49 protein-coding genes, 3 pseudogenes and 1 riboswitch (2 of these 53 running past the window's edge) are annotated in these 57671 nt (G+C 52.9%); of the genes and pseudogenes, 33 read left to right on the top strand and 19 right to left on the bottom strand.

The window, feature by feature from the left end; translation table 11 throughout:
• Positions 1-811 carry the 3' end of a methionine synthase gene (metH, locus tag D9980_RS17935; protein ID WP_024484006.1) on the top strand. The gene continues 2870 nt to the left of window position 1, outside the view, so 811 of the gene's 3681 nt are visible here — the last part of the coding sequence; its start codon lies off the left edge, out of view; its stop codon occupies positions 809-811.
• A 37-nt stretch (positions 812-848) separates the two neighbouring features.
• Positions 849-1415: a glycerol-3-phosphate responsive antiterminator gene (locus tag D9980_RS17930; RefSeq protein WP_065684828.1), complete on the top strand. Its 567-nt coding sequence runs from the start codon at positions 849-851 to the stop codon at positions 1413-1415.
• 34 nt (positions 1416-1449) lie between these two features.
• Here D9980_RS17930 and D9980_RS17925 read toward each other — a convergent pair whose 3' ends face one another.
• Both D9980_RS17925 and D9980_RS17920 read right to left on the bottom strand, forming a co-directional pair.
• The gene (locus tag D9980_RS17925) at positions 1450-2898 is read right to left on the bottom strand and encodes an FGGY-family carbohydrate kinase (protein WP_121608026.1); all 1449 of its coding nucleotides are present in this window, start codon (positions 2896-2898) and stop codon (positions 1450-1452) included.
• A 20-nt stretch (positions 2899-2918) separates the two neighbouring features.
• The gene (locus D9980_RS17920; RefSeq protein WP_121608025.1) at positions 2919-4199 is read right to left on the bottom strand and encodes a nitrate/nitrite transporter; all 1281 of its coding nucleotides are present in this window, start codon (positions 4197-4199) and stop codon (positions 2919-2921) included.
• Positions 4200-4663: 464 nt separating this feature from the next.
• Here D9980_RS17920 and D9980_RS17915 point away from each other — a divergent pair, with 464 nt between their 5' ends.
• From D9980_RS17915 to D9980_RS17895, 5 genes are all read left to right on the top strand, one after another.
• Complete coding sequence (locus D9980_RS17915; RefSeq protein ID WP_121608024.1) at positions 4664-5449, top strand: SDR family oxidoreductase; 786 nt, start codon at positions 4664-4666, stop codon at positions 5447-5449.
• A 70-nt stretch (positions 5450-5519) separates the two neighbouring features.
• Positions 5520-6974 carry an FAD-binding oxidoreductase gene (locus D9980_RS17910; protein WP_065684831.1) on the top strand — a complete coding sequence of 485 codons (1455 nt, stop codon included), beginning with the start codon at positions 5520-5522 and terminating at the stop codon, positions 6972-6974.
• 55 nt (positions 6975-7029) lie between these two features.
• A complete protein-coding gene (locus D9980_RS17905) occupies positions 7030-8364 on the top strand; it encodes an MFS transporter (protein ID WP_121608023.1) in 1335 nt (444 codons plus the stop codon).
• Positions 8365-8376: 12 nt separating this feature from the next.
• Positions 8377-9180, top strand: coding sequence for an electron transfer flavoprotein subunit beta/FixA family protein (locus tag D9980_RS17900; protein WP_121608022.1), 804 nt, complete (start codon positions 8377-8379; stop codon positions 9178-9180).
• Complete coding sequence (locus D9980_RS17895) at positions 9177-10115, top strand: electron transfer flavoprotein subunit alpha/FixB family protein (protein WP_121608021.1); 939 nt, start codon at positions 9177-9179, stop codon at positions 10113-10115. The genes D9980_RS17900 and D9980_RS17895 overlap by 4 nt, the downstream gene beginning before the upstream one ends.
• On the opposite strand, the gene D9980_RS17890 is transcribed toward D9980_RS17895, so the two are convergent.
• Together D9980_RS17890 and D9980_RS17885 are read right to left on the bottom strand one after the other, a co-directional pair.
• A complete protein-coding gene (locus D9980_RS17890; RefSeq protein ID WP_059199039.1) occupies positions 10112-10384 on the bottom strand; it encodes a 4Fe-4S dicluster domain-containing protein in 273 nt (90 codons plus the stop codon). The two genes, D9980_RS17895 and D9980_RS17890, sit on opposite strands and share 4 nt — an antisense overlap.
• A complete protein-coding gene (locus D9980_RS17885; RefSeq protein WP_121608020.1) occupies positions 10381-11634 on the bottom strand; it encodes an FAD-dependent oxidoreductase in 1254 nt (417 codons plus the stop codon). The genes D9980_RS17890 and D9980_RS17885 overlap by 4 nt, the downstream gene beginning before the upstream one ends.
• 320 nt (positions 11635-11954) lie before the next feature.
• On the opposite strand from D9980_RS17885, the gene D9980_RS17880 reads away from it, so the two are divergent.
• The gene (locus tag D9980_RS17880) at positions 11955-13604 is read left to right on the top strand and encodes a Na/Pi cotransporter family protein (RefSeq protein WP_121608019.1); all 1650 of its coding nucleotides are present in this window, start codon (positions 11955-11957) and stop codon (positions 13602-13604) included.
• A gap of 86 nt (positions 13605-13690) precedes the next feature.
• Here the strand turns inward: D9980_RS17880 and panS are convergent, their stop codons facing one another.
• Entirely contained in the window at positions 13691-14611 is a 921-nt protein-coding gene (gene panS, locus D9980_RS17875; RefSeq protein ID WP_024483999.1) for a ketopantoate/pantoate/pantothenate transporter PanS, read from the bottom strand.
• Positions 14612-14870: 259 nt separating this feature from the next.
• On the bottom strand, positions 14871-16238 hold the full coding sequence (lysC, locus tag D9980_RS17870; RefSeq protein ID WP_024483998.1) for a lysine-sensitive aspartokinase 3: 1368 nt from the start codon (positions 16236-16238) through the stop codon (positions 14871-14873).
• A 110-nt stretch (positions 16239-16348) separates the two neighbouring features.
• Positions 16349-16542, bottom strand: a riboswitch (Lysine riboswitch).
• A 336-nt stretch (positions 16543-16878) separates the two neighbouring features.
• On the opposite strand from lysC (D9980_RS17870), the gene pgi reads away from it, so the two are divergent.
• Entirely contained in the window at positions 16879-18525 is a 1647-nt protein-coding gene (gene pgi / locus D9980_RS17865) for a glucose-6-phosphate isomerase (protein WP_121608018.1), read from the top strand.
• A 62-nt stretch (positions 18526-18587) separates the two neighbouring features.
• On the opposite strand, the gene D9980_RS17860 is transcribed toward pgi, so the two are convergent.
• Positions 18588-20024 carry a capsule assembly Wzi family protein gene (locus D9980_RS17860; protein ID WP_121608017.1) on the bottom strand — a complete coding sequence of 479 codons (1437 nt, stop codon included), beginning with the start codon at positions 20022-20024 and terminating at the stop codon, positions 18588-18590.
• Positions 20025-20248: 224 nt separating this feature from the next.
• Between D9980_RS17860 and psiE the strand changes: the two genes are divergently transcribed.
• On the top strand, positions 20249-20656 hold the full coding sequence (psiE, locus tag D9980_RS17855; protein WP_121608016.1) for a phosphate-starvation-inducible protein PsiE: 408 nt from the start codon (positions 20249-20251) through the stop codon (positions 20654-20656).
• A 217-nt stretch (positions 20657-20873) separates the two neighbouring features.
• On the opposite strand, the gene malG is transcribed toward psiE, so the two are convergent.
• From malG to malE, 3 genes are all read right to left on the bottom strand, one after another.
• Positions 20874-21764, bottom strand: a complete 891-nt coding sequence (gene malG / locus D9980_RS17850) for a maltose ABC transporter permease MalG (protein WP_024483994.1) — start codon at positions 21762-21764, stop codon at positions 20874-20876.
• Positions 21765-21776: 12 nt separating this feature from the next.
• Entirely contained in the window at positions 21777-23354 is a 1578-nt protein-coding gene (malF, locus tag D9980_RS17845; RefSeq protein ID WP_121608015.1) for a maltose ABC transporter permease MalF, read from the bottom strand.
• Between the two features lie 93 nt (positions 23355-23447).
• Positions 23448-24644 (bottom strand): maltose/maltodextrin ABC transporter substrate-binding protein MalE, encoded by a 1197-nt coding sequence (malE, locus tag D9980_RS17840; protein WP_024483992.1) that lies wholly within the window; start codon positions 24642-24644, stop codon positions 23448-23450.
• 354 nt (positions 24645-24998) lie between these two features.
• Between malE and D9980_RS17835 the strand changes: the two genes are divergently transcribed.
• The 6 genes and pseudogenes from D9980_RS17835 (at position 24999) to ubiA (ending at position 31128) form a co-directional block, all read left to right on the top strand.
• The gene (locus tag D9980_RS17835; RefSeq protein ID WP_121608014.1) at positions 24999-25973 is read left to right on the top strand and encodes an alpha-amylase family glycosyl hydrolase; all 975 of its coding nucleotides are present in this window, start codon (positions 24999-25001) and stop codon (positions 25971-25973) included.
• Positions 25966-27081, top strand: coding sequence for a maltose/maltodextrin ABC transporter ATP-binding protein MalK (gene malK, locus D9980_RS17830; protein ID WP_024483990.1), 1116 nt, complete (start codon positions 25966-25968; stop codon positions 27079-27081). The genes D9980_RS17835 and malK overlap by 8 nt, the downstream gene beginning before the upstream one ends.
• Positions 27082-27110: 29 nt before the next feature.
• Positions 27111-28406: a maltoporin gene (locus D9980_RS17825; protein ID WP_162304287.1), complete on the top strand. Its 1296-nt coding sequence runs from the start codon at positions 27111-27113 to the stop codon at positions 28404-28406.
• 113 nt (positions 28407-28519) lie between these two features.
• The gene (gene malM / locus D9980_RS17820) at positions 28520-29422 is read left to right on the top strand and encodes a maltose operon protein MalM (RefSeq protein ID WP_121608012.1); all 903 of its coding nucleotides are present in this window, start codon (positions 28520-28522) and stop codon (positions 29420-29422) included.
• A 301-nt stretch (positions 29423-29723) separates the two neighbouring features.
• Complete coding sequence (gene ubiC / locus D9980_RS17815; RefSeq protein ID WP_024483987.1) at positions 29724-30245, top strand: chorismate lyase; 522 nt, start codon at positions 29724-29726, stop codon at positions 30243-30245.
• Between the two features lie 65 nt (positions 30246-30310).
• Positions 30311-31128, top strand: a pseudogene (gene ubiA, locus D9980_RS17810) (4-hydroxybenzoate octaprenyltransferase).
• Between the two features lie 243 nt (positions 31129-31371).
• Here ubiA and D9980_RS17805 read toward each other — a convergent pair.
• Positions 31372-32253, bottom strand: coding sequence for a LysR family transcriptional regulator (locus tag D9980_RS17805; RefSeq protein WP_121608011.1), 882 nt, complete (start codon positions 32251-32253; stop codon positions 31372-31374).
• A 324-nt stretch (positions 32254-32577) separates the two neighbouring features.
• Here D9980_RS17805 and D9980_RS17800 point away from each other — a divergent pair, with 324 nt between their 5' ends.
• Both D9980_RS17800 and lysC (D9980_RS27070) read left to right on the top strand, forming a co-directional pair.
• Positions 32578-32970 (top strand): hypothetical protein, encoded by a 393-nt coding sequence (locus D9980_RS17800; RefSeq protein ID WP_162304286.1) that lies wholly within the window; start codon positions 32578-32580, stop codon positions 32968-32970.
• A complete protein-coding gene (lysC, locus tag D9980_RS27070; protein ID WP_370454272.1) occupies positions 32861-33154 on the top strand; it encodes an Rz1-like lysis system protein LysC in 294 nt (97 codons plus the stop codon). The genes D9980_RS17800 and lysC (D9980_RS27070) overlap by 110 nt, the downstream gene beginning before the upstream one ends.
• 147 nt (positions 33155-33301) lie before the next feature.
• Here the strand turns inward: lysC (D9980_RS27070) and D9980_RS27325 are convergent.
• The 3 genes and pseudogenes from D9980_RS27325 to D9980_RS17775 all read right to left on the bottom strand — a co-directional run.
• Positions 33302-33481, bottom strand: a pseudogene (locus tag D9980_RS27325) (IS256 family transposase); the annotation flags it as partial.
• Positions 33482-33644: 163 nt separating this feature from the next.
• A complete protein-coding gene (locus tag D9980_RS17785) occupies positions 33645-33941 on the bottom strand; it encodes a phage holin family protein (protein WP_121608008.1) in 297 nt (98 codons plus the stop codon).
• 489 nt (positions 33942-34430) lie between these two features.
• Positions 34431-34817: a M15 family metallopeptidase gene (locus tag D9980_RS17775; protein ID WP_121608006.1), complete on the bottom strand. Its 387-nt coding sequence runs from the start codon at positions 34815-34817 to the stop codon at positions 34431-34433.
• 918 nt (positions 34818-35735) lie between these two features.
• Here D9980_RS17775 and D9980_RS17770 point away from each other — a divergent pair.
• Positions 35736-37022, top strand: coding sequence for a S8 family serine peptidase (locus tag D9980_RS17770; protein ID WP_121608005.1), 1287 nt, complete (start codon positions 35736-35738; stop codon positions 37020-37022).
• Between the two features lie 479 nt (positions 37023-37501).
• Here the strand turns inward: D9980_RS17770 and plsB are convergent, their stop codons facing one another.
• Positions 37502-39967 (bottom strand): glycerol-3-phosphate 1-O-acyltransferase PlsB, encoded by a 2466-nt coding sequence (plsB, locus tag D9980_RS17760; RefSeq protein WP_121608003.1) that lies wholly within the window; start codon positions 39965-39967, stop codon positions 37502-37504.
• Between the two features lie 322 nt (positions 39968-40289).
• Between plsB and D9980_RS17755 the strand changes: the two genes are divergently transcribed.
• From D9980_RS17755 to D9980_RS17740, 4 genes are all read left to right on the top strand, one after another.
• The gene (locus D9980_RS17755; protein ID WP_021180816.1) at positions 40290-40658 is read left to right on the top strand and encodes a diacylglycerol kinase; all 369 of its coding nucleotides are present in this window, start codon (positions 40290-40292) and stop codon (positions 40656-40658) included.
• Between the two features lie 123 nt (positions 40659-40781).
• Complete coding sequence (gene lexA, locus D9980_RS17750) at positions 40782-41390, top strand: transcriptional repressor LexA (RefSeq protein ID WP_021180815.1); 609 nt, start codon at positions 40782-40784, stop codon at positions 41388-41390.
• Between the two features lie 189 nt (positions 41391-41579).
• Positions 41580-42938: an MATE family efflux transporter DinF gene (gene dinF / locus D9980_RS17745; RefSeq protein WP_121608002.1), complete on the top strand. Its 1359-nt coding sequence runs from the start codon at positions 41580-41582 to the stop codon at positions 42936-42938.
• Positions 42939-43224: 286 nt separating this feature from the next.
• A complete protein-coding gene (locus tag D9980_RS17740; protein WP_024483982.1) occupies positions 43225-43434 on the top strand; it encodes a CsbD family protein in 210 nt (69 codons plus the stop codon).
• Positions 43435-43549: 115 nt separating this feature from the next.
• On the opposite strand, the gene zur is transcribed toward D9980_RS17740, so the two are convergent.
• Entirely contained in the window at positions 43550-44059 is a 510-nt protein-coding gene (gene zur / locus D9980_RS17735) for a zinc uptake transcriptional repressor Zur (RefSeq protein WP_024483981.1), read from the bottom strand.
• Positions 44060-44134: 75 nt separating this feature from the next.
• Between zur and D9980_RS17730 the strand changes: the two genes are divergently transcribed.
• The 3 genes from D9980_RS17730 (at position 44135) to pspG (ending at position 45830) form a co-directional block, all read left to right on the top strand.
• Positions 44135-44446: a hypothetical protein gene (locus tag D9980_RS17730; RefSeq protein WP_121608001.1), complete on the top strand. Its 312-nt coding sequence runs from the start codon at positions 44135-44137 to the stop codon at positions 44444-44446.
• Positions 44443-45453, top strand: a complete 1011-nt coding sequence (dusA, locus tag D9980_RS17725; RefSeq protein ID WP_121608000.1) for a tRNA dihydrouridine(20/20a) synthase DusA — start codon at positions 44443-44445, stop codon at positions 45451-45453. Before D9980_RS17730 ends, dusA begins: the two co-directional genes overlap by 4 nt.
• Before the next feature lie 158 nt (positions 45454-45611).
• Positions 45612-45830, top strand: a complete 219-nt coding sequence (pspG, locus tag D9980_RS17720; protein WP_021180810.1) for an envelope stress response protein PspG — start codon at positions 45612-45614, stop codon at positions 45828-45830.
• A gap of 297 nt (positions 45831-46127) precedes the next feature.
• On the opposite strand, the pseudogene D9980_RS17715 reads toward pspG, so the two are convergent.
• Positions 46128-47116 (bottom strand): annotated as a pseudogene (locus D9980_RS17715) (quinone oxidoreductase).
• Positions 47117-47295: 179 nt separating this feature from the next.
• On the opposite strand from D9980_RS17715, the gene dnaB reads away from it, so the two are divergent.
• The gene (dnaB, locus tag D9980_RS17710; protein WP_024483977.1) at positions 47296-48708 is read left to right on the top strand and encodes a replicative DNA helicase; all 1413 of its coding nucleotides are present in this window, start codon (positions 47296-47298) and stop codon (positions 48706-48708) included.
• A gap of 17 nt (positions 48709-48725) precedes the next feature.
• Entirely contained in the window at positions 48726-49805 is a 1080-nt protein-coding gene (alr, locus tag D9980_RS17705) for an alanine racemase (protein WP_121607999.1), read from the top strand.
• Between the two features lie 87 nt (positions 49806-49892).
• On the opposite strand, the gene D9980_RS17700 is transcribed toward alr, so the two are convergent.
• Positions 49893-50660 carry a transporter substrate-binding domain-containing protein gene (locus D9980_RS17700; RefSeq protein WP_021180806.1) on the bottom strand — a complete coding sequence of 256 codons (768 nt, stop codon included), beginning with the start codon at positions 50658-50660 and terminating at the stop codon, positions 49893-49895.
• Positions 50661-50884: 224 nt separating this feature from the next.
• On the opposite strand from D9980_RS17700, the gene D9980_RS17695 reads away from it, so the two are divergent.
• From D9980_RS17695 to D9980_RS17680, 4 genes are all read left to right on the top strand, one after another.
• Positions 50885-51352, top strand: a complete 468-nt coding sequence (locus D9980_RS17695) for an Lrp/AsnC family transcriptional regulator (protein ID WP_024483974.1) — start codon at positions 50885-50887, stop codon at positions 51350-51352.
• A gap of 74 nt (positions 51353-51426) precedes the next feature.
• Positions 51427-52620, top strand: a complete 1194-nt coding sequence (locus tag D9980_RS17690; RefSeq protein ID WP_121607998.1) for an amino acid aminotransferase — start codon at positions 51427-51429, stop codon at positions 52618-52620.
• Between the two features lie 246 nt (positions 52621-52866).
• The gene (locus tag D9980_RS17685) at positions 52867-53220 is read left to right on the top strand and encodes an MmcQ/YjbR family DNA-binding protein (RefSeq protein WP_021180803.1); all 354 of its coding nucleotides are present in this window, start codon (positions 52867-52869) and stop codon (positions 53218-53220) included.
• Positions 53221-53593: 373 nt separating this feature from the next.
• Positions 53594-54013 carry a DUF1090 domain-containing protein gene (locus D9980_RS17680; RefSeq protein WP_121607997.1) on the top strand — a complete coding sequence of 140 codons (420 nt, stop codon included), beginning with the start codon at positions 53594-53596 and terminating at the stop codon, positions 54011-54013.
• 218 nt (positions 54014-54231) lie between these two features.
• On the opposite strand, the gene uvrA is transcribed toward D9980_RS17680, so the two are convergent.
• Positions 54232-57060, bottom strand: a complete 2829-nt coding sequence (gene uvrA / locus D9980_RS17675; RefSeq protein WP_121607996.1) for an excinuclease ABC subunit UvrA — start codon at positions 57058-57060, stop codon at positions 54232-54234.
• Between the two features lie 288 nt (positions 57061-57348).
• On the opposite strand from uvrA, the gene ssb1 reads away from it, so the two are divergent.
• A protein-coding gene (gene ssb1 / locus D9980_RS17665) for a single-stranded DNA-binding protein SSB1 (protein ID WP_024483970.1) crosses the window boundary here: on the top strand, positions 57349-57671 show its 5' portion. Its footprint extends 220 nt past the window's final position; only the first 323 of its 543 coding nucleotides appear in the window; the start codon lies at positions 57349-57351; its stop codon lies beyond the right edge, outside the window.

Below are 57671 nucleotides of genomic sequence, written 5' to 3'. Positions count from 1 at the left end.
CAAGTATCCGCGCATTCTGGAGGATGAAGTGGTAGGGGAAGAGGCCAAGCGCCTGTTCCAGGATGCCAACGAAATGCTGGATATGCTGGCCGCTACTGGCACCCTCAACCCGCGTGGCGTCTATGGCCTGTTCCCGGCTAACCGCGTTGGGGATGATGTGGAAGTCTATCGGGATGAAAGCCGTGAAGAGGTGCTGGTGGTCAGCCGCCATCTGCGTCAGCAAACCGAAAAGACGGATTTCCCGAACTACTGTCTGGCCGACTTTGTGGCCCCGAAAAGCAGCGGCAAAGCCGACTATTTTGGCGCATTCGCGGTCACGGGTGGGTTGGAAGAAGATGCTTTGGCGGCGGCCTATGATGCCAAGCATGACGACTACAACAAGATCATGGTCAAAGCGTTATCCGATCGTCTGGCAGAGGCCTTTGCCGAATACCTGCACGAGCAGGTGCGCAAGCTGCATTGGGGCTTTGCCGCCGATGAAAATCTGAGTAACGAAGAGCTGATCCGTGAGAATTATCAAGGCATTCGCCCGGCCCCCGGCTATCCTGCTTGCCCAGAACATACCGAAAAAGCGGAGATCTGGCAGTTGCTGGACGTTAACCGCCATACCGGCATGGAACTGACAGAATCCTTCGCCATGTGGCCTGGAGCGGCGGTATCCGGCTGGTATTTCAGCCATCCGCAGAGCAAGTACTTTGCCGTGGCACAAATCCAGCGCGATCAGGTCGAAGACTACGCGCAGCGTAAGGGGATGAAGATCAGTGACGTAGAGCGCTGGCTGGCCCCGAATCTGGGATACGATGCGGACTAATTTGCAGCCAGCAGGCTGAAAGAGACAGGGGAACAACGTGTCTATCGAAGAACTGTTAAAGCTGCATCCGGTGATTGCAGCGGTCAAAGATAATGAAAGCCTGCAGATCGCGGTCAAGTCGGACTGCCAGATCATCTCTGTGCTGTACGGCAACATCTGCAATATTGGCCGCATCGTGCAGCAGGTGAAGGACGCGGGCAAATATGCTTTTGTGCATGTTGATTTGCTGGAAGGCAGCTCCAACAAGGAGATCGTGATTAATTTCCTGAAAATTGTCACGGCGGCGGATGGCATTATCAGCACCAAAGCCTCGATGGTGAAGGCGGCGCGTCAGCAAGGTTTCTACACCATTCATCGGCTGTTTATCATGGACTCGATCTCCTTCCACAATATCGACAAACAGGTGGCGCAATCGACGCCGGACTGCATCGAAATCCTGCCGGGTTGCATGCCTAAGGTGCTCGGTTGGGTGGCAGAAAAGATCGACTTGCCGATCATTGCCGGTGGCTTGGTGTGTGATGAGGATGATGCGCAGACCGCACTAAATGCCGGGGCCATCGCCGTTGCCACCACCAATCACGACGTATGGAAGTTGAAATTGTAAGGGTAAGGGCACCGAATGCGGTGCCCTCTGCTTTTTAGTCGACCAACGGACTGAGTGCCTGTAGCAGCGGGTCCAGATGTTGGTTTACCTGTTGATATACTTGCTGATTCAACTGATTGTAGAACCGATGGTTAGCCATATTCGGTGCAAAACTGTCCCCCATTCGTACCAGTTTCTGCGCGGCCTGCTCGTAATCGCTAAAGACATTCACCGCCATTCCGGCGTTGATGGCACAGCCCACCGCTGCCGAACCTTTCATCACGTTACGGCTGGAGGGGATGCCAAACACGTCGGCAAAGATCTGCATAAACAGATCGCTGTTGGCCCCGCCGCCGGAAATAATCAGGTGCTTGAACGGGGTTTTCAGCTCCAGCGCCATTTTGTCCATATGGTTTTTCATGGTGAAGGCGATGCCCTCCAGTACCGAACGGTACATATGGGCACGAGTATGGCGACCATCGAAGCCAATCATGGCTCCTTTACGGAATTCTGCTTCAGACGGTGGTGCCCAGTCGTGGACGGTGATCAGTCCTTCACAACCCGCTGGAACGCGTTCTGCTTCCTGATTCAGTAACTCCTCAATGCTGGTTCCGGCGTCATGGGCATCAGACAGTGCGGCCGCGCCAAACTGATCGCGGAACCAACTGATGGTCCACATGCCACGGCGCACGCCCATGCACTCATACAGGTAACGCCCTGGGATCGAAGCCTGGAACGGCCAGAAGTTTTGCGCGTCCTTCACGTTGGCATGGCCGTGTACCATGGCACCGATATAGGTACCGAGGGAGATCAGCGCGACGCCTTCATCCAGTGAACCGGCTCCCAGCGCTTCTACCGCTTTGTCATGTGCGGTAGCCACCACCGGAATACCTGCGGGTATGCCAAGCTGCTGCGCCACCTGCTGGGTGATGTGGCCGAGGATTTCACCGGGTTTCACCACGTCCAGCACCATGTCGCGCGTCAGATTGCAGCTTTGCCAGGCGGCGGGATCGGTACTCCAGTCGAGGCTGTCATTGTCCATCGGCCACCAACCGATGTAGTTGGCGCAGGTGTCTTTGAACTCACCGGTCAGGCGATGGGTGATGTAACCCGAGGTGGTCGTTACATAACGCACGCCCTGATAGGCATCGATATATTCGTAGGGCTTGTTCAGGCGCTTATCCATCCAGTTAATCACCGGATAGGCCAACTCACCGTTGTCCTTCAGCAGCACCCGGCAGCAGCGGACGATGCAAATGCCCATAGCCAGAATGTCCTGCGGCTTGCCACCACGTTCGCCAAAACGCTGCATGGCGCGGCGGAAAGCCACCTTAAGCGAATCCCATAGATCGTCGTCCGGGTGTTCTGCCAGCAGCGGGGCTGGGATATCCATCTTGCGTAACTGCTGTTTCCCTTCGCAAATTGCGTTGCCGTCTAGATCAAAAATCACCACTTTGGCGCTCTGGGTGCCCACGTCCACACCCATCAGGTACTTGCTCTTCATGTCGCAACTCCTTGAGATAATTATTCGGTGACCGGCTGTGTTGTTGTGTTTTTGGCGCCGGCGCGCTTGATGTTGTTAAACAGCAGGAAGGTGAACACCACGACCAGGCAGGTTGCCCCTAACCCCATCAGCCACATATTGTGATAAGCCTCGGCGGCGGGCAGGGTATCCTGCCAATGGCCGATAACCGGGTAAACAAACACGTCGGGCAGGAAGCCAATCACCGAGCAGATCCCCACGGTAGTACCCATAATGTATTTTGGCGTTCTGGCTTCGCCGATACAGGCAAAGTACAGACCACGTGACGCGTAGCAGGTGAAGGCCAGCAATAGGATCAGGCCAATCCCCACGGCGACCGAGGTCGGGTTCTGGTTGGTGACCAACAGTACGGCCAGGGTGGCCAAGCTGACTAACGCCAGTAACTGAATAGCTCGCGTGGGTGATTTCAGCCGGGTGTAAGTGGTGATGATCCCACCGAGTGGCCCGCACATGGCCCGGAAGATTTTGTTGATCACAATCCCCATATAGCTGGCGGCGACCAGGGTCATACCGTACATTTCGGTCAGGTAGTTGGTGGAGTAGCTGAGGATGGCGTAGATGGTATAGACGCCAAAGATAATCATGCTGCAATACCATGTGGTGCTGATTTTGAGCACCGAGAGAATATCCCCCAGGCTGAATTTATGCGGTTTTTCGCTCTCGTCACTGGTGACAAAGCCGTCTGTGACAAAGAACCAGCAGAGAATGCCCAACAGGATATATACGCCGCTGTAGATCAGGATCACTGCTTTCAGGCTGTTGGGGTTTTCCGGAGCAAACAGCGAGAAGATCCACATGGTGAATACGGCCAGGGCCATCACACCCACGCCGCGTAGCCCCTCCATCCAACCCATGATTTTGCCCTGCTCTTCATGGTTGCCGAGCAGCGAGGCCGCCTTGATCGAGACCGACCATAACAGCAGGATGGTGGTGATAGCGAAGGCGACCTGGATCAGGATCATCACCCAGAACGGCGGATAGACCGCCATCAGCAACCCCAGCAGGCCGGTGGCGATCATCGCGAAGGTCATCATCTTTCTATGAGAGAACTTATCGGCAATGATCCCGCTAGGGGCATACAGAATAATAGCGGTAATACCGAAGGTGCTCATAATCAAGCCGATCTCGGTATTGGAGAATCCCATAAACTTGGCCATCGGGATTTGGTAAATATAACGCAGATAGGCGAGATCGAAACTTACTCCGCCGCTGATACTTATTATTGCCAGCGTTAACCAACGGTGGGAATTATTTTTTTCCATGGTGAAGTTCCGCATAAATACACCCATTAATGGTTAATGTTTGGTATGTTCCCCGTCTTTTAACCGTTATTGAGTACATCGCGTTAAACAAAAAAAGAGAAAAGCAAGCTTCCCGCAGTGCAGGAAGTTACTTTTCTCTTCGTCTCTTTCAGTAACTACGGTAATAAATAGCACGGCAACCTATAATTCATCTGTGAGAGTTATCACAAAACCGAAGTAGGGAACATTAGGTGGGTTCTGATTGTGTAGTAATTCACCGGGTCACTGCGAAATAAATAAGTTTTAATATCAATCCGACCTGGCAAGAAATGAAACTGTGATAGGCGTCACGGAATAGCCTTGACCCTATGTGTTACTTTTTTTGCCAGTTACTAGAGATGAAGAGAAAAGTAACTTCTCTGCCAAGCGCAGGGAGGTTGCTTTTCTCTTTTTTTTGCGTTTTTTCCAGACCAAGGGGCAAAATCATGTCAATAAACGCGTTAAATGAGTTCTCGTTAGATTTTTTCTCGCTAAAAGGTAAAACCGCCATCGTCACCGGTGGTAACAGCGGTCTGGGGCAGGCATTTGCCATGGCGTTGGCCAAAGCCGGTGCCAACCTGTTCATTCCAAGCTTTATCATGGATAAGGGCCAAACCCGCGAAATGATCGAGCAGCAAGGGGTGAAGGTTGAGTTTATGCAGGTGGACATTACTGAGAAAGGCGCGCCTGCCAGAGTGATAGTCCAGTGTCTGGAGACCTTCGGCTCGGTGGACATCCTGGTGAACAACGCCGGTATCTGTAAGCTGAATAAGGTACTGGATTTCGGCCGCGAAGATTGGGATCCGATGATCGATATCAACCTGACCGCTGCCTTTGAATTGAGCTATGAAGCGGCAAAAATCATGATCCCGAAAAAACAGGGGAAAATAATTAATATCTGTTCCCTGTTCTCTTATCTGGGCGGCCAATGGTCACCGGCTTATTCGGCCACTAAACATGCGTTGGCGGGTTTTACCAAGGCCTATTGCGATGAATTAGGGCAATACAATATTCAGGTTAATGGTATTGCGCCAGGCTATTATGCGACAGATATTACGGTCGAAACGCGTAAAAACCCAGAAACCAATAAGCGCGTTCTTGACCATATTCCGGCTAATCGTTGGGGTGAAACGCAGGATCTGATGGGCGCGATGGTATTTTTAGCCAGTCGAGCCTCTGATTATGTTAATGGTCATTTGTTGGTTGTCGATGGCGGTTATTTGGTTCGCTAAATTAATGGGTGGTTCCTTTTAATTTTACTTAAGCCGATTTTATCTATTCTTAATTTAGGAAGGGTTATTTATGTCTCTGTCCCGTGAAGAAATTGTCGTTCAGTTAAAAGAACTTGTTGGCCCAGAGCGGGTGATTACCGACGAAAAAGTGCTGCAGAAAAACAGCGTAGACCGTTTCCGCAAATATGCCGATATTCATGGTGTGTTTACCCAGCCGCTTCCTGCCGCCGTGGTGAAATTGGCCGACACCCAGCAGGTGTCTGATGTGCTGGCGTTCATGAATAAGCACGGCATCACTGGCGTACCGCGCACCGGGGCTTCGGCCACCGAAGGTGGGCTGGAAACGGTAGTGAAGAATTCCGTGGTGCTGGATGGCTCGGGAATGAATAAGGTCATCAACATTGATATCCGTAATATGCAGGCCACGGCTCAGTGCGGCGTACCGCTGGAGGTGCTGGAGAATCAATTGCGTGCCCAGGGTTATACGACCGGCCACTCTCCGCAATCCAAACCGTTGGCCCAGATGGGTGGCCTGGTGGCAACACGTAGTATCGGCCAGTTCTCTACGCTGTACGGCGCGATCGAAGACATGGTGGTTGGGCTGGAAGCGGTGTTCCCGAACGGCAACATCACCCGGATTAAAAACGTGCCACGCCGTGCCGCCGGGCCGGATATCCGCCACGTGATTATCGGTAACGAAGGGGCGCTGTGTTTTATCACCGAAGTGACGGTGAAAATCTTCAAATATATGCCGGAAAACAACCTGTTCTACGGTTACATCCTCGATAACATGCCAACCGGTTTCGACATCCTGCGGGAAGTGATGGTCGAAGGCTATCGCCCTTCCATTGCCCGCTTGTATGACGCAGAGGACGGGACCCAGCATTTTACCCACTTTGCCGAAGGCAAATGCGTGCTGATCTTTATGGCCGAAGGGGCTAAAGGGATCGCGCAGGCGACCGGCGCGGGGATTGATGAGATCGTTAAACGCTATCCGGAATGTAAAAAGGTCGACAGCAAGCTGATTGAAAGCTGGTTCAACAATTTGAACTGGGGCCCGGAAAAAGTGGCGGCAGAACGTGTACAGATAATGAAGACCAACAATATGGGCTTCACTACCGAGGTTTCCGGCGACTGGGGTTGTATCAATGCGATTTACGAGAATGTGATCCGCCGCATCCGTGATGAGTTCCCACATGCCGGTGATATCACTATGCTGGGCGGCCACTCGTCACACAGCTACATCAACGGCACCAACATGTACTTTGTGTACGACTACAACGTGGTGGACTGCAAGCCGGAAGAAGAGATCGACAAGTATCACAATCCACTGAATAAAATCATTGTGGAGGAGACCATCAAGCAGGGCGGTTCGATGGTGCATCACCACGGCATCGGTAAACACCGTGTGCACTGGACCAAGGATGAACACGGCAGTGCCTACTATATCCTCAAGGCGCTGAAAGAGGTGTACGACCCGAATGGCATCATGAATACCGGCACCATTTATCCGATTGAAAAATAACAATCCTGTCTGGCCCGGCTTGCCGGGCCTTTCGCACAGTAATTGGGGGGTAACGATGAAAACACGGCTGCCTCGGCAAGTGCGCATGGATGATATTCCGCTTAACGCCTTTCACTGCAAAATGGCGGGGCTGACCTTTGGCGCACATCTCACCGATGGCTATGTACTGGGAGTGATAGGCTTTGCGCTGGCCCAGCTCAAGCCGCAGATGGGGCTGACGCCGTTTTGGGAAGGAATGATCGGTAGCTCGGCACTGATTGGCCTGTTCCTTGGCAGCCTGGTATTGGGTTGGGTTTCCGACCATATTGGCCGTCAGAAAATTTTCAGCTTCAGTTTTGTCATCATCACGTTGGCTTCCGTGATGCAATTTTTCGCCACTACGCCGGAACAGCTGTTCTGGCTACGGGTATTGGTAGGGATCGGGCTAGGTGGCGATTACGCCGTAGGCCATACCATGTTGGCCGAGTTTGCTCCGCGTAAGCATCGCGGCATCCTGCTGGGATCCTTTAGCGTGATCTGGACGTTAGGCTACGTTGCCGCCGGATTTGCTGGCCATTTCCTTGCCGATCTGGGGCCGGAGTCCTGGCGCTGGTTGTTGGCGTCAAGCGCCGTGCCTGCGTTATTGATTATGTTATTACGCATTGGTACGCCAGAGTCGCCACGTTGGTTGATGCGCAAAGGGCGGATCGCCGAGGCTCATCTGGTAGTGCTGCGCTGTTTTGGCCCGCAGGTGATCCTCAATGATGAAATCCCGGTTGAAACCGCACGCCATATGCACACCTTATTTTCACCACGTTACTGGCGGCGTACCGCGTTCAACAGCCTGTTCTTTGTCTGCCTGGTGATCCCTTATTTCGCCATCTATACCTTCCTGCCCTCGATCCTGACCACTCTGGGGCAGAGCCAAAGCTTCGCCACCGATCTGCTGCTCAATGGCTTGCTGATGGTGGGGGCGGTGATGGGAATTGCCCTTACCCAATGGTTGCCGCGCCGTCGCTTCCTGATTGGCTCGTTCTGGATCCTGGCTGCCAGCTTGGGGGCTTTGGCCTTTGTGTCGCCGGGGCAGGGGATGATGCTGTTGCTGTTTGCCATCTTTACACTGACGATTTCGGCGGTCAGTAATCTGGTTGGGGTGTTCCCGGCGGAAAGTTTCCCAACCGATATTCGTTCACTGGGGGTGGGTTTTGCCACTTCAATGAGCCGGCTCGGCTCGGCCATCGGCACCGCTTTGCTGCCGCTGTCGATGCTTTCGTTGGGGCTGCAAGGCACCATGCTGATCCTGACCGGCGTATTGGTACTGGGGGCGGTGGTCTCAATCATGTGGGCACCGGAAACCAAGGATATGACGTTGGTGGGTGCCTCCTCGGTAAAGCCGTTAATCGCCCACTGACAGGAGAAACGGATGAACCTGCTGTTGGCGATTAAGGTCGCACCGGATCTGGGCATGTTGGCACAAAGCGATTGGCAACCCGATGAGCGGTTGCAGATTGATACCCGCTTTGCCCGACGTCTGTTAAGCGGCTATGACGAAAGCGCGGCGGAAATGGTGTTGATGCTGCGTGATGAGAGGGAACTTAACCTGAGCGTCGTGACGGTGGCCGATGCTATGGCTGAACCGGCACTGAAGCAACTGATGGCGCTGGAATATCAGCAGGCGGTACGCATTGAACCGCCTGCTGAGTGGGATCTGCGTTTTAACCCTGCAACGGTTGCCGCCCTGCTAGCGACCTATCAGCAGCGTGTGGGTTTCCAGCAGGTGATTGTCATGGGGGCACAAAGCCTGGAGGGGCAAAATAGCCAAACGCCCTTGCTGTTGGCAGAACGCCTCGGCTGGCCCTGTATCACCGGCGTTTGCCAATTAGCTGCGGCAGAAGAAGTGGGGACCTTACGGGTTACTCGGCAGACCGCTTACGGGGAGGAGGTGATGACGGTGATGTCTCCTTTGGTGCTGGTGGTGGGGAACTCGCAACAGGCAAGTGCGTTACGCGTTCCCACGTTAAAGCAGAAGCTGGCGGCGGGTAAACGGCAGATTCAACGTCTGTCACCCACCGACCTGGCAATAGCGGAACAACCTGCCAGTGATGTGCAATTGTGTGGCTTAAGCTATGTGGAGCATCGTCGCGCCGGGACAGTGATTGAGGGGGACAGCGTGGAGCAGAAAGTGCAGCGGTTATGCCGGGATTATCTTGGTGAAAGGTGGCGATGATGAATATTGCACTGATCTTGGATGCGGATGCCCCCAACTTTCCTACGCAAGCCAGTCAGATTAATCAGTTCTTGCGGCTGAGCGAGCTTACTGCAGAGAGCATGGAGCTCTGGCTATTCAGCGATGAGGTGCCGCAGAGTTTGCCACGTCTGGACGGTGAGGTGACACAAATACGTTGGGTTAGCGCTCCCCGGCTGGCAGAGACGCGATTAGCGGTATTGGAGCAGATGCGGCAAGCTTTCACACCCCGATTACTGCTGTTTGCTGGAGATGAAGGCGGCGAGTTGGCCACGCGACTGGCCTGCCGAATGGGCGGTTCTGCCTGTTGTGCGGTAGAACAGGCACAAATTAACGGCAGCGAATGCCGGGTAACCAAAGCCGTCTATGGCAACCATCTCACCGCCGAGCTGGCGATGATGCGGGAGCCTTGGTGCCTGGGCGTGGCCCGCAGCGGAGCGGTAAGCATGGAAATACTGCCAGGTCCGGTGGCAGCCGAGCGCTTTGAACCAGCCAATATACCCGATGCCGAGTGGATACTGGCTTCGGTGTGTTCACCGCAACCCGTAGCGTCACCGCTGAGCCAGGCGCGCTACGTGCTGGCCATCGGGGAAGGGGTTGGCAGTGCCCAGCAGGTTGTCCAGATGCAACAGTTAGCTACCAACATGGGCGCAGAGTTGGCCGCCAGTAGGCCGGTAGTGATGAACGCCTGGTGCGAGATGGATCGCTTGCTGGGCATGTCCGGCGCCATCATTGCCCCTGAGGTGTGTATCGCCGCTGGGGTTTCTGGTGCTCCGGCGTTTGCCATCGGTATTCGCCATAGCAAGCTGATTGTGGCGATCAACCAGGATCCGCAGGCGGCTATTTTTGCCCAAGCCGACGTAGGGATTGTGGATGACATGCACGAGGTGTTAGAGGCTCTGGCCCACGCCCTTTAACCGAAGCGGAACTCAATCCCGTTGCCTGCCTGCGGATAGCGCCAACGGGTAATGGTTTCTTCCCCACACAGCAGGCGGCAGGTGCCGCATTCCAGGCAACCCTGTACGTCGAAACGCAGGCTGCCGTCCGGCTGGAACTGGTACAGCCCAGCGGGGCAGGCGATCACCAAACGCATCAGCATCGTCCGATCCTGTGCATCGGCCAGGATGATGTGTGGATTGGCGTGATCCCCCTGATAATGGTTGTGGCTGAGATCGGGCTGGTTCATAGGCTGCGCATTCCATTGACGGTATCTTTCAGTAATTGCTTCAGGCCGATGCGGCGCGCGTGGCGCCATAGTAGCTTGCGCAACGGTGTGGGGGCATTTCCATTGACCTCAAACATCTCTTGCAGCACGTCGGCTGCCAACTGCGGGTAACGGCTAAACCAATGGGGCGATTGCAACATCATCTCCGGCAGGCGGCGATACTGCTGGATCAGCGCCCAGAGCGAACTTTGCTGTAACCGCAGGGGATAATGCTGCAACTCTTGCCCGGCAATCAAGGTTTCCGCTGCAGCCTGCGCCGATAGCATCGCCAGATCCATACCCCGCACGGTATGCCCGGTATTAATACATAACCGCGCGGCATCGCCGACCAGCAGATAGCCAGGGCCAAACAGCGGTGGCATGCTTTCCGCTCCCCCTTCGGGGATCAGATGGGCGCTGTACTCCCGTAACTCGGTATTTTTCAGCAATGGCCGCACGGCAGGGTGCTGTTTGAATTGTTGCAGCATCTGCGGCAGGGCGATTTTACTCTCGGTGAGGCTGGAAAGATTACATACTACGCCGAGCGACAGGCTATCGCGGTTGGTATACAGGAAACCCCCGCCGATTTTCCCCTGCGTGGGCTGGCCAGCGAACAGCCAGGCGCAACCTTGGTTATCCTCCAATGCGAAACGATCTTCCAACCGTTCGCGCGGCAGTGCCAACACCTCTTTCACGCCGATTGCCATCGTTGCTGCTGGTGGCATTGGCTGCAATCCGGCATGCTCGCCAAGCAGCGTATTGGCCCCTTCTGCGAGGATCACCGTATTGGCGTATAACGCTTCACCTGCCGTCATAACGCCGACCACCCGGCCTTGCTGTACTATCAGCTCATCGACCAGGGCACCAGTCAGGCATTGTGCACCGGCGGCCTCCGCCTGCGCCATCAGCCAGGGATCGAAACGAGCGCGCAGCAGGCTGTAGGAACAGGGCAAGGTATGGTGATAATCCAACGTCACCGCGCTATTGCCGCTCACCATTGAGAGTCTTTCCTGGGTGATATGGCGTTCCAGAGGGGCGGTAGCGGCAAAATTCGGCAGCAGATTGGCCAAGACATGGGTGTATAACCTGCCACCGCTAACGTTTTTACTGCCCGCCTGAGTACCCCGTTCCAGTAACAAAGTATTGATGCCCGCGCGTGCCAACAACAGCGCCGCGGTGCAGCCCGCAACGCCGCCGCCAACGATAATGGCTGCAAAACCAGGGTGTTCCATCAGCTCTGTTTACCAAGGGTTGAAGTGTGACGATTAGAATAACACTCGTGTGCCAGAGTTCATTGATATTGCACAGTTTTTGCGCGTCCGTGGCCGATTTTCGCCCGAGGGAAGCCAAATTAGGCTACAATTGGAAACTGTTATATTCCGGGTAGTTGCATGATTTCGCTGTCGCATTGATTGATAATGCGTGGTGCGCTCTCCCTCTAGAGTATTCCTTCTTGATAGCAATAAGCGATTTGCCGCTGTCCTGCTTAACTGGCGTCTGGCAGGCGGGATAGCCTGTGGTGCCTGCCGGGCGTCAATGGAGCGAGCCTTCCGTGTTGACCCTTCTTAATCTACTTTCCGCCATTGCCATGCTGGTGTGGGGAACCCATATCGTCCGGACCGGCATCATGCGGGTCTATGGTGCCAATCTGCGCCAGGTTCTGAGCAGCAGCATAGAGAAAAAGCCGCTGGCCTTTGTGGCTGGCATCGGCGTAACCGCGTTGGTACAAAGCAGTAATGCGACGGCGTTACTGGTTTCTTCTTTTGTGGCGCAAGGGCTGGTGGGCCTTGGGCCTGCGCTGGTGATTATGCTGGGGGCCGATGTTGGCACGGCGATCATGGCGCGGGTGCTGACGTTCAATCTCTCCTGGCTTTCGCCACTGCTGATTTTTGTCGGCGTGATTTTATTCCTCAGCCGCAAGCAAACCCGCGTAGGCCAGATGGGGCGCGTCGCCATTGGTCTTGGCCTGATTGTATTGGCGCTGGAATTGATTGTGGCCGCCGCGACGCCGATCACTCAGGGCTATGGCGTTAAAGTGATCTTCTCGTCGCTGACCGGCGATGTGATGCTCGATGCGCTGATCGGTGCCCTGTTTGCCATTATCAGCTATTCCAGCCTGGCCGCTGTGCTGTTGACCGCGACGTTGACCGCCTCGGGAGTGATTTCTCTACAGGTGGCGCTGTGCCTGGTGATCGGTGCCAACCTGGGCAGCGGCCTGTTGGTGATGTTGAACACCAGCGGCCAGAATGCCGCAGGCCGTCGCGTGGCGTTGGGGAGCCTGTTGTTCAAACTGTTGGGTAGTGCGCTGGTGCTGCCGTTTGTTTCCCTGATTGCACACGGTATTGAGCGGCTGCCTGGTAATACAGAAGAGCTGGTGATCTATTTTCACATGTTCTACAACCTGGTGCGTTGTCTGCTACAGGTGCCGTTGTCAGGGCCGATGGCGCGCCTGTGCGAAACGTGGATCGTCGATGCTCCTACAGAAGATCCCCGTTTGCGGCCACGCCACCTCGACGTCAGCGCCCTGGATACGCCAAGTTTGGCCCTGGCCAATGCGGCACGGGAAACCCTGCGGATGGGGGATGTGATAGAGCATATGATGGTCCTGCACCATGAGGTATTGCATGGTAAGCGCATCCAGGCCAAAGAAGTTCGCCGTCTGGATGATGACGTTCACGTGTTGTACACCGCCATCAAACTTTACCTGGCGCAGATCCAGAGGGAAGACCTGGGAGAGGCGGATTCGCGCCGTTGGGCGGAGATCATCGAAATGGCCCTCAACCTGGAGCAGGCTGGCGATATCATCGAACGTATGGCTAGTGATGTGGCGGATCAATCGCATGGTGCGCGCAGTTCGTTCTCCGCCGAAGGTCTGGCCGAACTGGACCAATTGCATGAAAAGTTGACTGACAATCTGCGCCTTAGCCTGTCGGTATTTCTCTCCGGTGATATCACCAGCGCCAAGCGGTTACGCCGTTCCAAGCACCGTTTCCGCATTCTGGATCGTCGTTATGCCCATGCGCACGTCGATCGCCTGCATCAGCAAAACGTGCAAAGTATCGAAACCAGCTCGCTGCATCTGGCGCTGTTGGGGGATATGAAGCGGCTTAACTCGTTGTTCTGCGCGGTGGCTTATAACGCGCTGGATCAAGATGAGAAAGACGACGACCGCGATTGGGAGGAAAGTCCTAGAACGCCGTAATGAATGAAGGGCCGCTGGCGGCCCTCAGATTGATGATGAATGGGTTGGCGTCGCAAATGCTGCGCCCCTTGTGAGCCTGTTTGCTATTAATCCACTTTCTTGATCGGGCGGCCAGACCAGTAGCCTGCCAGCAGAGAACCGGACAGGTTGTGCCATACCGAGAACAGTGCACCCGGCAGCGCGGCCAGCGGTGAGAAGTAAATCTTGCCCAGCGTTGCCGCCAGCCCAGAGTTTTGCATACCGACTTCAATAGCCAGCGTACGGCAGGTAGATTCGTCGAAGCCGAGCATTTTTCCTCCCCAGTAGCCCCCGAGTAGCCCGATGCCGTTATGCAGGATCACCGCGATGATCACTACAAATCCTACCGAGGCAATATGGCTCTGGCTACCTGCAACCACCGCACTGATGATCGCCACAATACACACCATCGACAGGGCTGGCAGATAAGGCTCAACACGTTTGACGGTTTTGGTGAAGCTGTGGTGGACGATCAGGCCCAGCCCTATCGGGATCACCACGATCTGCAGAATGCTGAATAACATCCCCATGATATCTACGCTGATTTCGGCATCAACATACAGGCGTGTCAGCAGTGGGGTGGCAAAAACGCCCACCAGCGTAGAGACGGCTGAAATGGTCACTGACAGGGCGACATCGCCTTTAGCCAGATAGATCATCACGTTGGAAGCGGTGCCGCTGGCTACGCTGCCAACGAGTACCATACCGGCGGAGAGATCCGGCGGCATACGGAACAGCATTGCCAGTAGCCAGGCGGCCAGCGGCATAATCAGGTAATGCAGGAAGATCCCCGCTGCTACCGGGCCGGGGCGCGACAGCACGCGTTTGAAGTCATCTAGGCGCAGGGTGACGCCCATGGCAAACATGATCAGCATCAGCAGCGTGCTGACGTAAGGGCTGATGCCGGTAAAGGTCGACGGGGTGTAGTAGGCCGCAATGGAGAGCAACACGGCCCATAATGGGAATAAACGTGTGATTTTTGCCAGCATGAGAGAGGTTATCCTTTGCCAAGATTGAACGTTAAGGTGATGGTGTGTGTTGTGGTGGGCCCAGTTTGCTGAGCCTCTAGATTCAGTTAAGGCCAATCAATCTCCCCTCACCCCGGCCCTCTCCCGATATGGCGTCCAGGGATGCCTGTTGTACTGTGGTGGGGAGAGGGGGCGAGTCCGGAGCTACAGGTAGGTGCAGATATTAACCTGTAGCACGTTCAGTCCCCTCTCCCTGTGGGAGAGGGTTAGGGTGAGGGGGTTACTCAAACAGATTGTGATGCAGCGTTTGTACCACGCGCTCCGCATCATCGCCCGGTACCAGGAAGCACAGGTTATAGCTGCTGGCTCCGTAGCAGATCATGCGGATATTGAACGGATCCAGTACGCCGAATACCTCTTTACCGACGCCGCAGGCCTGTGAAAGTTTGTTGCCGATCAAGGCGACCAGCGCCAGATTTTCTTCCACTTCCACCCGGCACAGCGAGGACAGTTCGGTGAGCAGGGAGGTGGTTAACAGACTGCCGCCGGTGGTGGTGGAACCGGTGGTATCCATGGTCAATGCCACGCTGACTTCGGAAGTGGTGATCAGATCGACCGAGATATTATGCCGGGCCAGAATGTTGAACACTTCGGCCAGGAAGCCGCGTGCGTGCAACATGTTCAGGCTGTGCAGCGTCAGCAGGGTTTGCTTGCGGCGTAAGGCCAGCGCGCGGAACAGCGGCGGGTTTTCTGTGGTATTGCATACCAGCGTGCCACCTGCGGCAGGATCTTTGCTTGAGCCGACGAAGACCGGGATGTTGCTGCGCACGGCAGGCAGCAGAGTGGCCGGGTGCAGCACTTTGGCACCGAAGGTGGCCATTTCCGCCGCTTCTTCAAAGGCAATTTTATCGATACGTTTGGCGGCAGGTACCACGCGTGGGTCGGTGGTATAAATACCCGGGACATCAGTCCAGATATCCACGCGGCTGACGTTTAATGCTTCACCTAGCAGGGCTGCAGTAAAGTCACTGCCACCACGGCCCAGCGTAGTGGTGCGGCCTTTGGGTTCGCAGCCGATAAAGCCCTGGGTGATCACCAACGCCTGTTGCAGGCGCGGCTTCAACAGGGTTTGAGCCAACTCGGTCAGCGCGGCGCTGTCCGGTACGGCGCGGCCGAAATGGTCGTCGGTACGCATCACTTTACGCACATCGAACCATTCTGCCTGTACCTTACGATCGCGCAGAATTTCCACAAACAGCAGGGTAGACATCAGCTCGCCATGGCTGACCAGTTCATCGGTCAGTGCGGCAGAGGTGGCCAGCGCAGCGGCTTCCGACAGCGTGGTGATATTTTCCAGCATCCGGTCGATTTCTTCGCGGATCACCATCGGGTTCTCGAGGCGATCGAGAATGGCGTATTGAATGCGGCGGATTTCGGCCAGTTGTTCGTTGCGCTTGTCGGCGTCGCAACCTTCGGCCAGGGCCACCAACAGGTTGGTGATACCGGCAGAGGCGGAGAGAACCACCAAGCGGACATCGGGATTAGAAAGTACCACGTCGGCGCTGCGGTTCATCGCCTCGAAATCGGCCACGCTGGTGCCGCCGAATTTGGCTACTACGGTTGCGTTTTGGGGTGCTGCTTGAGTCATGTAAAACCTCGTGTCAGGGACGCCATTCAAATTGGCATTTAATTTCCATAAGCCTTGGCACAAGGGAAGAGCGGTAAACAGGGAGCAGGCGTAGAGGTTGAGGCTACGATACACCCAGAAGCGCCCCACCTTGCTGACTGCACATTCAGAGCAGCCCATGGTGACAACTCAGGGGATTCAGCCCCTGTAGCCGACGTGATGATTGCCGTAAGCATCTCGCCTCGGCGTCGCTCCCCCTCCAGTGCCGTCATCGGATAATGGCTCCTCTGACACTCTACCTGGGCGACGCGCCTCTTCTGGCTTGCACACTGGATGTGCAAGTAGGTGATTAGGAATAACGGGTTTATTGGCTACTGTCAACGGGAAGACGCTGAGGGATTTTCATCTGCGCTCAGCAGGGAGTAGAGCGACCGAATATTGCGGACTGCGCATTAAGAGAAAAGCGTGGTGAGAGGGACGTTTCAGCGTCGTGATAACAGGCTGTTAGGTGAAATATCAGCAGATTGTTGTGGAAAGGTAAAAATGGGGTGTGGCGGTCTGAGAGTTAACGCCTATCGCAAGAAAAGAGATCATAATCACAGTCGAACAGGCTACAATCGGTCCATCACCTCCTATTCATTCTCAAGCATAAGAGCGCGCTATGAAAAATATCAATCCTAGTCAAACCGCTGCTTGGCAAGCCCTGCAGCAACATTTCGAACAAATCAAAGACGTCCAGATCCGTGACCTGTTTGCTCAGGATAGTGAGCGTTTCTCCAAGTTCTCTGCCACTTTCAACGATCAGATGCTGGTGGATTATTCCAAAAACCGCATTACCGCAGAAACCCTGGAGAAGCTGCAGGCACTGGCGAAAGAAACCGACCTGCAAAGCGCGATCAAATCGATGTTCTCCGGTGAGAAAATCAACCGTACGGAAGATCGTGCCGTGCTGCATGTTGCCCTGCGTAACCGCAGTAACACGCCAATCATTGTTGATGGCAAGGACGTGATGCCAGAAGTCAATGCGGTGCTGGCGAAGATGAAACAGTTCTGCGACCGCGTCATCGGCGGTGACTGGAAAGGTTACACCGGCAAACCGATTACCGACGTGGTTAACATCGGCATCGGCGGTTCAGACCTCGGCCCTTATATGGCAACCGAAGCGCTGCGCCCGTATAAAAACCACCTGAACATGCACTTTGTTTCCAACGTGGACGGCACCCATATCGCCGAAACGCTAAAACCGTTGGATCCGGCGACTACGCTGTTCCTGGTGGCGTCTAAAACCTTTACGACTCAGGAAACCATGACCAACGCCCTCAGCGCGCGCGATTGGTTCCTGAGCACCGCTGGCGATCAGCAGCACGTCGCGAAACACTTCGCCGCGCTGTCTACCAATGGTAAAGCGGTGGCCGAGTTTGGTATCGACACCGACAATATGTTCGAATTCTGGGACTGGGTGGGTGGCCGTTACTCTCTGTGGTCGGCAATCGGCCTGTCTATCGCACTGTCTCTGGGCTTTGAAAACTTCGAGCAGTTGCTGAGCGGTGCGCATGAGATGGACAAACACTTTGCCCAGACGCCTGCCGAGCAAAACCTGCCGGTGTTGTTGGCGCTGATCGGCATCTGGTACAACAATTTCTTCGGCGCAGAAACCGAAGCGATCCTGCCGTACGACCAGTATATGCATCGTTTTGCCGCTTATTTCCAACAGGGCAACATGGAGTCTAACGGCAAATACGTTGATCGTAACGGCAACCCGGTAGATTACCAAACCGGCCCGATTATCTGGGGTGAACCAGGCACCAACGGCCAACATGCGTTCTATCAGCTGATCCATCAGGGGACCAAGCTGGTGCCTTGCGACTTTATCGCTCCGGCCATCAGCCATAATCCACTGAGCGACCACCACGCCAAACTACTGTCGAACTTCTTCGCACAGACGGAAGCGCTGGCGTTCGGTAAATCTCTGGACGTGGTTGAGGAAGAGTTCGCCGCACAGGGTAAAAAGCCGGAAGAGGTCAAGCACGTTGCCCCATTCAAAGTGTTTGAAGGCAACCGCCCAACCAACTCCATCCTGCTGCGCGAGATCACCCCGTTCAGCCTGGGGAGCCTGATTGCCCTGTATGAGCACAAGATCTTCACCCAAGGTGCGATCCTTAACATCTTCACCTTCGACCAATGGGGCGTAGAGCTGGGTAAACAGCTGGCTAACCGTATTCTGCCGGAACTGGCGGGTAAAGAAGCGGTGACCAGCCATGACACCTCAACCAACGGCTTGATCAATCGCTTTAAAGCCTGGCGTTAAGTTGCTCTGAATCGCAGCCAATAAAAAACCCGCCGCGGCGGGTTTTTTGACATCTGCAGGGATTACAGATTGATCGGTACGGCCATGCTGACACCGGCACCCACGTCATCGGCGGTGCTGTTGTTGTTATCGGTGTACCACAGACTGGTATCAAACTTCACCTGATGGGTGAAGGTATAGCCCCAACCCAACTGAATGCCTTTCAGCGTGTCGGATTTCGGGAATGCCTGGTTAATGCTTTGATCTTTCGGGTTCACCTTGGCGTACACCAGGCGAGTGCTCCAGCGTTGGCCATCCTCCAACACCAGCTCTACACGGCCGGACAGCATCTGACCGTCACCGCCCATCGCGTGGCCCAGCGGGTAGCCTTGCTGGTAGTAGCCGTCTTTATAGGTATGGTGCGTATAGACATAATTCTTACGGCTCATATCGGCGCGGGTATCCGCCCCTTCAATATGCCAGTTGATCACGGTAGGGCCCCATTCCGGGTGGCCTTCCAGGCCGAGCAGATAGGTGTTTTGCGATGGCAGGAAGCCCGCCTCATCCTCACCCACCAACTGACCGTACAGACTTACTGGCATACCGATCAACGGCTGCATTTTCAGCTTGAAGTCGAAACCGGCGAGCTGGTTGCCCGGATCGTTACCCTGGCCGGAGTCGTCGTTATCACGGCCAGCAAAGGCGTCCCAGAATGAGCTGAAGGATTGCGTACGGCCATCACCCCCCCACTGCATAATGCGTGAGGTACCCAACTCCAGGAAGTCGGTTGGCATCATGGTCAGGCGGCCACCGATCAGCTTGGTGTTAGGAATGGCGGTGTATTGCGACAGTTGTCCAGCAGTGATCTGATATTGCCAACGACCGATCCAGGACAGCCAAGGTGTTTCAAACGGGGATTGATCGGCACGTTGCAGCATAAAGCCAGCCACCGGGCGTGCCGCGTCGGAACGGATCAGGCTGCCGTCATAGCCAGGACCCCACCACTGAGAGACCTCACCGAATGACAGCCACTGGTTCCACACTTTGATGGCACCGTATGAACCGTTCATATTGAATTTGGAGCCATCAGAGACGCGCTGATCGCCTTCCACTGAACCTTGCAGGCGCACGTCCCAGAACTCACCGTTGGCACCGGCGCCGATGGTCAGGCTGCTGTCGGCATAGTGACTCTGACCGAAGCCTTGCGGCGTGCCCGGTTTGTCGGTTGAGGTATAACCGCTGACGGTAATATTGGCTTTTAAGTCACCAACGCGGCGCTGTACGCGGTCAATGACGTTTTTCTCGGTGTTGGTCACCGGTTTGGCTTGCGCCAGTACCGAGTTGATCTCTTCCTGGCTTAGCGGCCAGGTAGACAGGCTGACGTTAATCACACCGCGATCGGATAACCAGGCGAGGTCATTGCGCAGATCGTTATCAGGAGTCACCAGTCCGCCGGCGTAGCTGGCAAACGAACAGGTGAAAAGGCCTGCCGCGACCAGTGCGTGGAGTTTAGCTCGCATGAAAGTTCCTTTCTAGATTACGGGAATTTGGAGGCATAATGCCTGAGATTACGCCCATGATAGAGGACATTTCAATTTGCTACAAATATATACAAGCGTAATCAATTCATACAACTGATTGAAAATAGGGTAATTCGCCTGAAGATAAACCTTCAGGGCAACTTTAGGAAAAAGCCCATTAGGCATTTTCTGCATTAATAACAGGCCGAACGACGGGAGAAGTCATGGCAAAAACATCACGATCATTGATGATCGCAAAGGGGCTACAGCGGGTACTGAACGTAGGGTTGCTGCTATTGGCGGCGATTTTGGTGGTTTTTTTGGTCAAAGAAACCTTTCATTTGGCGAAAGTGTTATTCGTCAGCAACGAGGAGTCTTCTTCGTATCAGCTGATTGAGGGGATCGTGATTTATTTCCTCTACTTCGAATTTATCGCCTTGATTGTTAAATACTTTGAGTCGGGCTATCACTTCCCGCTACGCTACTTTATCTATATTGGTATTACCGCGATTATTCGTTTGATCATCGTTGATCATGAGAACCCTTTCGACACGCTGATTTATTCCGCAGCCATATTATTACTGGTGGTGACCTTGTATCTGGCCAACACCGATCGGCTGAAACGGGAGTAAGCATAAAAATGGCGGCCCAGCAAAGGCCGCCAAAGACACAGTTCTTGATTACCCGTCGTCTTTCAAGCTACAGCGTTGTTACCTGCACTATCTCACCCCAGTCACTTACGAAAAGTAAGCTCCTGGGGATGAGATAGCTTGGTGCCTAGCTGTAACTTGAAATCCATAGGGTAATAGTTAGGAACAAAGTACATCAAACGTATTGCAGTGGCATAAATTAACCTTTCACCCCTCCCGCCGTCAGGCCACCGACCAACCAGCGCTGCGCCAGCAGGAATACGGCGGTGATCGGAATGGCGGACAACACCGCTGCGGCGGCAAAGTCACCCCACAGATAGTTCTGCGGATTCAGATATTGCTGCATGCCGACGGCCAACGTGTAGCTGTTCACGTCACGTAACAACAGTGAAGCCACCGGTACCTCGGTGATCGCCGCGATAAACGACAGAATAAACACCACCGCCAGGATCGGGACTGAAAGGGGCAGCAGCACCAGGCGGAACGCTTGCCAAGGCGTGGCACCGTCCAGGGCGGCGGCTTCTTCCAACGAGTTATCGATGGTTTCGAAGTAGCCTTTAATGGTCCAGACGTGCAGCGCAATACCGCCCATATAGGCGAATATCACACCGCCATGGGTATTGAGGCCGATAAACGGAATGTACTGCCCCAGGCGATCGAACAGGGCGTACAGTGCGACCAAAGACAGCACCGCCGGGAACATCTGGAAGATCAGCATGCTTTTCAGCAGGGTGCTTTTGCCACGAAAACGCATGCGTGCAAAGGCGTAGGCACAGGTGGTAGAGAGCGTCACTATTCCCACGGCGGTGATCGCCGCGACTTTAATCGAGTTCCACAGCCATAACAGCACTGGGAAAGGCGGTGGGGTGATACTGCCATCCGCCTGGGTGACGCTCATCCCCAGCGCCAGCCGCCAGTGGTCCCAGGAGATCTGATCCGGGATCAGACTGCCGGTGGCAAAGTTACCGGAGCGTAGCGAAATCGCTATTACCATCAGCAACGGGAACATGATCAGGGCAATAAAGCTCAGCATCAGAATATGGGTGATCCACAGGCGTACGCGCTGGGATTTAGGTTGCACCATGGCCATTGTCGTTCTCCCTTAGTCAAAGTTCATCTTGCTGGCTTTCAGATTCAGGATCGCCAGTGCGCCAACCAACAGGAAAATCAGCGTGGCAATGGCCGCCGCCAGCCCGAAGTCCTGACCCCCACCGCCTTCAAACGCGATGCGATAGGTGTAGCTCACCAACAGATCGGTATAGCCGGCCGGTGTGGTGGTGCCGATCATGTCTGGCCCGCCGCGGGTCAGCAGTTGGATCAGCACGAAGTTGTTAAAGTTGAAGGCAAAGCTGGCAATCATCAGCGGCGTCAACGGCTTTATCAGCAGCGGCAGGGTGATACGGAAGAAATTCTGCATCGGGCTGGCGCCGTCCATTGCCGAGGCTTCATACAGATCGTCGGGAATGGCTTTCAGCAGGCCCATACACAGGATCATCATGTACGGATAACCCAGCCAGGTATTGACGACCAGGATCATGCTTTTGGCGGTGAGCGGATCGGTGAACCAGGCCGGTTTAATGCCGAACAGCGCGTTGAGCATCAGGTTGATTTCACCGAAGCTCTGGTTAAATAGCCCTTTGAAAATCAAAATGGAAATAAACGAAGGCACCGCGTAGGGCAGGATCAGCAACACCCGATACACCGCTTTGCCTTTCAGCGCCTCCCACTGCACCACGCAGGCCAGCACCATGCCTACGGCCACGGTGAGGATCACGGTCATCACCGAGAAAATAATGGTCCAGACAAAGATGGAGATAAACGGCTTCTGGATGCCTTCATCGTTGAGCACCCGTAAGAAGTTTTTCCAGCCGATGGTGACGGTATAACCCGGGCTGAGGGTATCGGTGGCCCAATTACCCTCGGCGTTGATGGCCTGATAGAAACCAATCTCCGGGTTAGGGCGATACTGTACCTGGGTCTGGTTATCGGTCAGCGTGCTGCCGTCTTTGGCTAGCGTGTATAACGGGCTGGTACCGGAGAACTGGCGCAGGGAACTCATGCGCAACTCACCACCTTCAGGCAGGATGGCGACAAGCTGGCTCAGTGTTTGGCGATTCTGGGTGATCACGCGCAGCGTAGCGCGCTCACCGGCAGGCTCTGTGCTTTCTACCGCCAATTTCAATGTTTGTGGCTCGGTGGCGTTGAGGCTGAACGGCTCGGAAATCAGTAACTGGCCGTTGTCCGGATGAGTTAACTGTAGACGCCACTGTTGGTTTTCTGCCGGATACAGCCCAAAGGTGAAGGTTTTACCTGTCTGGAACTGGCGTTGCATCAGCACCGACTGAGCGCGTTCGAAGGTCAGCTGGTTGGTGCTACTGTAGTTGGTAAAGGCGATGGCGATGGTACAAATCAACGGGAACAGGACGAACAGCCCCATTCCGGCGACGCCTGGATAGACATAGCGCCAGGCATAGGCACGGCGGTTGGCGAACACGTAGAGCCCGGCACTGACCAGCACCAGCGTCAGGATGGCGAACAGATATTCTCCCTGTGCATACATCACCACAATCAGATAGCAGGTCACCAGACTGAACAGGCCGACAATCAGCCATTTCAGTATGTCACTCTGCCACCACTTCGATTTTTTTCGCGCGGGTGTTCCGGCGTGAGCAAGTTGCATAGGGCTTTCCTTTCAGGTGTTACCGCGAGAGGCCAACGGCCACTCACACAGCAGGGCAAAGGCGGGCATCACAGCCCGCCAATGGCCAGGGTATTACTTGGTGATACGGGTATGAGCATCTTCCAGTGCGGCTTTCACCGTCTGGCGGCCAGTGATGGCGTTGATCACGGCACTACGCATTGCATACCAGAAGGTACTCATCTGCGGGATGTTTGGCATGATTTCGCCGTTTTGCGAGTTCTGCATGGTGGCGGCAATCTTCGGATCTTTTGCCAACTGTTCCTGGAACGATTTCAGCGCCACGGCACCCAACGGTTTGTCTTTGTTAACGTCAGCCAGGCCCTGATCGGTGATCAGGTAGTTCTCTAGGAACTCGGTCGCCAGTTCTTTGTTCGGGCTGGCGGCGTTGATGCCTGCGGTCAGCACGCCAACGAACGGCTTGGACGGTTTGCCCTGGAAGGTTGGCAGCAGCGTGACGCCATAGTTGATTTTGCTTTGCTCGATGTTGGTCCAGGCCCAAGGCCCGTTGATGGTCATCGCCGTCTGGCCCTTGTTGAAGGCGGCTTCGGCAATCGAGTAGTCGGTATCGGCGTTGATGTGCTTGTTCTTCACCAGATCGACGATGAACTGCAGGCCAGCCTGTGAACCGGCGTTGGCTACGCCCACGTCTTTGATATTGTATTTGCCATCTTCAAACTTGAAGGCATAACCGCCATTGGCGGCAATGACTGGCCAGGTGAAGTAGGGTTCTTGCAGGTTCCACATGATGGCGCTTTTGCCTTTGGCGCGCAGCTCTTTATCCAGCGCCGGGATCTCTTCCCAGGTTTTTGGCGCTTCTTTGATCAGGTCTTTGTTATAAATCAGCGACAGGGCTTCTACCGCGATCGGGTAACCGATCAGCTTGCCGTCAAAGCGTACCGCATCCCAGGTGAATGGATAGATTTTGTCCTGGAAGGCTTTGGAAGGGTGGATTTCAGCCAACAGGCCCGATTGCGCGTAGCCCCCGAAACGGTCATGAGCCCAGAAGATGATGTCCGGGCCGTCACCGGTAGCGGCAACCTGCGGGAACTTCTCTTCCAGTTTGTCCGGGTGTTCGATGGTCACTTTGATACCGGTGTCTTTCTCAAACTTTTTACCCACCTCGGCCAGGCCGTTATAGCCTTTATCGCCGTTGATCCAGATAACCAGTTTGCCTTCTTCTATTTTGGCGAAAGCGGAGGAGGAGAGCACCAGCGTCGTTAATGCTGAAAGCGCCAGCGTGCGTACGGTTGTTGTCATTGTGCGATTCATAAATCCAATCCTTCTGTGGGGACTGCGGTAAGGAGAGCGGTTACGCGCTAATAGTGGGTCACAACCTGCTGTGTTCTCATCCTCCCCCCTTCTACGCCCCATGCCTGAGTAGTGTGATCCAGCTAGCAAACCGCCCTATTCTGTGGTGTCGGACACTAAAAGGCAGGGCTATTTTTGCAAGGAAGATCACAGATTTGCCTTATGCCGGGAACTTTCGCCGCGCATCGTCGTTCTCTCATCCTCCCATCTCCTCCCCCATGAAAAATCCTGTTACGGATGATTACCCCTCCTTGCCATTACCTCACTATTGGCAACATTGATTTTTACCGCCTAACGCTGCAGGAACCCGGACCTATGTCACCAGTGCGTACCGCCACTCACCCCACGTTGTACCGGATCCATCCGGTCAGTTTCCGCGATGGAAACGGCGATGGTGTGGGCGACGTGCACGGCATGATGGCGGCGCTGCCCTATCTGAAAGCACTGGCGGTGGACGGGCTGTTATTGCCGCAGGCGTTATCGCCAGAGGCTGGAGCGGAAGTGGCCGGGCACGGGCTGGCACTTTGGCACAGTGAAGGCACTCAGCGTATCTGTCGCAGTGCCGCTCCCGAACAGCACTATGCCCGCAGCGCCCTGGCGCTGGAAGTGGTGCCGTTCAGCTGCGAAAAGCTGGTGGAGGTATTGCATACGCATCGCCATCAACTGGGCGAAAAAGTCTGGAGCACTGGCGAAATCGATCAGCCGCGAGTAGTCAGCCATTGGGGGCAAGGCGATCTGCGTTCTGCACAGGCTTTCCTGACTCTGCTGGCCTTGCTGCCCGCTCCTATCTGTTTGTATCAGGGCGAAGAGCTGGGCTTGCCACACGCGGCGGATCTGCAAGAACCGCAGGGGGCACAAACCCCGATGCCTTGGCATGAAGCGCCAGAGCAGGTCACCGCAGGAGAGATCCACTGGTACCAACAGGTGGCGATAGAACACCGTGCGCTGGCCATCAGCCGCCAGCAGCACGACCACCATTCAACCCTACGTTACTGCCAGGCTCTGTTGGCCCTGCGTCAGCACCCGGTGATCCAATGTGGTGTTCTGAACCAGATCAGCCAGGAAAATGGCGTTATTCGCTTACTTATTACCCATCAGGATCAATGCCTTGAAGCGCTGATCAACCTACAGCCTTATACTCAGCCGGCCGCACCGGCTGAGGCGACCAAGCCTATGGCATGGCAGTACGGTGCGCAGCAAGAGGGTCATCAATGGGTCTTGGCGGGCTTCGGTTCCGCCATCTTCACACGAAATGTTAACTGCGAAAGCAGGGGAGTTACGCATGGCTAGCGTCACACTGCGCAGCGTTTATAAGGCCTTCGGCGAGGTCGTGATTTCCAAAGACGTCAATCTGACTATCGATGACGGCGAGTTTGTGGTGTTTGTCGGGCCATCCGGCTGCGGTAAATCAACGCTGCTGCGCATGATCGCCGGGCTGGAGGATATTACCTCTGGCGATCTGTTCATCGGCGAAAAACGGATGAATGAGGTGCCGCCTTCCGAGCGCGGTATTGGCATGGTGTTCCAGTCTTACGCGCTGTATCCGCATCTGTCCGTGGCCGACAACATGTCGTTTGGCCTGAAGCTGGCCGGGGCTAAAAAAGCGGAAATCAATCAGCGGGTTAATCAGGTGTCCGAAGTGCTGCAATTAGCGCATTTGCTGGACCGACGCCCCAAAGCCCTGTCCGGTGGGCAGCGTCAGCGTGTGGCAATTGGCCGTACGTTGGTGGCTGAACCCGATGTGTTCCTGCTGGACGAACCGCTTTCCAACCTGGATGCCGCACTGCGGGTGCAGATGCGCATTGAGATCTCACGTCTGCACAAGCGGCTGCAGCGCACCATGATTTACGTCACCCACGATCAGGTCGAAGCGATGACGCTGGCCGACAAAATCGTGGTGCTGGACGCCGGGCGTGTGGCCCAGATCGGCAAGCCGCTGGAACTCTATCACTACCCGGCCAACCGCTTTGTCGCGGGCTTTATCGGCTCGCCGAAAATGAATTTCCTACCGGTGAAAGTGACCGATGTGGAAGCGCTGCGGGTACAGATCGAACTGCCGATGCCCAATCGCCAATTGGTATGGCTACCGGTTGAAGGGGAGGGCATTGAGGTTGGGGCCAACCTGTCGTTGGGTATCCGCCCAGAACATCTGTTACCGAGTTCCGAATCTGAAGTGACATTGATGGGTGAAGTACAGGTGGTGGAGCAGCTCGGCAACGAGACGCAAATCCATATCCAAATTCCGGCAATTCGTCAAAACCTGGTTTACCGCCAGAACGACGTGGTGCTGGTAGAAGAAGGTGCAACATTCGCCATCGGCCTGCCGCCACACCGCTGCCACCTGTTCCGCGAGGATGGGACGGCGTGTAAACGGCTGCATCAGGAACCGGGTGTTTAAAGCATCAAGGTCTGTATAACAGGAGAATAATGATGACTACTCTGCGCAAACTTCCTCTGACGCTGGCTGTCGCCGCCGGTGTCTTGTCCACATCAGCGATGGCGGTGGATTTCCACGGCTACGCACGTTCCGGTATCGGTTGGACCGGGAGCGGTGGTGAACAACAGTGTTTCCAGTCCACCGGTGCTAGCAGCAAGTACCGTCTGGGTAACGAATGTGAAACCTATGCGGAACTGAAACTGGGCCAGGAAGTGTGGAAAGAGGGCGATAAGAGCTTCTACTTCGACACCAACGTGGCTTATTCCGTATCGCAACAGTCTGACTGGGAATCCACCAGCCCGGCCTTCCGCGAAGTGAACGTGCAGGGTAAAAACCTGATCGACGCGTTGCCAGGTGCCAACATGTGGGCCGGTAAGCGCTTCTATCAGCGTCATGACGTTCATATGATCGACTTCTACTACTGGGACATCTCAGGTCCTGGTGCCGGTCTGGAAAATATCGACCTGGGCTTCGGCAAGCTGTCTGCTGCCGTGACCCGTAACACCGAATCCGGTGGTTCCTTAGGTTATATCGACAATCAACGTGACGAGCGTCCAACCGTCAACGATACCTACGACCTGCGTTTGGCTGGCCTTGAGCTGAACCCTGGCGGTACGTTGGAACTGGGTGTGGATTATGGCCGTGCCAATGAGCAAGACGGTTACCACCTGGCCGACGGGGCAAGCAAAGACGGTTGGATGTTTACTGCGGAGCATACCCAGAGCATCCTTGGCGGCTTCAACAAATTCACGGTGCAGTACGCTACCGATTCCATGACTGCGCAGAACAACGGCCGCAGCCAAGGCTCTTCCATTGATAACAACGGCAAGATGATCCGCGTGCTGGATCACGGTGCCATCGACTTCAACGATGATTGGGCAATGATGTACGTTGCCATGTATCAGGACGTTAACCGCGACAATGACAACGGCACCACCTGGTACACCGTGGGCGTGCGCCCAATGTACAAATGGACGCCAATCATGAGCACCCTGATGGAAGTCGGCTACGACAACGTGAAGTCTCAACGTACTGGCGATCGCAACGGCCAATACAAAGTCACCCTGGCACAACAGTGGCAAGCGGGTAACAGCATCTGGTCACGTCCGGCGATCCGTGTCTTCGCGACCTACGCCAACTGGGATGAGAAGTGGGGCTACGCAAACAACGATTCCGGTGCGGGCTATAACGCAGGTACGGCTTATAACGATACCAGCATGCATACCTTCAGCCGTGGTAAAGACAGCGAAGTCACCTTCGGTGCCCAGATGGAAATCTGGTGGTAATACTGGCTTGACGGGAGGGCGCCTGTACGCCCTCCCTCTTACCGTTTAACCGGCAGTAGTGCGCTTGCCTGCCCGCTGCCGGGATATACGCTCAAAGCGAGAGGGTAATAACAATGAAAAAAAATCTACTGTCACTCTGCCTGTCTCTGGCGTTGACCGTCGGCGCACCGCTGGCGACCTATGCCGATACCCCGGCCAACGTTTCCGTCGCACCGGCCATCAGTGCCACCACCCTGCAAAGTTTGCCTTGGCAGCCGTTGGTACCGCCGGTGACCCAGGATGTCCAACTCAATAACGTCAGCCCACAGATCAACCAGGGCCAGATCCAGGGGGCCGTTGCCGCATTTGCGCTGCCGGCCGATCGGGGATCGCTGGAAATCCAACTGAGCAGTCTGGCCAATAAAAACTCAATCTATGCTCCAAGCGTATTGGTGCTCGATGAACATATGCGCCCGGCGGCCTATTATCCGAGCAGCTATTTCGCTTACCAGCCACCGGGCGTGATGTCCGCCGATCGGCTGGAAGGCACGTTGAAACTGACTCCTGCTCTGGGGCAAAAACAGATCTATCTGTTGGTGTACACCACCCAGCAGGATCTGGCTAAAACCACCATCCTGACCAACCCGGCCAAAGCCTACGCCCAAGGCGTGGGTAACGCGGTACCGGACATCCCGGATCCGATCGCCAGCCACAGTACCAGCGGCACGTTGAAGCTGAAGGTGACGGCAGAACAAGGGGCCAGCAACATCATGATTGGCATGCTGCAATCGGCTCCGGCAACGCCACCGGTCGTGGTGGGTGCTACCGCTCCGGCAGTTGCGGCTCCAGCACCGGTTGCCAGCGTACCGGCAGAGCCGATGCTCAATGACACCGAGGCTTACTTCAATAACGGCATTAAACAGGCGGTCAAGGCGGGGGATATCGATAAGGCGCTGAAACTGATGAATGAGGCCGAAAAACTGGGTTCCACCACCGCTCGTGAAACGTTTATTGGCAGCGTGAAAGGCAAGGGGTAATCCCCCACGCTACCGATGCTGGCTTGATGATTGGTGCGTTTCGGCGCACCTTTTTTCATCCGTAAGTCATTTATATCCAGCACTCGGGGGCTTCCTTGCCCAAGCTTGGCACCAACAGTACGAACTCCCTTGCGTTATGACATCCTCCACAACGACAGCCTGCCGTTTTACCCCCTGATTATGGGGGATGCGTTACGTCACGAATCTGCCTGCCGCTTTTGCATTTCTGCGTTACAATGGATTTCTGTTAACAGTTTGTATGGCTTGGCGCGGCACGCAGCCTCCGGCCTGGAGTAGCATAATGTCTGGCAATAGGGATCCCATCCTGCCGCCTATTGAGTGGCTGTCTGAACATTCCTCAATACCTGCCGCCGTTAGCGATTGGCTGATGGAGTTAGGTTCCATGACCCGCCGTTTTGAGCGCCATTGTGGCCGAGTGCAGGTAGAACCTCAGCGTGAATGCTTCATCACTCGTGACCAGCTTGCCGAAGAGGCGGTTCATCTGCCACACAGCGAGCGCTATTGGCTGCGTGAGATCGTCTTACTGGGTGACGGCGAACCTTGGTTGCTGGGGCGTACGGTGATCCCACAGGAAACACTGACCGGGCCGGATCTGGCGCTGGTCGATCTGGGGACGCTGCCACTGGGCCGTTATCTGTTCAGCAGTGAAAGCCTGACTCGTGATTATATCCATGTTGGCCAGCAGAAGGATTTGTGGGCACGGCGTTCTCGCCTCCGTCTGGCGGGAAAACCATTGTTACTGACGGAACTGTTTCTACCGGCCTCTCCACTGTATGCGGTGGAAAAGGGCACTCCGGCATAATTAGGGGAGAAAGAACTTTGGAAGGGAGCGTGATTCAAAGCAAATGGCAGGCCTATTGCCATCTGATGCGCATCGATAAGCCGATTGGCACGCTATTGTTGCTGTGGCCTACCTTGTGGGCATTGTGGTTGGCAGGGGGGGAGTTCCCTCGCCGTCGGTATTGCTGGTGTTTGTGCTCGGCGTTTTCCTGATGCGTGCTGCGGGTTGCGTGGTAAATGACTATGCCGATCGCGCTTTCGATGGGCATGTGAAACGCACCGCTGGCCGCCCGATGCCGAGCGGCCGCGTCAGTGAAAAAGAGGCCAAGATCCTGTTTGTCTCGCTGGTGCTGGTTTCCTTTGCGCTGGTGTTGACGTTGAACGCCATGACCATCTGGCTGTCGCTGGCGGCTCTGGCGCTGGCCTGGGTTTACCCGTTTATGAAGCGGGTGACCAATCTGCCACAGGTGGTGCTGGGGGCGGCGTTTGGCTGGTCGATCCCGATGGCCTATGCTGCTGTCAGCGAGTCGCTGCCACTGAGCTGCTGGCTGCTGTTTCTGGCCAATATCTGCTGGACGGTGGCTTACGATACCTTGTATGCCATGGTCGATCGTGATGACGATTTGAAGATTGGTATCAAGTCCACCGCGGTGCTGTTTGGCCGCCATGACAAGCTGATCGTCGGGTTGTTGCAGTTTGCTACGCTGTTGCTGATGCTGTGGGTGGGTTATCTAGTGCAACTGGGAGGCGCGTTTTACTGGTCGCTGTTGCTGGCGGGAGCGCTGTTTATCCATCAGCAAAAGCAGGTGGCTGGCCGCGAGCGCGATGCCTGCTTCCGTGCCTTCCTGAATAACAACTACGTTGGTTTGGTGTTGTTCATCGGTATTGCGCTTAGCTACGTTTGATTGACCTACGCAGATGAAGGCATCTATAGCGGATGCTTTCATCTGCGTATGGCCCTCACTGAAAAAGTCCCTGACGCCTCTCCCCTCAGCCAGAACCGCATCCGGCGCCCAGCACCAGGCAGTTCTGTTACTCTCTGTGTAGGAAGCGATTTCACACCTGCGAACTACTGGGTAAACGTTTGAAGGTGAGCATATTGCCCGCCTGTCGCCACTGATGCACGACCCTATTAACATGACTAATAGTCAGCCTTTATGTCTCAGAATAGCAGCGATCTGGCTAAACTTATGAATATATTCAGTGTAAAAAAACATATGCCGCTCAAAAATCACAGGTTCTGGAAAGGGGGTTGGAATAAACTCCAGTATGTCTTTATTATAAGCTCTGTCTTTGAGGCTTTCTAAAGAAATCATTGTAATGCCATTACCACAGCTAATTGTTTCCAGAATATCACTGACATCAGGTAGCCCAATAACATTGTAATCCATTCCGTAACTCCTTACTTTGTGACAGATGAGCTCAAGTATTGGATGGCTGAGTAATTCGCTGCGATGTAATATCTTTTCATTCTTAAGTAATTCATGTGTATCCTTATATCTTCCATGGGCTTTTTTATTAATAAGTAACCCCATTTGCTCTCTGGATAGAAATAAACTAGAAATATTTTTTGTTACAGGAATATCAATGTTTAAGAATGTGCTTATCGCAATATCACAACGCCCAAACTTTAACTCGTCCAGAGCGTCGCAATTTACTTGATAAACAAATATTTCCTTTTTTAATTCCGCCTGTATCTTTATTAATTTATCAACAACTTTAGGGTAATAGAAACCATCCAAAAATACCTTGCACCTCTTGGTGGTGCTGTTGTTTTGTAAGAATTCATTATAAACTCTATTGGCTTCATGATAAATAGGATGTAATGACTCATAAAGATCCCGTCCGTGATCTGTCAGTACAACCCCACCACCACACCGGTAAAATAGTTTGCTGGATACTACTTTCTCTAATTCATAAATTGAATGCCTTAATGCTGAAGGCGTTAAATAAAGGGATTCTGATGCTTTTAGATAACTCCCCATCTCAATAACCTTCATGAAATGAGATATTTTTCTAGAGAAAATCATTTCTCTCTCCACACAATTATTTTCACAAACAAACCTAGCACGTTGTAACAGTATCTTGTTGATATTGATCAATTTTTACTGACATTGATTAACGATGAGATTGGATTTTGTTAACAAAAAAGTGATAATAAGACTAATATCTATTTAGATTAACACGGTATTCTTTAAATTTTACTCATAATGAGAGTGGATCACACTAAGTCTAAACAAATAATATACAAGTTATGAAAAATACGCAATAGATAAAAATTCACACTGCAGTTAAAATAATTCACCCACGATAGGCTAGCATTAATGTTAATGTTGTTACCTGATGGGTCAATCATGCAGCCTAAATTAAATTACTATGGCATACAATATATAGTGAGCCTCATGATAATTAAAAAACTAGCACTTATAATATTGACTGTTGTCATTGGCGGTAATGGACTATTGATTTATACACAACAAAAAAACATTAATAAACTCCGACAAGAATATCAACGGGTATCAGCACAGGCTGACAATATGAAGCAACAGTTAGCATTGACTCGCACCCACTCTATAATTTTGTCTGAGACACTGGAGAAACAGATAAATAGGCGATATCAATTATGGGAGAAAACACATGTCACACGTGAAGCCTTACGCAAAGCACAGGGTAATAATTGGTGTGCAGGGCAGTCTGTGCCTGATGATGTTATACGGTTGCAGTATAAAACCCTCAACTCCAATTAGCTGTTCGGCTGAAATTATACCACAATACCTTCTTACATCATGTCCGATACCAAGGTTTGATGTCAAAAAATGGGGTGATTATCCGGACTATGTGGCCCGTTTGCATCTAGCAATCAATCGCTGTAATACTGATAAGCAAGCCATTATGTCAATACTTCACTCTCATAATCTTTCAACAGACTAACATCTTTTCTATAGCAAGAATTGATTGGTGAAGTTGTTGATCATCTTTCATCCTTTTCTATCATTTAAATGGCTAGCCTGCAGCATAGCAAGAACTGCCTGACAAGGGAGTTAAAAAGCCAATACAATCGTGTGGGGTTGTCAGTCAGAAGGTGCCCGTTGGCGTTTTGTTAGAGCTGTTCTTGCGGTTAGCTTCAATGCCATTAGCCAGATGGAGGCCCAGTTCTGCGGTCAGAGCGGCTGATTAAAGGATGCTGTCTTTATCCATCAGAGCCTGAACGTCCTGAAGAGCTTTCAGGGCTTTGTAGAAATCGAAAGGCTGAGTCATTTGTCATTCCTGTTTGATATAAATTACTGGAATGACACAGATTGTCTAACATCTCAATGAAAATTTATTACAGGTCTCGTTGGGTGGGTTATTCCCACTCGAAGGGAATGAAAAATAATTACATTATAATTAATGGTTTTAATGTCAATTTAATCGCCTTGTTTTATGGTGGAAAGAACCGTCGCCATAAATAATTTATTGCAGAGTTACCCATTGCACCAAATAATCCAGAGAAAAACAAAGTCATATAGTAACTTGTGCCGCTCTCTACACTCAATAACCCACCTAGCAACCCAGTAAACCCTGATATGATAATTTGACTTATAACTCCAATCCAATTTGGTTGTTTTTTTTGATGATTTATTCTAATAAGGTATCTTACCACCCCTCCCCAGATTGAGAAGGTGATAATAATTATCCAGATGGTATACTGAGAGTCACAAGGGTCTTTATTTGGCATTGCTTTCTCCTTCCCTCACTCACTTTACTTAACAATAATTGACTGAGTAATAGATGATATAAAACGAATTAATACATTATCTTTAATCAGAATGCAGCTTTTCAAATAATGACTACAGACACCATTGGCCATAGAAAAGGAAATATCAACAGAACTGTCTAGCAATGTCAACTTGCGCCGAAGTCTGAAAATGAGCTGAGAAATATTAATGCGGCTTATTATTGCTTCTCTACCTTGCCACACATAACTTATAATCTCATTAACTGATATCATCTTTTTTATTCGTGCGTTTGTTATACATTTAAATAATAAGAATTCTTTTTTTGTCAAAAAAATACTTTTACCTTTAAATGATACCGTTCTTATTGTCTCATCAATAATTATTATTTTCATTTTCGCATCCCATCTTGGTATTTAGAAGTTTATATACTGACACCATCAGTAATAACACTGTCAGTTATCATTCAAATGACTCATCGAATAGGGAACTTATGGATAGAACTGCTTAGGTAATTCAAAATGCGGGCCGTCCCGAAGGCTTTTCCAGTCCCCTCCCCAGATCAAAGGCACGTTTAACTCTTTTGCTGCTGTCTTCATCGAGTCTGCGACCTTCATAAAGGCTGACCAGTCATTCCATGGTATGATGTTATTTATCCAAGGAACAAGATCGACTGCATGTCCGGTTAGATGGCGACTGCTAAGTGTTTGCGAAACACCTGAGGCCTTAAGTTTTTTTTGTCTGTCCAGACTTCTTCGTCCTTCGATAACACTAAATGCTATTTCACAACGTGCATGTGCGTTACGGACAACGGCAACTAAATCTGGATGGATATCCTGTAAAGCCAGTTCACTTTGTTGACTCAATATACGTTTCATAAACCTTTCCCTCTTACTTTTTGGTGATTTCTGTTTCTCACATATTTATAAACCCTCTTCACTGACATATTAACGAAACATATGATTAGATGAGAGGTTTTTTATTTTCGCTGCGTGAATTTTTTTCTTTTTGTAGTAGTTAGTTAAAACAGATCATTTCATTTTGGCTCGGGTCATCACCTCAATCACCGCCTTCTCCGTGGGTTATGAGCCCCTGGATATCGGGCAGGCCTGGTCATCGCATCTGTGTTATTAGGTGCATTTCTCTACGAAGCTGGCACTGTCGTTAATAGGCGTTTGAGGAAGGACATATTGCTTAACGCGACTTTTCATTCCGTTGAGCGTCAGACCCGAATACCAACGCAAGCACATTAAAATCACATCATGGGATAGTGAGGATGCTTGAAGTTTTGTCTAACAATACACATAACTAACTCTGTTATATGTAAGGGGTAAAACGATGATGATATCATCTGCGATTTTTAATGCGACACAGCTATTTTTTTAAAAAATAATGTGTTTTTTAATTAAATTACATTGATACACATGAGTTATTAAGAAGTTATAGAACATGACATTATTAATATGTATTCTAACAGCTTAAATTTGAAATGTAATTAATATATAACCATTAACATAAGGAAGTAACTTGAGTTAACAATATTCGTGATGTTAGCATTCCGTTGTCAATCATACATCAATAAATATTTTGTTAGCATATCGATGGCTCAAATATTATTGGGTAATACTGGCAACTTTGAGTAGCAATGTCGCTAATTGATACATCTTTAGTGTCAGATATTGATTGATTAAACAAATGGTGTGGGAACCTATCAGCTATTTTTATCGTTCGCTATTAATAGGTGGTTTTTTCACACGGTATCTTATTAAATGATTAATATAAAAGGTTAATTCAAAATGGCTAAAAATAATATTATTATTAAATTAAAGAAATCAGATGATCTCAATCATAAGATATTAAATGATGAGTTGCTAAATCAGTTTACCTACAAACCAATTGTAACCGATGAAATGTTATTTGAAAATGGGCGTATTAATAAAGTAAATTATGATAGCTTGATGGGGATCTGCTATGTACAGAAGTTAGAAGGTATGACTCTTGAAGAAAAACAAAAATTAGCCAATGAAATGTCAAAATGCCATTTCGTTGAGTATGCCTATGTCGAAATGGCAATGCCACCTATTTTATCAGAATTTACTGTACAAAAAGATGATGCTTCTTCCTTGGAAACGGACTATACACCTTATTTTTTTTCAACTCAGGGGTACAAAGATGGTCTAACTGAATTCCATAAAGGTATAGATATGGAATACGCATATTCAATTGGAATATATGGGCAGGGTGTAACATGTGCTGTTATCGATGGTGGTTTTAATTTCAGACATATTAACCTAAAAAAGGAGACTTTTATTAATTTTGATGAGACTGATGTTAATCACGAACACGGTACTGCTTGTGCAGCAATCTTGTACGGTAAAGATTCAGGGTTTGGTATAAGAGGTTTAGTGTATGGTGCAGACAAATGTTATGCCGTTAGTAATGCCGAAGAATCCGTCAATGCATTAATTAACATACTACCTTATTTGAATGAAGGTGATATCGTTAGTCTATCTTGGGGTAGTGATAAGTATCCGATGGATCATGATCTTGCATTTTGGGAAGTTGCCAAAGAGGCTACCTCCGCCGGGATCATAATTTGTATTTCTGCCGGAAATAGCAGCGTAAATATGGACACTGCCGAAGAACTGGAAGAGTACCGTAATCGTCCAGATAATGGTGTTATCCGTGTCGGTGCTGGCGATCGTTTTAGTTTGGAGAAAAAGGCTTTCTCAAATCACGGTAACTTAATCCATATTCAGGGATGGGGCGATCGAGTCACTACCGCTGGCGGAAAAGATTTTTATGATTATATAGCGCCTGTGCCATTAAGAGAGTCAGAAAATTGCAAATACACGTTTAATTTTTTTGGAACGTCGGCGGCAACACCAATTGTTGCTTCTGCAGCGGTGGCAATTCAATCATGGTATAAGCAAGAAACTGGAAAAGTCCTTTCACCTATTGAAATGCGAAATTTGCTCATTGCAACTGGGATCCCACAAAAAAATCCAGAAAGAGGTCACGTCGGGCCAATGCCAAATATTAAGAACGCTATTGATGAACTAAGTAGGCGTATTCGAAATTAAATAGAATATTAATAAGTAGATATAAAGGCGTTAATACACCTTTCAGATTGCTGACAAAGTCCTGGCCGAGAGGCCAGGGCTTTTATCTAATAAGGTCAGTGCAAAAACGGATTGACGGTCATGCTCAAAGAGACCGCTCCCCAGGAATATCATTTTGAAACCATACCCTCGATTAATTGGTCCCCAAGGACCAGCAGGTGCGTAAAATTGATACCGCCATTATCCGCAGGGCTGTCGCTCATACAGTCGGTGAAGGGGATGGTGCTTCTTTATTATGTTTATCAGTGGTTAAAAGAACTTATGGGAGGGCTGGAGAGCAATAGAAGCGCTCAGGGAAAGCCAAAGACAGTGTGGTATAAAAATATCGCGATCGCGACCTTCGGTTGCTAAAAACAACTAACCCCATAAAAATAATGGGGTTTTTCATCCGTCTGGGGCATCCATAGTGGATGCCTTTTTCGTGGTAACCGACCAGCAGGTTACTCGTCTTCTTTTACCACTTCCGCCGCTAGCGCTGGGGTATTGGTTTCTTCCGGCATGCTGACGCTTTCGATGGTCAGTTTGATTTCCGGGGTGATCAGATCGCTCAACATGGTGTAAACCTCCATGGTGTGCTCGCGGATCGCATCGCCAATATCATTGATAAAGCCTTCTTCACGCAGCGTCGCCACCAGGGTGGAGAACACCGCCTTATCGAAGAACTCCGGCGCGTTGATGCCGTGCAGCACCGACAAACGCTGGGCCATAATGCGGCTCTCTTTCTCCAGGGCACCCCGGTTGATACTTGGGTTGGCGCTGAGGATCGACATGGTGATGGCATAGCGTTGCAGGGTTTCACGAACCCCGGCGGCCAGCAGCTGTAACGGACGGATGCGCGCAGGATTCAGCACCAGTTCATCGCCTTTGCTACAAATCAGCTGCTGACGTATCAACTCTTCGATCAGCGGTTGCAGCACTTCGGCTAGCTGTTCTTTGTCGTAGCGCAGGAACAGCTCGGCCTTCAGCATCGGATAGATCAGGCTGACCTGACGCAGCAGCTCAACGCGCGACACGCGTCGGTGATGCATCACGATAGAGGCGATCAGCGAAGGCAGTACCAGCATATGATGGATATTGTTGCGATAGTACGTCATCAGCACCGCCTGCTCGCGCGGCAGAATGATGATGTCGCCGATGTTGTCCTTCTCCACTTCAAACTTGTTCATGTTTAAAGCGTGATCCAGCAACTGGTCTGGCGTTTGTGTTGGTACGGTAGCGTCCGGTGCATACGGCACGTTACGCATTAACTGTAAGTAGCATTCCAACTGCTCAAGCAACTGCTCACGGGTCAGCGAACGTTGGCGTGAGGCCAGCAGCGCGGTGGAACACAGGTTCATGGCGTTGGCGGCGGCAGCGTTGTTGATACGCACCATGATCTGAGCGGCCAGATCGTTGACCGCAGGCGTCAGCCAGCTTGGGCGCTGTGCTTCGATCGGGTCGATAGACTCACGCCAATGCGGGACGTTGTGGTTCAGGTACGTAGTCAACGGCAGCGGTTCGCCAAAGTTCACGTAACCCTGGCCGAGGTTGCGTAGCTTGCGCAAGCCGCGCACCATTTGCAGCAGGCTCTCTTTCTCTTTGGTCGCACCACGCAGCTCTTTGGCGTAAGTACCTACTTCCATCACGTGCTCGTAACCGATATAAATCGGCACCAGGGTGATCGGACGAGTGCCGCCGCGCAGCATAGCCTGAATGGTCATCGACAGGGTGCCGGTTTTCGGTTCCAGCAGGCGGCCGGTACGGGAGCGCCCGCCTTCAACAAAGTATTCTACCGAGTAACCACGGGTGAACAGCTCACCGAGGTATTCACGAAATACGGTTGAATAGAGTTTGTTGCCCTTGAAGGTGCGGCGGATAAAGAACGCGCCCAGACGGCGGAATATCGGCCCGGCAGGCCAGAAGTTCAGGTTAATACCCGCTGCGATATGTGGTGGCACCAGCCCTTGATGGTAGAGCACGTAGGACAGCAGCAGATAGTCCATATGGCTGCGATGACACGGCACATAGACGATCTCGTGGCCATCCTGCGCCAACTGACGCACACGTTCGGCGTTGGTGACGTTGATGCCCTGATACAGGCGGTTCCAGGTCCAGCTCAACACGCGGTCGGACAGGCGCACCGTTTCATACGAGAAATCGGCAGCAATCTCTTCCATCAGCGCAATTGCGTTCTGCTGGGCCTTTTCGTGGGAAATCTTTTTGCTGCGGGCTTCGTCTTCGATCGCTTTTTCAATCGCCTTGGAGGCCAGCAGCTTTTTGAACAGATCCTGACGGGCAGGCAGGCTTGGCCCAACGGCGGCTAGGCGCTGGCGTGCGAAGTGCATGCGTGCGACACGGGCCAGTTTTTGCGCGATGGTCTTATCGGTGCCGTGCTCGGTCGCCATCCGGCGTAGGGACACGGTGTTGGAGAAACGGACAAAACTGTCGCGCCCCAGCCACAGCACAGCGAAGAACTTTTGTACGCCGTTCAGCAGGCGCAGGTGCGGCGTGCCGTGGCCTTCGCGCCCAGGGGAGCGGCCAAACATCACCGATACCGGCAACATCTGAATATCGAGATCCGGGTTGCTGCGGTGCAGATCCAGATAATCGTGGAACAGTTTTACCGATTCTTCTTTGGGGGTGTAATAGCGGAATACGCGTGGGCCATCGTGGATAAACACGTAGCTTGGCAGCACGGTGCCATCGATTTCCAACGGGTTAAGGGGATCGGGCAGATCTTGCGCCAGACACTGGGTGCGCAAGGTGAGTAAATCCGCCTTGGAATTATAAGGTAAAACATACAAAATCGGTCGTGAGGGATCCAACCCTAACTCCGTGACCGGATCTGAAGGGATAACCTTACTTCTTACCAACATTTTTAGTGGTAAGTTCAATATCTTATAATAGATTTTACGCCAACCTGACATGACAACGTGAAGCCTCTTGTTAGCAATTCGCCGCAAGCATACCAGAAACCGGGTAGCAGATCTGTGGCGTTGGGAAATCCACGGCCGTTCACGGCAATGGAAGTACATAGTTGAATTATACCTGATGGATATCAAATTGGCCGCTCTAGCGCATTCATGCGCTCGCGGTATTGGTACGACATAGCTAGGTGATTAAGGTATTCCAACCTTGCTGTATACTGCGCTGCGATAAAAATGTGATTGGGCTGGCAAATCTGTCTGGAACGTTGCGGCTGCAACACGACGGGTACATGATCCATCTTGGAGAAAGGCGTTCTTAACTATGGCAAATCAAGCAACTGGCCTGACGCGTATCATTAAAGCTGCAGGCTATTCCTATAAAGGTTTAACCGCTGCCTGGCAGAACGAAGCCGCATTCCGCCAGGAACTGGTGGCGACGGTGGTGGCTATCATCGTGGCGGTTTGGCTGGATGTGGGGGCGATAGCGCGCATCTTGTTGATCGGCTCGGTGCTGCTGGTGATGATTGTCGAAATCCTCAACAGCGCGATTGAGGCCGTTGTCGATCGCGTGGGTACGGAATATCACGAGCTCTCCGGGCGGGCCAAAGATATGGGCTCGGCGGCGGTATCGCTGGCAATCATTCTGGCACTGTTCGTTTGGGCTTCGGTACTTTGGCAGCATTTGGCGTGAAAACCAGCGGGTATCGTTGCGATCCCGCTCGCTACCTGCTGATTTTTATTTATTCTTCGGTTCCCAATCCAGACTTAGCTGTATATACTCACAGCAAGACTGTATAAACAAACAGGGGGCGGAATGAAAGCACTAACTACCAGACAGCAAGAGGTCTACGACCTGATTCGCGATCATATTTCGCAAACAGGCATGCCACCGACGCGTGCCGAGATCGCAATGCGCCTGGGGTTCCGCTCACCAAATGCTGCAGAAGAGCACTTGAAAGCACTGGCTCGCAAAGGCGTTATCGAGATCATCTCCGGTGCATCACGCGGTATCCGCTTGCTGATGGAAGATGAAGAGGGGTTACCTCTGGTTGGCCGTGTGGCTGCCGGTGAACCTCTGTTGGCTCAGCAGCACATTGAAGGGCACTATAAGGTGGATCCTTCTCTGTTCAAGCCAAATGCCGATTTCCTGCTGCGCGTTAGCGGCATGTCGATGCGAGATATCGGCATCCTGGATGGCGATCTGCTGGCAGTGCATAAGACTCAAGACGTACGCAACGGCCAGGTTGTCGTCGCCCGTATTGAAGACGAGGTCACGGTCAAGCGCCTGAAGAAACACGGTAACGTCGTCGAACTGCTGCCAGAAAACAGTGAATTCCAACCGATTGTGGTCGATCTGCGCCAGCAGAACTTCACCATCGAAGGCCTGGCGGTGGGTGTGATCCGCAACGGCGACTGGATCTAACCGCTTTACCTCGTATTACAGCCCTTTAAAACGGCAAACCTCGCCCCAACTCTGGGGCGATACATGAGACACTAAGCGGGCGCTGCATGCGGCGCCCCTACGGTCAAACATGTTCGATCCCTGCAAATTCAGCTACATTGCCACTTTATCTTCAGCTTTAAATCTATGCTTTTACGGGAACATATCGCCATGCGCCTGCTTTCTGCCTTCACCAGTGACACCGACAAAGCTCTGTGGCGTCTGGCGTTGCCGATGATCTTCTCCAATATTACCGTCCCCTTACTTGGCCTGGTGGATACCGCCGTTATCGGCCATCTCGATAGCCCTAGCTACCTTGGCGGGGTCGCGGTGGGGTCAATGGCCACTAGCTTCCTGTTTATGTTGTTGCTGTTCCTGCGAATGAGCACTACTGGGCTGACGGCGCAGGCGCTGGGGGCGCAAGATCCCTACCGGTTGGCTCGCGCCTTTATGCAGCCGTTATTGTTGGCGCTGGTGGCCGGGCTGGCGATTGTGCTGTTGCGAGCCCCGTTGATCACCTTGGCGCTGAACATTGTGGGGGGCGATCGGGAAGTATTGGTACAGGCCAGGCTATTTTTGGAGATCCGCTGGCTGAGCGCCCCGGCGGCGTTGGCCAATATGGTGCTGCTCGGCTGGTTGCTGGGAGTTCAGTACGTGCGGGCGCCGGTGATCTTGCTGATCGTCGGTAACCTGCTGAACATCGTGCTGGATATCTGGCTGGTGATGGGGCTGGGTTGGAACGTGCAGGGGGCCGCGGCTGCCACGGTGATTGCTGAATACGCCACGCTGTTGCTGGGCTTGTGGTTAGCATGGCGGGTACTACGCATGCGGGGGATTTCGCTGGCGATACTGCGTACCGCCTGGCGTGGGGATCTGCGCCGCCTGCTGGCACTTAACCGCGACATTATGCTGCGCTCGTTATTACTGCAACTGTGTTTCGCCTCGTTGACCATTCTGGGAGCCCGCATGGGCGGAGAAGTGGTGGCGGTGAATGCGGTGCTGATGAATCTGCTGACCTTTACCGCCTACGCGCTGGATGGTTTTGCCTACGCGGTGGAAGCCCATTCCGGCCACGCCTATGGTGCGCGGGACGGGCGGCAACTGCGTAAAGTATGGCGTGCCGCCTGTCGGCAGGCTTGCCTGGTTGCCTGTGGTTTTGCCGTTATTTATCTGTTCGCCGGTCAGCAGATTGTGGCGGGCTTAACCTCGCTGCCGGAATTGCGTGCGCTGGCAAATCATTATCTGCCTTGGCAGGTAGTGCTGCCCCTGGTGGGGGTTTGGTGCTACCTGCTAGATGGCATGTTTATCGGTGCCACCCGTGGCGCAGAAATGCGTAACAGCATGGCGGTAGCCGCAGTGGGCTATGGGTTGACGTTGTTCACCCTGCCGGTATTGGGCAACCACGGTTTATGGCTGGCTCTGGCGGTATTCCTGGCACTTCGCGGGGCGGCTTTGGGCTGGGTATGGCATCGTCATAGCGTGCAGGGCACCTGGTTTGCATCTCCATTAGCAATGGATAGGCCAGACTAGTTGATGATACGGGATGGATATTCACATTTAGTTACATGTGTTGAGGGCTGTTTTGGTTCGCTTGCTTACTGTTTTAACGGCGTTTTTTGCTATTAAGACTTTTCCTAACCCTATTTCATGCTGCTTTTCGCGCACTTTTCGTGATGGGTGACTATAGTTAATCACGTGGCTGGCGAATTAAGCCCGCGCTTAATTGGCAACGGACGCATTAGATAACCTTAAATTTGACTCAGTTAAGTCCAGCCAGATTTATCTAAAACTGACAACCAAGAGTAACGGAGAGATTATGAACAAAGATCAAGCCGACGGTAACTGGAAGCAGTTTAAAGGTAAAGTGAAGGAAAAATGGGGCAAGCTGACCGATGACGATATCACCGTGATCGAAGGGAAACGCGAACAGCTGGTCGGTAAAATCCAGGAACGCTATGGCTACCAGAAAGAGGCAGCCGAAAAAGAAGTCAAAGCCTGGGAAGAGCACAGCAAGTATCGTTGGTAGCGCGATGAGCCGCTGAGTATTGCGGCGCTACGATACCATCCGGCCTGGCAGATTTCCCCCCTGCCACGGCCACGGGAACAAGGACGTACCCGCTCCCTCCTGCAATCCAATCCGCTTATTTTTTCTTTACCACAATGCTGTGGTCATGATCGCAATCGTGTTGGTTCTCACAATTTTCTACTACCACACAGGCAGAACAAAGACCGTGGGCTTCCACTACGCTGTGGCGCAGCACAAATCCTGATTCTTGAGCCAGTTTCTGCAAGGTTTCTTCCACCCCTTCGGTAGTGCGCTCCGTGACCTGTCCGCAGCGATCGCAGATAAACAGGGCAGAGGTATGCATAGGTTGTTCAAAGTGGTGGCACAGCACATAGCTGTTTGCCGATTCAACGCGGTGGATAAATCCCTGTTCCAGCAAGAAATCCAGTGCACGATAGACCGTAGGTGGCTTGGCCTGCGGCTCTGCCACACGCAGTAAATCCAGCAAGTCGTAAGCGCTGATGGCGCCGGGTTGCTCAGCCATCAGGCGTAACACTTCCAGCCGTTGCGGGGTCAGTCGCACGTTGCGTTGCTGACAGAGTTGTTCAGCCTGCGCGAGCAGCTTTTCCTGGTTGGTTGAGTTCATGGCAATTATCCGGCTACGCAAAGAAGCCGATTTTATCATGTTTCAACGCAATCGCCGAGGGTTGCCCCGCTTTCCATGGATAACGCGGCAAATGGGGCGATTTTCCGCAGCAAGACTTGCCAGAATGAGATGCAGGTCACGATTTGCCGCTTTATGGTACAGGTTCCACTCGGGCACGGCGGTATAACCCATATGGAGGCTGGAATGGCAGAAAGCGATAAATTGCTGCGTGGCGAAGTGAATAACAGCCGTGGAGTTTCTCGGCCCAAGTTGAACGACGATTTCCCCAAGAGCGTCGATTGTCGTTATAATAGCCGTTTGTGGCATCGGCACTGCGCGTCGGTTGTCGAGTCCAGGACTTATCAGGTAGCCAGTAACTCAGCATGACGAAAGATATTAACAACATTCAATACGCCGCCAATCGTTTCTCCATTGCCCCTATGCTGGACTGGACCGATCGCCATTGCCGTTATTTCCATCGCCTGCTGAGCAAGGAAACGCTGCTGTACACCGAAATGGTGACTACTGGTGCGATCATCCACGGTAAAGGTGACTACCTGGCATACAGCGAGGAAGAGCACCCCGTGGCTTTGCAGCTAGGGGGCAGCGATCCGGCAGCACTGGCGCACTGTGCGAAACTGGCGGAACAGCGTGGTTATGACGAGATCAACCTTAATGTTGGTTGCCCGTCAGATCGGGTACAGAACGGTATGTTTGGTGCTTGTCTGATGGGGCAGGCGATCTTGGTGGCCGACTGTATCAAGGCGATGCGCGACGTGGTGTCGATCCCGGTGACGGTAAAAACCCGTATTGGTATCGATGACCAGGACAGCTATGAGTTCCTGTGCGATTTTATTTCTACCGTTGCTGGGCGTGGGGAATGCGATATGTTCACCATTCATGCCCGTAAAGCCTGGCTTTCCGGCCTGAGCCCGAAAGAAAACCGCGAAGTCCCTCCGTTGGACTATCCGCGTGTTTATCAGTTGAAACGTGACTTCCCGGCGTTGACCATTGCGATCAACGGTGGCGTGAAAACGCTGGAAGAAGCCCAACTGCATCTGCAACATCTGGACGGTGTGATGATGGGGCGCGAAGCGTACCAAAATCCAGGTATTCTGGCGCGGGTGGACAGCGAGATTTTCGGCCGCCAGAGCGAGGTGATGGACAGCGTGGCGATTATCGAATCGCTGTATCCGTACATCGAGCGTGAGCTAGCGAACGGCACCTATCTGGGCCACATCACTCGCCATATTCTTGGTTTGTTCCAGGGGATCCCTGGTGCGCGGCAGTGGCGCCGTCATTTGAGTGAAAATGCCCATAAACCAGGAGCCGATGTGCGCACCGTCGAACAGGCTTTGGCTCTGGTGCGTTCACCGCGCACTGAAATGGCATAATCGGCAAAAAACTTGACTAAAAGTTGGTTTTTTTGACTAATGGCGTCACCAGGTGTGGCGCCATTTTTTCATTATTTCAATAAGTTATCATTAACTTCAAGTTGGCACGTTTCTTGTAAAGAACAAGACAGACCTATTGTTTTGCCAAGGAGCAACCCATGTTAGAACTGTTCTTTCTGATCGGCTTTGTCGCCATGCTGCTGGTAACCGGTATTTCACTGCTAGGCGTGATGGCTGCGTTATTTGTGGCCGCGGCTTTTATGCTACTGGGCGGGCTGTTTGCCATGGTGTTTAAACTGCTGCCGTGGCTGATCCTGGCGGTGGTTGGCGTGTGGATATACCGTTCTATGCAGAAACCACAGATACGGCGCTATTAAGATTTTTTGCCTAATTATCAGTCAGTCACGTTGAAACTCACCAGGCAGATTGCTTGCCAGTGTGGCGGGGATCACAGCTTGATGTTTTAAATGCAAATGCGGCACATTAATCATATTTTTTACTTATCGAGGCTGCTAGGATGACTCCCGCAGCAGTGATGCTAATCATTTTCATCACCGCGAGAGCTGACAAGAGTGTTGCTTAAAGCAACCCCCATCTCTGGCGGACTCTGCTCTACCCCTACAAAGCGCAGTAAACTAGAAAGGGCTCCTTATGGGGCCCTTTCTTTATTGGCGCTATAGACCAGGGATCAGCAGGCTGGAGCCGCTGGTCTGGCCGCTTTCCAGGATCTGGTGTGCTCGCTGGGCATCTGCCAACGCAAACTTCTGCGCTTCCTTCACGTCAACTTTGATCGCACCACTGCCGATCAGTGAAAACAGCTCGTTACTGGCAAACTGCAATTCCTGACGGTTGGTGATGTAACCGTTGAGCGAAGGGCGGGTGACGTAAAGTGAGCCTTTCTGATTGAGCAACGCCAGATCGACGCCGGTAACCGGGCCGGAGGCATTTCCAAAGCTCACCATCAGCCCGCGGCGCTTCAGGCTGTTCAATGAATCCTGCCAGGTACTTTGCCCTACGGAGTCATAGACCACGTTAACCTTTTCGCCGTTGGTTAGTTCAGCTACGCGTTGGGCGATGTTTTCCTGGCGATAATTTATGGTGGCCCAGGCGCCAGCACGTAATGCCTGCTCGGCTTTCTCGTCAGAACTCACGCTGCCGATTAGTTTGGCACCCAACGCTTTGGCCCACTGGCAGGCGATAAGCCCCACCCCCCGGCGGCGGCATGGAACAGGAATACCTCGCCCGGCTTGACCTCATAGGTTTGGCGCAGCAGATAATGTACGGTCAACCCTTTGAGGAACGAGGCGGCACCCTGCTCGAAAGTGAGGTTATCCGGCAGGATAGCTAACTTTTCCAACGGGATGTTGTGAACTTCGCTGTAAGCACCCAATGCGGACTGAGCATAAACCACGCGATCGCCCGGTTTGACCGCGCTGACACCTGCCCCAACCTTGATGACCACCCCAGCCGCTTCGGTACCTAACCCGCTTGGGAAGTTGGCCGGTGGGTACAGGCCGCTACGTACGTAGGTATCGATATAGTTGATACCGATCGCCTTGTTCTCGACCTGCACCTCCCCAGCGGCGGGATCGACAGGAGTAAAATCAACATACTGCAGCACTTCCGGGCCGCCGGTGGCGGAGAATTGGATGCGTTTTGACATGTCGCTACCTCGTTTAAATGACTGTTTTCACCCTACGCTTTTCAGCCTGGACTATCTAGCTCGTTGCGCAGTGATTAATCCTTTTTTGCGTAGGTTATGTCGCGGGAATCATGGCTGAAAATCACGTATACTCTTGCGTCAGCTACCCCCCATTCGCAACTGAATAAAGAATAGGCTTCATGGCAGGCAAAAAACCAACCAACAAGACAAACACGTACGAACCCAGAGACCGCCAGATGGAAGGGCTGAAGATGCCGCCACATTCGCTGGAGGCGGAACAGTCCGTGTTGGGCGGTTTGATGCTGGATAACGAACGCTGGGATAACGTGGCGGAGCGCGTGGTCGCCAACGACTTCTTCAGCCGTCCACACCGCCTGATCTTTACCGAAATGCAGCGTCTGCTGGAGATGAGCCGGCCTATCGACCTGATCACACTGTCCGAGTCATTGGAACAGAGGGGCGATCTGGAGACGGTGGGCGGTTTTGCCTATCTGGCCGAATTATCGAAAAATACCCCAAGTGCGGCCAACATTGGTGCTTATGCCGACATCGTGCGTGAACGTGCGGTAGTCCGTGAAATGATCTCCGTCGCCAACGAAATCGCCGATGCGGGTTACGATCCGCAAGGCCGCAGTAGCGAAGATCTGCTCGATCTGGCCGAATCCAGGGTATTCCAGATCGCGGAAAACCGTGCCAGCAAAGATGAAGGCCCCAAAGGCATCGAACGTATTCTGGAAGATACCGTCGCCCGTATCGAGCAGCTCTATCAGCAGCCGCACGACGGTGTTACCGGCGTAGATACCGGCTATCACGATCTCAACAAGAAAACCGCCGGTCTGCAAAAGTCTGACCTGATCATCGTCGCGGCCCGCCCAGCAATGGGTAAAACCACCTTCGCGATGAACCTGTGCGAACACGCCGCGATGACGCAGGATAAACCGGTGCTGATCTTCAGCCTGGAGATGCCCTGCAACCAGATCATGATGCGTATGCTGGCCTCGCTGTCGCGCGTGGATCAGACTCGCATCCGTACCGGCCAATTGGATGATGAGGATTGGGCGAGGATCTCGAGCACCATGGGGATCCTGCTGGAGAAGCGCAATATGTATATTGACGACTCCTCTGGCCTGACGCCCACCGAAGTGCGCTCCCGCGCGCGGCGTATTTTCCGTGAACATGACGGGATCAGCCTGATCATGATCGACTACCTGCAGTTGATGCGCGTACCATCGCTCTCCGACAACCGTACCTTGGAAATTGCCGAAATTTCCCGCTCGCTCAAAGCCTTGGCGAAAGAGCTACAGGTGCCGGTGGTGGCTCTTTCGCAGTTGAACCGTAGCTTGGAACAGCGTGCTGATAAGCGCCCGGTCAACTCCGACCTGCGTGAATCTGGCTCCATCGAGCAGGATGCCGACCTGATTATGTTCATCTACCGTGATGAGGTTTATCACGAGAACAGCGATCTGAAAGGGATTGCCGAAATTATTCTGGGTAAGCAGCGTAACGGCCCGATCGGTACCGTACGCCTAACCTTTAACGGCCAGTGGTCGCGCTTCGATAACTACGCGGGGCCACAATATGATGATGAATAATCAGCTAAGGAATTGAAATGAAAGCGGCAACTGCTGTCATCGATCGCCGCGCCCTGCGACATAACCTGCAACAGATCCGTCGCCTGGCGCCGCAAAGCCGCCTGATTGCCGTGGTGAAAGCCAACGCCTATGGACATGGCCTGTTGGAAACGGCTCACACCTTGCAAGATGCCGACTGTTACGGCGTAGCGCGTATCGGCGAAGCGTTGATGCTGCGTGCCGGTGGCATCGTCAAACCGATCCTGCTGCTGGAGGGTTTCTTCTGTGCTGAAGATCTGCCCGCGCTGGTGGCGAATAATATCGAAACCGCCGTTCACAGCATCGAACAGCTCGAGGCGCTGGAGCAGATTGAACTGGCGCACCCGGTGTCGGTATGGATGAAGCTGGATAGCGGTATGCATCGTCTGGGCGTGCGTCCGGAACAGGCAGAGGCGTTCTACCAGCGTTTGAGCGCCTGTCGTAACGTGGTGCAGCCGGTCAATATCATGAGCCACTTCAGCCGTGCCGACGAGCCACTGGTGGATGCGACCGAAAAGCAAATCAGCTGCTTTGAGCACTTCGCCAACGATAAGCCGGGCCTGAAGTCGATTGCGGCTTCCGGCGGGATCTTGCTGTGGCCACAGGCTCATCTTGACTGGGTACGCCCGGGGATTATCCTGTATGGCGTATCCCCGTTGGAGGAGCCCTACGCCGATCACTTTGGGCTGCAACCAGCCATGACGCTTAAATCCAGCCTGATCGCGGTGCGTGAGCATCGAGCCGGGGAACCGGTGGGCTACGGCGGACTATGGGTGAGTGAACGAGATACCCGCCTGGGCGTAGTGGCGATGGGCTATGGCGACGGTTATCCACGCAGTGCGCCTTCTGGCACGCCGGTATGGCTCAACGGACGTGAAGTACCGATTGTTGGCCGTGTCTCCATGGATATGATTTCCGTCGATCTGGGGCCGAATGCCAGCGATAAAGTGGGTGATGAAGTGGTGCTGTGGGGCAATGAGCTGCCGGTTGAACGGGTGGCTGCCTTTAGCGGCATCAGCGCCTATGAGCTGATCACCAAGCTGACCCAGCGCGTCACGATGGAATATATCGGCGAGTAACCTCCCCAACTCTCTCACTACTGCGTAGGGGCGCCGCATGTGCGCCCGCTTAACGTATTCGATGCTAAAGTCAGGTGAGGAGGTGCCTTACTTCTTCACCGCCAGCCACTGGCCGATAATTTTCTGATACTCCCCGCTGGCCTTGCTCAAATGCAGCCACTGATCGACATACAGCTTCCAACTCATATCATCACGCGGCAGCATATAGGCCTTCTCACCGTATTGCATCGGCTTATCCGGGTTCACCGCACACAGCTTGGGATAACGTTTCTGCTGGTACAGGGCTTCGGAGGCATCGGTGATCATCACGTCGGCCTTGCGGTCCACCAACTGCTGGAAAATGCCCATATTATCGTGGGACAGCGTCAGGTTGGCCTTGGGCAGATGAGCACGGACAAAGGCTTCGTTAGTGCCACCGGCAGGCTCGATCAGCCGCACCGCAGGTTTGTTAATCTGCTCAATGGTGCGGTATTTTTTCACGTCGGTACAACGTACCAGCGGGATCTTGCCGTCGGTATCAAGCCGCTCGGCAAAAAACACCTGCTTTTGGCGTTCCAGCGTCACTGAGATCCCCCCCATGGCGATATCACATTTCCCGGCCACGAAGTCAGGCGTCAGGGTTTTCCAGGTGGTTTTTACCCATTTCACTTTGGCCCCCAGACTGTTGGCCAGCGACTCGGCCATCGCGATATCAATGCCTTCGTAGCTGCCATCCTCTTTCAGGAAGGTGTAGGGCTTGTAATCGCCGGTGGTACAGACCGTCAGCGTTTTTTGCTGCAATACCTTGTCCAGATTGGATTGTGCGCTGGCGCTCCCGGTGGCGACCAGCAAGGCGAGAGGCAATAGTTTTTTCATCAAATTTCCTTTTCATGTCGACAAATACATTTGTGGTTTTATGCGCGGTTTTGCCGTTAATTGTTGTTGGTTTGCGTAATTTGGCCGTTTTTTATGCCATTTCTGAGCAAGGAAGCTGGCTTTGCTGCTATGTCTCTCACAACCCGCCAGCACCGATGGTTGCAAGGCTAAAAAAGCTGCTAGTCTGTAGCGTCAACATTTATTAACACATTTTACAGGTGGCTATGTACAACATTGACGATTTTGATATGAAAATCCTGACGCTGTTACAGGCCAATGGTCGTCTGACCAATCAGGAACTGAGCGAACTGGTCGGGCTTTCGGCATCGCAATGCTCGCGCCGCCGTATCAGCCTGGAGCAAGCCCAGTTGATCAAAGGGTATCATGCCCGGCTGGCACCGGAGGCGGTGGGATTGGGGCTGGTGGGGCTGATAGAGGTAAGCCTGCTGACCCATACCCAAGAGCAGATCGACAGTTTCCATCAGATGCTGGCAGAAGTGGACGCAATTGTTGACGTTTATAAAACCACCGGCGATGCCGACTACCTGCTGAAAGTGGCGGTAGCAGACCTGCCCGCGTTAAGTGAGTTTATCAGCCAGACGCTTTCCCGCCATAAAAGCGTTGGGCATATCAAAACGGCGGTGGTGCTGGAACGGATCAAAGAAAACGGTTTACTGCCGGTGACCAGATAAAGCTAAAACCCAACGCCGATTTGTGGCTATATTAGGGATTGTACCCGAACAACCAAAATCAGGAGAACCAACCCGTGTTCCAGAATGTTGAAGCCTATGCAGGTGACCCGATCCTGTCGCTGATGGAAAAATTCAAAAAAGATCCCCGTGCGCACAAGGTGAACCTGAGTATTGGCCTTTACTACAACGAGCAAGGCATCATCCCACAGATGAAGGCCGTTGCCGCAGCTGAAGCCCAACTTAACAGCGTTGAACAGGGGGCCTCGGTCTACCTGCCGATGGAAGGCCTACAGCCTTACCGCAGCGCAATTCAACAACTGTTGTTCGGTACCGAACACCCCATGCTGCAACAGGGGTGCATCGCCACCATTCAAACCGTGGGCGGCTCTGGTGCGTTGAAAGTGGGGGCCGACTTCCTGAAAAGCTATTTCCCGGATTCTCAGGTTTGGGTCAGCGATCCGACTTGGGAAAACCACGTGGCCATCTTTGGTGGCGCCGGTTTTAAAGTGAATACTTACCCCTATTTCGACGGTGAAAAACTGGGGGTGAAATTTGATGCCATGCTGAGCACGCTGCAACAGTTGCCGGCCAAGAGCATTGCCCTGCTGCATCCTTGCTGCCATAACCCGACCGGTTCCGATCTCACCAATGCCCAGTGGGATCAGGTGGTTAAAGTGATCGCCGAACGTGAACTGATCCCGTTCCTCGACATCGCCTATCAAGGCTTTGGCGGCGGCATGGATCAGGATTCCTACGCCATTCGCGCCATCGCGGCTGCCGGTTTACCGTGCCTGGTGAGCAACTCATTCTCGAAAATCTTCTCGCTGTACGGTGAGCGCGTAGGTGGGCTTTCTGTGGTGTGTGAAAGCAGCGAAGCCGCCGAGCGCGTGCTGGGGCAACTGAAAGCGACCGTGCGCCGTAACTACTCCAGCCCACCGAACTTCGGTGCGCAGGTGGTGGCAAAAGTGCTGAACGACGCGCAGCTGAAAGCGCAATGGCTGGCCGAAGTGGAGTCCATGCGCAGCCGTATTCTGGAAATGCGTAAAGCGCTGGTCGAAACGCTCAAGGGCGCGTTGCCACAGCGTAACTTCGATTATCTGCTCGAGCAGCGCGGCATGTTCAGCTACACCGGCTTCAGTGCGGCTCAGGTTGATCGGCTACGTGAAGAGTTCGGTGTCTATCTGATCCACAGCGGTCGTATGTGTGTGGCGGGTCTGAACCACAATAACGTTCGTCAAGTGGCAGAGGCCTTTGCCGCGGTGCAGTAACGGCCTGAATGCAGTAATTTTAGGGGCGATAGCGATATCGCCCCTTGTTGTTTCTGCGTGCTGGCGGTTGCCGCCAACTGGATAAAGAATATACTGACTGAGGGCGCTCAGACTTTTCGCATGCGCCATAAAGCCTTGCTTTCAGCGACCAGGCGCGGTTCTCTACCTGACTGGCAGGGTATCTGGGCTGGCAACAGCATACTCACAGTGGTTCGCGCCGCATTGTGTCTTTCGGGGAATAACCCAATGAATAACTCAGCACTGCTGGAATACTGCATGGCGAAACCTGGCGCACACCAAAGCGATCAAAACCAATGGCAGGCCAGCCAAATCAAGGTGGGTGATGTCATGTTCGCTATGGTGTGTGAAGTGCAGGGGCGCCCGGCGTTGGCGATCAAAAGCAGCCCGGAACTGGCGGAAAGCCTGCGTGAGCAGCATCCGGAAATCGTCCCCTGCGAACATCTGAATAAAGCCCATTGGAACGCGGTATTTCTGGACGGCAACTTGCCCAACTCGCAGTTTTATCATTTGATCGACAGCTCTTATCGGTTGGTGCTGGAAGGGTTGCCCGATCAGGTGCGCCAAGAGCTACGCATTTGAATTTATAGGTGACCAGGCCTGTTGGCTCAAGAGTGGCGACAGGCCAAGAGGATTACCTCCCCCGAAACCTATGGGGAATTTTATTTTGTAGGCCAATATTGTTTACTGCGTTATTTAGTTCTGAGAAACAGGATTGGCAAGGTTTTTTTGTGGTTAATATCACTAATTTTATTATTTTATATTAATTAGTGATAATGAAAGGATTTATAAAAATAGGTTGATAATTTATTTTCAACAGCACGAGCTGTCAATTAAGAGAGTTCTCATTGGAATCTAAATTATGACTGTGTTATTAATGCGTCTATATTAATCTGCTTAAGGGCAAATAAGGATAAGGGATCCGTAGGGGAACCTACTAAAAGGAAATTTAATTATGAAACCGCATTATTCAATATTTCTCGTACTGCCACTGCTCGTTTATTCCTCATTATCATTGGCTGCGCCCAATTGTGCAATAAAAGAACAAAAACTGCGAGAGCAGCTCGAGTACGCGACGCGTTATGGCAATGTCCATCGTGTTGAGGGGCTTAATCGTGCCTTGGCCAATGTGCAGACCTACTGCCACGGTGGTTATAAAGGCCGTTATAATAGATACGATTATGCGCCAGCCACTCAGCCGTTCGAATTTGATCGCCAGTATGAAATTGCCAAGAAGCAACGAAAGGTAGAAAAAAGAAAACAAGAGCTGTATGAAGCACAGCTCAAAGGCAAACCGAGCAAAATTGCTAAGCGACAAAGAAAATTAGCCGAGGCTGAATTTGAATTGAAGCAGGTGCAGGCATGGGGAGGGTAACCTGGCCGATATGAGCAGATGTTAGCCGCAGATAAATAATGCTGAGTTTGGGGGGGGGAGTTATTTAGCCACTGCGCGGCACGTTAAGCGTTTTACATATCCGAGTGATAGTTAAACCCCTAAAATCTGCTCCTGCTTTTCTATGGCGGAAATTTATTGTTGCGCCGTAATAACGGCCAACATGCCGAGCTTAGATGCTCGGCATGTTGGCTACGGTTTTATCTCTGCAACATCGGTTTCAGGAACCGCGCGGTATGTGACTCTTTACAGTTGGCCACGGTTTCCGGCGTGCCGGACACCAGGATCTCACCGCCGCCGCTGCCGCCTTCCGGCCCCAGATCGACGATCCAGTCCGCCGTCTTGATGACATCCAGGTTGTGTTCAATCACCACGATGGTGTTGCCCTGATCGCGTAACTGATGCAGCACCGCCAGCAACTGCTGTATATCGGCGAAGTGCAGGCCGGTGGTGGGTTCATCAAGAATATACAGCGTCTGGCCAGTGCCCCGTTTCGACAGCTCACGCGCCAGTTTCACACGCTGCGCTTCACCACCGGAAAGGGTGGTGGCCGACTGCCCGAGACGGATATAGGAAAGCCCAACCTCCATCAACGTTTGCAGCTTGCGCGCCAAGGCTGGCACGGCATCAAAGAAGTCACGGGCTTCCTCAATGGTCATTTCCAGCACTTCGTGGATGTTTTTACCCTTGTACTTCACTTCCAGCGTTTCGCGGTTATAGCGTTTGCCTTTGCACTGATCGCAAGGCACATAGATATCCGGCAGGAAGTGCATCTCTACCTTGATCACGCCGTCGCCCTGGCAGGCTTCGCAGCGGCCACCCTTGACGTTAAAGCTGAAACGGCCCGGCGTATAGCCACGGGTACGGGATTCAGGTACCCCGGCAAATAGTTCACGCACCGGGGTGAAGATCCCGGTATAGGTGGCCGGGTTAGAGCGTGGCGTACGGCCAATAGGGCTCTGATCGATATCGATCACCTTGTCGAAATGTTCCAGACCGGTCACTTCGCGGTAAGGAGCCGCTTCGGCAATGGTTGCACCGTTGAGCTGACGTTGGGCGATCGGGAACAGCGTATCGTTGATCAGCGTTGACTTACCGGAACCGGAAACGCCGGTAATGCAGGTAAACAGCCCGACAGGCAGCGTGAGCGTCACGTCTTTCAGGTTGTTGCCGCGTGCACCACTGAGTTTCAGCACCTTGCTCGGATCCGCGGGCACGCGTTCGGCCGGAATGGCGATTGAGCGCTTGCCGCTAAGGAACTGGCCGGTCAGTGAATCCGGTTGGGCCATGATGTCATCGACGGTGCCTTCCGCGACCACCTGGCCGCCATGAACACCGGCACCAGGGCCGATATCGATCACGTGGTCGGCTGCGCGGATCGCGTCTTCATCGTGTTCTACCACGATCACCGTGTTACCCAGGTTACGCAGGTGGATCAGGGTTTCCAGCAAGCGTTCGTTATCGCGCTGGTGCAGGCCAATAGAAGGCTCATCCAGCACATACATCACGCCTACCAGGCCAGCACCGATCTGGCTTGCCAGGCGAATACGCTGAGCTTCACCGCCGGACAGCGTTTCCGCAGAACGTGACAGTGAAAGGTAGTTCAGCCCGACGTTAACCAGGAACTTCAGACGATCGCCGATCTCTTTCAACACCTTCTCGGCGATCTGGGCACGTTGACCGCTCAGCTTCATATTCTGGAAGAAGGTCATGGCATGGCCGATGCTGAGCTCGGAGATCTCCGGCAGCGTAGTATCTTCCACGAACACGTTACGGGCTTCTTCACGCAAGCGGGTGCCACGGCACGAGGCGCAAGGACGGTTGCTGATAAATTTGGCCAGCTCTTCACGCACCGCGCTGGATTCGGTTTCTTTGTAACGGCGCTCCATATTATGCAGCACGCCTTCAAACGGATGGCGGCGCACGGTGGTGTCACCGCGATCGTTGATGTATTTGAATTCGATCGACTCTTTGCCCGAACCGCTCAATACCGCTTTCTGCACGTTGGCATCCAGGCTGCTGAACGGGACTTCCACATCAAAGCTATAGTGCTCCGCCAGCGAGCGCAGCATCTGGAAATAATAGAAGTTACGGCGGTCCCAACCGCGGATAGCGCCACCGGCCAGAGAAAGCTCGGGGTTCTGTACCACACGCTCAGGATCGAAGAACTGCTGCACGCCCAGTCCGTCACAGGTAGGGCAGGCGCCGGCTGGGTTGTTGAACGAGAACAGCCGGGGTTCCAGCTCGCGCATGCTGTAGCCGCAGATGGGGCAGGCAAAGTTGGCGGAGAACAGCAGTTCATCGGCCTTTTCGTCATCCATATCGGCGACGACGGCGGTACCGCCGGACAGTTCCAATGCGGTTTCAAACGACTCGGCCAAACGCTGTGCCAGATCGTCACGCACTTTGAAACGATCCACTACCACTTCAATGGTGTGTTTCTTTTGCAGCTCCAGCTTTGGCGGATCGGAGAGATCGCATACTTCACCGTCGATACGCGCGCGGATATAGCCCTGGGTTGCCAGGTTTTCCAGCGTTTTGGTGTGTTCGCCCTTACGATCTTTCACCACCGGTGCCAACAGCATCAGGCGTTTGCCTTCCGGCTGGTTGAGCGCGTTATCCACCATCTGGCTGACGGTTTGTGCCGCCAACGGAACATGGTGGTCCGGGCAACGCGGTTCGCCGACGCGGGCAAACAGCAGACGCAGGTAATCGTGGATCTCGGTGATGGTCCCGACCGTGGAGCGCGGGTTATGCGAGGTCGATTTTTGCTCGATGGAGATCGCCGGGGACAGACCTTCAATATGGTCGACGTCCGGTTTTTCCATCAGCGAAAGAAACTGGCGAGCGTAGGCAGAGAGCGACTCAACGTAGCGCCGTTGCCCTTCGGCATACAGTGTATCAAAAGCCAGTGAGGACTTGCCTGAACCTGATAAACCGGTGACGACGATCAGCTTGTCGCGCGGGATAATCAGGTTGATGTTTTTGAGATTGTGGGTTCGAGCACCACGAACTTCGATATTGTCCATTTACACTTCCCGTCTTGATGATACACCGCGCCTGTCTGCGTTCTTCTGCGGGCGATTTGTGTGATCTAACGCGCAATAAAACGGCTCGGCCATTACGAAACGCATAATTATGGCACAAAAAAACCTGAATGAATATCCAGTATACGAATGCAACAAGGTCGATCGCCGGGACATTTTTGGAAGGCACTTCGCAGGTATAATCTAAGCAGGTGGCATGCTACAATTTGTGGTTTAGACTATCCAAAATGTGGTCTGAATCCACTTAAATGACTCATCGGGAGATCGAACATGGCCAGCAGAGGCGTAAACAAAGTAATTTTGGTCGGGAATCTGGGTCAAGACCCTGAGGTCCGTTACATGCCTAATGGCGGCGCAGTTGCCAACATTACCCTGGCGACCTCCGAGAGCTGGCGTGACAAGGCTACTGGCGAGCAGAAAGAAAAAACGGAATGGCACCGCGTGGTGTTGTTCGGCAAGCTGGCAGAAGTGGCGGGTGAATACCTGCGTAAAGGTTCCCAGGTTTACATCGAGGGTGCATTGCAGACCCGTAAATGGACCGATCAGGCGGGCGTAGAAAAATACACCACCGAAATCGTGGTCAACGTGGGTGG

This window comes from Serratia sp. 3ACOL1, from assembly GCF_003668775.1.
Lineage (GTDB): Bacteria > Pseudomonadota > Gammaproteobacteria > Enterobacterales > Enterobacteriaceae > Chania > Chania fonticola.
This window is presented reverse-complemented; position numbering and strand designations above follow the sequence as displayed.

Bases quoted from the DNA above. Each gene is read 5' to 3' on its own strand.
- panS (WP_024483999.1), bottom strand. From the start codon at position 14,611: ATGCTGGCAAAAATCACACGTTTATTCCCATTATGGGCCGTGTTGCTC.
- D9980_RS17800 (WP_162304286.1), top strand. From the start codon at position 32,578: ATGCAGCCTAAATTAAATTACTATGGCATACAATATATAGTGAGCCTC.
- D9980_RS17915 (WP_121608024.1), top strand. From the start codon at position 4,664: ATGTCAATAAACGCGTTAAATGAGTTCTCGTTAGATTTTTTCTCGCTA.
- D9980_RS17910 (WP_065684831.1), top strand. From the start codon at position 5,520: ATGTCTCTGTCCCGTGAAGAAATTGTCGTTCAGTTAAAAGAACTTGTT.
- D9980_RS17685 (WP_021180803.1), top strand. From the start codon at position 52,867: ATGAATAACTCAGCACTGCTGGAATACTGCATGGCGAAACCTGGCGCA.
- D9980_RS17755 (WP_021180816.1), top strand. From the start codon at position 40,290: ATGGCAAATCAAGCAACTGGCCTGACGCGTATCATTAAAGCTGCAGGC.
- D9980_RS17905 (WP_121608023.1), top strand. From the start codon at position 7,030: ATGAAAACACGGCTGCCTCGGCAAGTGCGCATGGATGATATTCCGCTT.
- D9980_RS17920 (WP_121608025.1), bottom strand. From the start codon at position 4,199: ATGGAAAAAAATAATTCCCACCGTTGGTTAACGCTGGCAATAATAAGT.
- malG (WP_024483994.1), bottom strand. From the start codon at position 21,764: ATGGCCATGGTGCAACCTAAATCCCAGCGCGTACGCCTGTGGATCACC.
- D9980_RS17730 (WP_121608001.1), top strand. From the start codon at position 44,135: ATGGATAACGCGGCAAATGGGGCGATTTTCCGCAGCAAGACTTGCCAG.
- dnaB (WP_024483977.1), top strand. From the start codon at position 47,296: ATGGCAGGCAAAAAACCAACCAACAAGACAAACACGTACGAACCCAGA.
- plsB (WP_121608003.1), bottom strand. From the start codon at position 39,967: ATGTCAGGTTGGCGTAAAATCTATTATAAGATATTGAACTTACCACTA.
- uvrA (WP_121607996.1), bottom strand. From the start codon at position 57,060: ATGGACAATATCGAAGTTCGTGGTGCTCGAACCCACAATCTCAAAAAC.
- D9980_RS17860 (WP_121608017.1), bottom strand. From the start codon at position 20,024: ATGCGAGCTAAACTCCACGCACTGGTCGCGGCAGGCCTTTTCACCTGT.
- D9980_RS17900 (WP_121608022.1), top strand. From the start codon at position 8,377: ATGAACCTGCTGTTGGCGATTAAGGTCGCACCGGATCTGGGCATGTTG.
- lysC (WP_370454272.1), top strand. From the start codon at position 32,861: ATGTCACACGTGAAGCCTTACGCAAAGCACAGGGTAATAATTGGTGTG.
- lexA (WP_021180815.1), top strand. From the start codon at position 40,782: ATGAAAGCACTAACTACCAGACAGCAAGAGGTCTACGACCTGATTCGC.
- D9980_RS17775 (WP_121608006.1), bottom strand. From the start codon at position 34,817: ATGAAACGTATATTGAGTCAACAAAGTGAACTGGCTTTACAGGATATC.
- D9980_RS17740 (WP_024483982.1), top strand. From the start codon at position 43,225: ATGAACAAAGATCAAGCCGACGGTAACTGGAAGCAGTTTAAAGGTAAA.
- psiE (WP_121608016.1), top strand. From the start codon at position 20,249: ATGGCAAAAACATCACGATCATTGATGATCGCAAAGGGGCTACAGCGG.
- malF (WP_121608015.1), bottom strand. From the start codon at position 23,354: ATGCAACTTGCTCACGCCGGAACACCCGCGCGAAAAAAATCGAAGTGG.
- D9980_RS17680 (WP_121607997.1), top strand. From the start codon at position 53,594: ATGAAACCGCATTATTCAATATTTCTCGTACTGCCACTGCTCGTTTAT.
- malE (WP_024483992.1), bottom strand. From the start codon at position 24,644: ATGAATCGCACAATGACAACAACCGTACGCACGCTGGCGCTTTCAGCA.
- dusA (WP_121608000.1), top strand. From the start codon at position 44,443: ATGACGAAAGATATTAACAACATTCAATACGCCGCCAATCGTTTCTCC.
- D9980_RS17695 (WP_024483974.1), top strand. From the start codon at position 50,885: ATGTACAACATTGACGATTTTGATATGAAAATCCTGACGCTGTTACAG.
- D9980_RS17770 (WP_121608005.1), top strand. From the start codon at position 35,736: ATGGCTAAAAATAATATTATTATTAAATTAAAGAAATCAGATGATCTC.
- malK (WP_024483990.1), top strand. From the start codon at position 25,966: ATGGCTAGCGTCACACTGCGCAGCGTTTATAAGGCCTTCGGCGAGGTC.
- D9980_RS17700 (WP_021180806.1), bottom strand. From the start codon at position 50,660: ATGAAAAAACTATTGCCTCTCGCCTTGCTGGTCGCCACCGGGAGCGCC.
- ubiC (WP_024483987.1), top strand. From the start codon at position 29,724: ATGTCTGGCAATAGGGATCCCATCCTGCCGCCTATTGAGTGGCTGTCT.
- D9980_RS17890 (WP_059199039.1), bottom strand. From the start codon at position 10,384: ATGAACCAGCCCGATCTCAGCCACAACCATTATCAGGGGGATCACGCC.
- D9980_RS17805 (WP_121608011.1), bottom strand. From the start codon at position 32,253: ATGATTTTCTCTAGAAAAATATCTCATTTCATGAAGGTTATTGAGATG.
- dinF (WP_121608002.1), top strand. From the start codon at position 41,580: ATGCGCCTGCTTTCTGCCTTCACCAGTGACACCGACAAAGCTCTGTGG.
- D9980_RS17835 (WP_121608014.1), top strand. From the start codon at position 24,999: ATGTCACCAGTGCGTACCGCCACTCACCCCACGTTGTACCGGATCCAT.
- malM (WP_121608012.1), top strand. From the start codon at position 28,520: ATGAAAAAAAATCTACTGTCACTCTGCCTGTCTCTGGCGTTGACCGTC.
- zur (WP_024483981.1), bottom strand. From the start codon at position 44,059: ATGAACTCAACCAACCAGGAAAAGCTGCTCGCGCAGGCTGAACAACTC.
- D9980_RS17825 (WP_162304287.1), top strand. From the start codon at position 27,111: ATGATGACTACTCTGCGCAAACTTCCTCTGACGCTGGCTGTCGCCGCC.
- D9980_RS17885 (WP_121608020.1), bottom strand. From the start codon at position 11,634: ATGGAACACCCTGGTTTTGCAGCCATTATCGTTGGCGGCGGCGTTGCG.
- D9980_RS17895 (WP_121608021.1), top strand. From the start codon at position 9,177: ATGATGAATATTGCACTGATCTTGGATGCGGATGCCCCCAACTTTCCT.
- lysC (WP_024483998.1), bottom strand. From the start codon at position 16,238: ATGACTCAAGCAGCACCCCAAAACGCAACCGTAGTAGCCAAATTCGGC.
- D9980_RS17785 (WP_121608008.1), bottom strand. From the start codon at position 33,941: ATGCCAAATAAAGACCCTTGTGACTCTCAGTATACCATCTGGATAATT.
- alr (WP_121607999.1), top strand. From the start codon at position 48,726: ATGAAAGCGGCAACTGCTGTCATCGATCGCCGCGCCCTGCGACATAAC.
- pgi (WP_121608018.1), top strand. From the start codon at position 16,879: ATGAAAAATATCAATCCTAGTCAAACCGCTGCTTGGCAAGCCCTGCAG.
- D9980_RS17925 (WP_121608026.1), bottom strand. From the start codon at position 2,898: ATGAAGAGCAAGTACCTGATGGGTGTGGACGTGGGCACCCAGAGCGCC.
- pspG (WP_021180810.1), top strand. From the start codon at position 45,612: ATGTTAGAACTGTTCTTTCTGATCGGCTTTGTCGCCATGCTGCTGGTA.